General features: G+C 70.7%; 49 protein-coding genes (2 of these 49 cut by a window edge). 21 read left to right on the top strand and 28 right to left on the bottom strand.

The window, feature by feature from the left end; all coding sequences use genetic code 11:
* Nucleotides 1-731, top strand: the 3' portion of a protein-coding gene (locus HNR07_RS04810; protein WP_184362432.1) for a nucleotidyltransferase domain-containing protein. 43 nt of this gene lie to the left of the window's left edge; only the last 731 of its 774 coding nucleotides appear in the window; the start codon falls outside the window, past its left edge; the stop codon is at nt 729-731.
* A 369-nt stretch (nt 732-1,100) separates the two neighbouring features.
* On the opposite strand, the gene HNR07_RS04805 is transcribed toward HNR07_RS04810, so the two are convergent.
* A complete protein-coding gene (locus HNR07_RS04805; RefSeq protein ID WP_184362430.1) occupies nt 1,101-2,081 on the bottom strand; it encodes a hypothetical protein in 981 nt (326 codons plus the stop codon).
* Nucleotides 2,082-2,326: 245 nt separating this feature from the next.
* Between HNR07_RS04805 and HNR07_RS04800 the strand changes: the two genes are divergently transcribed.
* Together HNR07_RS04800 and HNR07_RS04795 are read left to right on the top strand one after the other, a co-directional pair.
* Nucleotides 2,327-2,965: a hypothetical protein gene (locus tag HNR07_RS04800; protein ID WP_184362427.1), complete on the top strand. Its 639-nt coding sequence runs from the start codon at nt 2,327-2,329 to the stop codon at nt 2,963-2,965.
* A gap of 105 nt (nt 2,966-3,070) precedes the next feature.
* Nucleotides 3,071-4,048: a phosphatidylinositol-specific phospholipase C gene (locus tag HNR07_RS04795; RefSeq protein WP_184362425.1), complete on the top strand. Its 978-nt coding sequence runs from the start codon at nt 3,071-3,073 to the stop codon at nt 4,046-4,048.
* Nucleotides 4,049-4,424: 376 nt separating this feature from the next.
* Here the strand turns inward: HNR07_RS04795 and HNR07_RS04790 are convergent, their stop codons facing one another.
* The 6 genes from HNR07_RS04790 to HNR07_RS04765 all read right to left on the bottom strand — a co-directional run bounded on the left by HNR07_RS04790 (nt 4,425) and on the right by HNR07_RS04765 (nt 10,548).
* Nucleotides 4,425-4,877 (bottom strand): hypothetical protein, encoded by a 453-nt coding sequence (locus HNR07_RS04790; protein ID WP_184362424.1) that lies wholly within the window; start codon nt 4,875-4,877, stop codon nt 4,425-4,427.
* Nucleotides 4,878-5,116: 239 nt separating this feature from the next.
* Nucleotides 5,117-5,545, bottom strand: a complete 429-nt coding sequence (locus tag HNR07_RS04785; RefSeq protein WP_246420090.1) for an ABC transporter substrate-binding protein — start codon at nt 5,543-5,545, stop codon at nt 5,117-5,119.
* 75 nt (nt 5,546-5,620) lie between these two features.
* Nucleotides 5,621-7,489: an ABC transporter ATP-binding protein gene (locus HNR07_RS04780; RefSeq protein ID WP_312893594.1), complete on the bottom strand. Its 1,869-nt coding sequence runs from the start codon at nt 7,487-7,489 to the stop codon at nt 5,621-5,623.
* The gene (locus HNR07_RS04775) at nt 7,486-9,306 is read right to left on the bottom strand and encodes an ABC transporter ATP-binding protein (protein ID WP_184362422.1); all 1,821 of its coding nucleotides are present in this window, start codon (nt 9,304-9,306) and stop codon (nt 7,486-7,488) included. The genes HNR07_RS04780 and HNR07_RS04775 overlap by 4 nt, the downstream gene beginning before the upstream one ends.
* Nucleotides 9,303-9,593, bottom strand: coding sequence for a hypothetical protein (locus tag HNR07_RS04770; protein ID WP_184362420.1), 291 nt, complete (start codon nt 9,591-9,593; stop codon nt 9,303-9,305). The genes HNR07_RS04775 and HNR07_RS04770 overlap by 4 nt, the downstream gene beginning before the upstream one ends.
* A gap of 544 nt (nt 9,594-10,137) precedes the next feature.
* Nucleotides 10,138-10,548 carry a Fur family transcriptional regulator gene (locus tag HNR07_RS04765; RefSeq protein WP_184362418.1) on the bottom strand — a complete coding sequence of 137 codons (411 nt, stop codon included), beginning with the start codon at nt 10,546-10,548 and terminating at the stop codon, nt 10,138-10,140.
* 250 nt (nt 10,549-10,798) lie between these two features.
* Between HNR07_RS04765 and HNR07_RS04760 the strand changes: the two genes are divergently transcribed.
* Nucleotides 10,799-11,902 (top strand): CobW family GTP-binding protein, encoded by a 1,104-nt coding sequence (locus HNR07_RS04760; RefSeq protein ID WP_184362415.1) that lies wholly within the window; start codon nt 10,799-10,801, stop codon nt 11,900-11,902.
* 43 nt (nt 11,903-11,945) lie between these two features.
* Here HNR07_RS04760 and HNR07_RS04755 read toward each other — a convergent pair whose 3' ends face one another.
* Nucleotides 11,946-12,248, bottom strand: coding sequence for a threonine dehydratase (locus HNR07_RS04755; RefSeq protein WP_184362412.1), 303 nt, complete (start codon nt 12,246-12,248; stop codon nt 11,946-11,948).
* A gap of 319 nt (nt 12,249-12,567) precedes the next feature.
* Between HNR07_RS04755 and HNR07_RS35830 the strand changes: the two genes are divergently transcribed.
* The 6 genes from HNR07_RS35830 to HNR07_RS04725 all read left to right on the top strand — a co-directional run bounded on the left by HNR07_RS35830 (nt 12,568) and on the right by HNR07_RS04725 (nt 18,515).
* Nucleotides 12,568-13,461, top strand: a complete 894-nt coding sequence (locus HNR07_RS35830) for a GTP-binding protein (RefSeq protein ID WP_184362410.1) — start codon at nt 12,568-12,570, stop codon at nt 13,459-13,461.
* A gap of 53 nt (nt 13,462-13,514) precedes the next feature.
* Nucleotides 13,515-14,258 (top strand): class I SAM-dependent methyltransferase, encoded by a 744-nt coding sequence (locus HNR07_RS04745; RefSeq protein ID WP_184362408.1) that lies wholly within the window; start codon nt 13,515-13,517, stop codon nt 14,256-14,258.
* 2 nt (nt 14,259-14,260) lie between these two features.
* A complete protein-coding gene (locus tag HNR07_RS04740) occupies nt 14,261-15,517 on the top strand; it encodes a GTP-binding protein (RefSeq protein ID WP_221318714.1) in 1,257 nt (418 codons plus the stop codon).
* A 125-nt stretch (nt 15,518-15,642) separates the two neighbouring features.
* The gene (locus tag HNR07_RS04735; protein ID WP_184362405.1) at nt 15,643-16,002 is read left to right on the top strand and encodes a hypothetical protein; all 360 of its coding nucleotides are present in this window, start codon (nt 15,643-15,645) and stop codon (nt 16,000-16,002) included.
* Between the two features lie 221 nt (nt 16,003-16,223).
* Nucleotides 16,224-17,975, top strand: coding sequence for a hypothetical protein (locus HNR07_RS04730; protein WP_184362402.1), 1,752 nt, complete (start codon nt 16,224-16,226; stop codon nt 17,973-17,975).
* A gap of 312 nt (nt 17,976-18,287) precedes the next feature.
* A complete protein-coding gene (locus tag HNR07_RS04725; RefSeq protein WP_184373085.1) occupies nt 18,288-18,515 on the top strand; it encodes a hypothetical protein in 228 nt (75 codons plus the stop codon).
* 48 nt (nt 18,516-18,563) lie between these two features.
* Here the strand turns inward: HNR07_RS04725 and HNR07_RS04720 are convergent, their stop codons facing one another.
* From HNR07_RS04720 to HNR07_RS04710, 3 genes are all read right to left on the bottom strand, one after another.
* Nucleotides 18,564-19,130: a TetR/AcrR family transcriptional regulator gene (locus HNR07_RS04720; RefSeq protein WP_184371472.1), complete on the bottom strand. Its 567-nt coding sequence runs from the start codon at nt 19,128-19,130 to the stop codon at nt 18,564-18,566.
* 176 nt (nt 19,131-19,306) lie between these two features.
* A complete protein-coding gene (locus HNR07_RS04715; protein WP_184362399.1) occupies nt 19,307-20,749 on the bottom strand; it encodes an amidase in 1,443 nt (480 codons plus the stop codon).
* Nucleotides 20,746-21,258, bottom strand: a complete 513-nt coding sequence (locus tag HNR07_RS04710; RefSeq protein ID WP_184362395.1) for a GNAT family N-acetyltransferase — start codon at nt 21,256-21,258, stop codon at nt 20,746-20,748. Before HNR07_RS04710 ends, HNR07_RS04715 begins: the two co-directional genes overlap by 4 nt.
* Nucleotides 21,259-21,477: 219 nt before the next feature.
* On the opposite strand from HNR07_RS04710, the gene HNR07_RS04705 reads away from it, so the two are divergent.
* Nucleotides 21,478-23,025 (top strand): hypothetical protein, encoded by a 1,548-nt coding sequence (locus HNR07_RS04705; RefSeq protein ID WP_184362392.1) that lies wholly within the window; start codon nt 21,478-21,480, stop codon nt 23,023-23,025.
* Between the two features lie 344 nt (nt 23,026-23,369).
* Nucleotides 23,370-23,831 carry an Rv3235 family protein gene (locus HNR07_RS04700; RefSeq protein WP_184362389.1) on the top strand — a complete coding sequence of 154 codons (462 nt, stop codon included), beginning with the start codon at nt 23,370-23,372 and terminating at the stop codon, nt 23,829-23,831.
* Here the strand turns inward: HNR07_RS04700 and HNR07_RS04695 are convergent.
* On the bottom strand, nt 23,828-25,027 hold the full coding sequence (locus tag HNR07_RS04695) for a hypothetical protein (protein ID WP_184362386.1): 1,200 nt from the start codon (nt 25,025-25,027) through the stop codon (nt 23,828-23,830). The genes HNR07_RS04700 and HNR07_RS04695 overlap by 4 nt on opposite strands.
* 197 nt (nt 25,028-25,224) lie before the next feature.
* Here HNR07_RS04695 and HNR07_RS04690 point away from each other — a divergent pair, with 197 nt between their 5' ends.
* Both HNR07_RS04690 and HNR07_RS04685 read left to right on the top strand, forming a co-directional pair.
* Entirely contained in the window at nt 25,225-25,962 is a 738-nt protein-coding gene (locus HNR07_RS04690) for an SDR family NAD(P)-dependent oxidoreductase (RefSeq protein WP_184362383.1), read from the top strand.
* A 239-nt stretch (nt 25,963-26,201) separates the two neighbouring features.
* Nucleotides 26,202-27,599, top strand: a complete 1,398-nt coding sequence (locus HNR07_RS04685; RefSeq protein WP_184362381.1) for a hypothetical protein — start codon at nt 26,202-26,204, stop codon at nt 27,597-27,599.
* A 17-nt stretch (nt 27,600-27,616) separates the two neighbouring features.
* On the opposite strand, the gene HNR07_RS04680 is transcribed toward HNR07_RS04685, so the two are convergent.
* Nucleotides 27,617-29,095 carry a sodium/glutamate symporter gene (locus HNR07_RS04680; protein WP_184362378.1) on the bottom strand — a complete coding sequence of 493 codons (1,479 nt, stop codon included), beginning with the start codon at nt 29,093-29,095 and terminating at the stop codon, nt 27,617-27,619.
* Between the two features lie 419 nt (nt 29,096-29,514).
* A complete protein-coding gene (locus HNR07_RS04675; RefSeq protein ID WP_246420086.1) occupies nt 29,515-31,461 on the bottom strand; it encodes a hypothetical protein in 1,947 nt (648 codons plus the stop codon).
* A gap of 281 nt (nt 31,462-31,742) precedes the next feature.
* On the opposite strand from HNR07_RS04675, the gene HNR07_RS04670 reads away from it, so the two are divergent.
* Nucleotides 31,743-33,077, top strand: coding sequence for a hypothetical protein (locus HNR07_RS04670; RefSeq protein WP_184362375.1), 1,335 nt, complete (start codon nt 31,743-31,745; stop codon nt 33,075-33,077).
* 98 nt (nt 33,078-33,175) lie between these two features.
* Here HNR07_RS04670 and HNR07_RS04665 read toward each other — a convergent pair whose 3' ends face one another.
* Nucleotides 33,176-34,819 (bottom strand): hypothetical protein, encoded by a 1,644-nt coding sequence (locus tag HNR07_RS04665; RefSeq protein ID WP_184362373.1) that lies wholly within the window; start codon nt 34,817-34,819, stop codon nt 33,176-33,178.
* Nucleotides 34,820-35,139: 320 nt separating this feature from the next.
* Here HNR07_RS04665 and HNR07_RS04660 point away from each other — a divergent pair, with 320 nt between their 5' ends.
* Both HNR07_RS04660 and HNR07_RS04655 read left to right on the top strand, forming a co-directional pair.
* Complete coding sequence (locus tag HNR07_RS04660; RefSeq protein WP_184362370.1) at nt 35,140-35,814, top strand: hypothetical protein; 675 nt, start codon at nt 35,140-35,142, stop codon at nt 35,812-35,814.
* 42 nt (nt 35,815-35,856) lie between these two features.
* Entirely contained in the window at nt 35,857-36,951 is a 1,095-nt protein-coding gene (locus HNR07_RS04655) for an XRE family transcriptional regulator (RefSeq protein ID WP_184362368.1), read from the top strand.
* Here HNR07_RS04655 and HNR07_RS04650 read toward each other — a convergent pair whose 3' ends face one another.
* The gene (locus HNR07_RS04650; RefSeq protein WP_184362365.1) at nt 36,952-37,371 is read right to left on the bottom strand and encodes a YchJ family protein; all 420 of its coding nucleotides are present in this window, start codon (nt 37,369-37,371) and stop codon (nt 36,952-36,954) included.
* A 316-nt stretch (nt 37,372-37,687) separates the two neighbouring features.
* Between HNR07_RS04650 and HNR07_RS04645 the strand changes: the two genes are divergently transcribed.
* Complete coding sequence (locus HNR07_RS04645) at nt 37,688-38,251, top strand: NUDIX hydrolase (RefSeq protein ID WP_184362363.1); 564 nt, start codon at nt 37,688-37,690, stop codon at nt 38,249-38,251.
* 206 nt (nt 38,252-38,457) lie between these two features.
* On the opposite strand, the gene HNR07_RS04640 is transcribed toward HNR07_RS04645, so the two are convergent.
* Entirely contained in the window at nt 38,458-39,114 is a 657-nt protein-coding gene (locus HNR07_RS04640) for a histidine phosphatase family protein (RefSeq protein WP_184362361.1), read from the bottom strand.
* Between the two features lie 156 nt (nt 39,115-39,270).
* Here HNR07_RS04640 and HNR07_RS04635 point away from each other — a divergent pair, with 156 nt between their 5' ends.
* On the top strand, nt 39,271-40,002 hold the full coding sequence (locus tag HNR07_RS04635) for a class I SAM-dependent methyltransferase (protein WP_184362359.1): 732 nt from the start codon (nt 39,271-39,273) through the stop codon (nt 40,000-40,002).
* A gap of 97 nt (nt 40,003-40,099) precedes the next feature.
* On the opposite strand, the gene HNR07_RS04630 is transcribed toward HNR07_RS04635, so the two are convergent.
* From HNR07_RS04630 to metH, 8 genes are all read right to left on the bottom strand, one after another.
* A complete protein-coding gene (locus HNR07_RS04630; RefSeq protein ID WP_184362357.1) occupies nt 40,100-41,884 on the bottom strand; it encodes an ABC transporter ATP-binding protein in 1,785 nt (594 codons plus the stop codon).
* Between the two features lie 77 nt (nt 41,885-41,961).
* On the bottom strand, nt 41,962-42,975 hold the full coding sequence (locus tag HNR07_RS04625; RefSeq protein ID WP_184362355.1) for an ABC transporter permease: 1,014 nt from the start codon (nt 42,973-42,975) through the stop codon (nt 41,962-41,964).
* A 94-nt stretch (nt 42,976-43,069) separates the two neighbouring features.
* Entirely contained in the window at nt 43,070-44,815 is a 1,746-nt protein-coding gene (locus tag HNR07_RS04620) for an ABC transporter substrate-binding protein (protein ID WP_184362352.1), read from the bottom strand.
* 96 nt (nt 44,816-44,911) lie between these two features.
* A complete protein-coding gene (locus HNR07_RS04615; RefSeq protein ID WP_184362349.1) occupies nt 44,912-45,943 on the bottom strand; it encodes an ABC transporter permease in 1,032 nt (343 codons plus the stop codon).
* 672 nt (nt 45,944-46,615) lie between these two features.
* Nucleotides 46,616-47,116, bottom strand: a complete 501-nt coding sequence (locus tag HNR07_RS04610; RefSeq protein WP_221318713.1) for a cellulose synthase — start codon at nt 47,114-47,116, stop codon at nt 46,616-46,618.
* 78 nt (nt 47,117-47,194) lie between these two features.
* A complete protein-coding gene (locus HNR07_RS04605) occupies nt 47,195-48,094 on the bottom strand; it encodes a transposase (protein WP_184362346.1) in 900 nt (299 codons plus the stop codon).
* A gap of 202 nt (nt 48,095-48,296) precedes the next feature.
* Entirely contained in the window at nt 48,297-49,010 is a 714-nt protein-coding gene (locus HNR07_RS04600; RefSeq protein WP_184362343.1) for an HAD family hydrolase, read from the bottom strand.
* Between the two features lie 131 nt (nt 49,011-49,141).
* Complete coding sequence (gene metH, locus HNR07_RS04595) at nt 49,142-52,615, bottom strand: methionine synthase (RefSeq protein ID WP_184362340.1); 3,474 nt, start codon at nt 52,613-52,615, stop codon at nt 49,142-49,144.
* Between the two features lie 341 nt (nt 52,616-52,956).
* On the opposite strand from metH, the gene HNR07_RS04590 reads away from it, so the two are divergent.
* Both HNR07_RS04590 and HNR07_RS04585 read left to right on the top strand, forming a co-directional pair.
* Nucleotides 52,957-53,796, top strand: a complete 840-nt coding sequence (locus tag HNR07_RS04590; protein WP_184362337.1) for a PAC2 family protein — start codon at nt 52,957-52,959, stop codon at nt 53,794-53,796.
* A 264-nt stretch (nt 53,797-54,060) separates the two neighbouring features.
* A complete protein-coding gene (locus tag HNR07_RS04585; RefSeq protein ID WP_184362334.1) occupies nt 54,061-55,260 on the top strand; it encodes a glycosyltransferase family 4 protein in 1,200 nt (399 codons plus the stop codon).
* Between the two features lie 47 nt (nt 55,261-55,307).
* Here HNR07_RS04585 and HNR07_RS35450 read toward each other — a convergent pair whose 3' ends face one another.
* The 3 genes from HNR07_RS35450 to HNR07_RS04575 all read right to left on the bottom strand — a co-directional run.
* Complete coding sequence (locus tag HNR07_RS35450) at nt 55,308-55,436, bottom strand: hypothetical protein (protein WP_281386367.1); 129 nt, start codon at nt 55,434-55,436, stop codon at nt 55,308-55,310.
* Nucleotides 55,433-55,858 carry an ABATE domain-containing protein gene (locus tag HNR07_RS04580; protein WP_184362332.1) on the bottom strand — a complete coding sequence of 142 codons (426 nt, stop codon included), beginning with the start codon at nt 55,856-55,858 and terminating at the stop codon, nt 55,433-55,435. Before HNR07_RS04580 ends, HNR07_RS35450 begins: the two co-directional genes overlap by 4 nt.
* A 203-nt stretch (nt 55,859-56,061) precedes the next feature.
* Nucleotides 56,062-57,091, bottom strand: the 3' portion of a protein-coding gene (locus tag HNR07_RS04575; protein ID WP_221318711.1) for an ISAs1 family transposase. The gene runs 104 nt beyond the window's last position; the window shows 1,030 of its 1,134 coding nt (coding positions 105-1,134); its start codon lies beyond the right edge, outside the window; the stop codon is at nt 56,062-56,064.

Here is a 57,091-nt window from a genome sequence, read left to right as displayed (position 1 = left end):
GCACCGTGCTGCGCTGCCAGGTCGGCTCCGGCGCGCACGGCCTCAGCCTCGACGGCCAGAACGACCGCGACGAGATGGGTGTGTGCGTCGAACCGCCCGAGTACGTCATCGGTTTGCGCGCCTTCGAGCAGTACATCTACCGCAGCCAGCCCGAACACACCCGGTCGGGCTTCGGAGACCTGGACCTGACCGTCTACTCACTGCGCAAGTGGACCCGTCTGGCGCTGGAGGGCAACCCCGCCGTCCTGCTGCCGCTCTTCGTCCCCGACCACGAGATCGTCACCATCACCCCCCTCGGCCGCGACCTGCGCGCCAACGCCGAGCGCTTCCTCTCCCGCAGGGCGGGCGAGCGCTACCTCGGTTACCTGCGCGCCCAGCGCGACCGGATGGCGGGAACCCGCGGCGGCAAGCACACCAACCGCCCCGAACTGGTGGAACAGCACGGCTTCGACACCAAGTACGCCTACCACATGGTCCGGCTGGGCCTTCAGGGCGTAGAGCTGCTGGAGACCGGCGGCCTCACCCTGCCCATGCCCGAACCCGACCGCGGGTGGCTGCTGGCCCTGCGCCGCGGCGAGCACAGCCGCGACGACGCCCTGTCCCGGGCCAAGGAGCTGGAGGCCCGGCTGGAGGAGCTGTGCCGGACCTCCCACCTGCCCGAGCACCCCGACACCGGCTGGGCCGACCGTTGGCTGGTGCGGGCCTACCAACAGTTCTGGAACGAGAGCTGAACCACGCTGGTCAGAGCGGGCACCCGACGCGGCGTCGCGGTGACGGCGAGATAGGGTGATCCACCGAAGAGGTACATGCCGCGCCCGAAACTCCGGGTGTCCCGGTGTGCCGGGTGCCGGGGGTAAACGGCCCGCGGTGCCCGGGGGACGAAACAGTGAAGGAAACACCATGGTCGGAACCGTCGCGTTCGTGCTCATGATCATCAGCCTGTCGATGATGATCATCTCCGGTCTCATCGCGGCCGTCGTGAAGACCCGCTAGGGACGGACGTTCCAGCACTGGGTTGACGGGAGCACTGGGCTGACGGGTGCTCGCCGAGCACGGCCACGCACCCGTCACCCACCTCTCTCTTGGTGCCCCACAGCCGGTCACTCCGGATCGGGCACCGATTTCAGGGGCAGCCGGGCGATCTCCGCCCCGTCCCCTCCGGTGATGACGACCACCCCGCCGCCGATCTCATAGCGGGTCTGTCCCGCGTCCGCGACGTATCCCTCGTCCGTGCGCACGGCGGGCACCACCATCACCTCGCCGTTACCGTCGAGGAACTCCCCGAAGTAGTACAGCTCGCCCGCGCCGTTCGCACACAGCACGATCCGGTGCCGTTCGGTCTCGAAGGCGTCCACCAGCGCCCCCCGCCCCGTTCCCGGGACGTGCGCGGCGACCCGCTCCGGGCATTCCCGCTCCCGTCCCTCCCCTTCCGCCGGCCCGGTCGCATCCTCCTCGCTCCCAGGTAGCAGCCACGCCAGAACAAGCGTCACGCCGCCGACCGCGGCCAGTGCCAGCGCCCGCACGCTCCCCTGCGGCCAGCGCGGCGGACTCCACCGACCGCTGACCCTGTGGGCGGTACCGGTGGTCCCGGACACCGTCCGCAGGGGTTCGGTGACACCGGCTCCGGGCTCGGGACCGGTCGCCACCGGTACCGGCACCGGTTCGGTGTCGGCCACGGCCTGCCGATCCCACCACCCCGGGTCCTGTTCGGGCTCGGCCAGCGGCACCGGTTCGGCCGCTACTGGTTCGGTCAACCCTTCCGATACCTGCTCGGAGACCCGATCGGGCTCCGCCGCTGGCACGGTCTCCGGTTGCGGTAACCGTGCCCCGCCGAGGCGGGCCGGTGGCGGCTCCATCACCCGCACCGGCGGGAGATCGTCCTCCGCTTCGGAAGGCCGCGCTGCGACGGGTTCCTCCAGCAGGCCCCCGAACATGTCCTGCGTCGGTGCCAGCAGGTCGCCGCTGGTGGGCTCGGCCCCGCGCGTGCCCAGCTCCCGGAAGGTGTCGCACACCATGCACACGTGCTTGGACGGCTCGTTGTAGGCCGCGCACATCCCGCACTGCCAGTTGCCCTGCGCCATGCGCCCGCGTTCCTCCCCACGGCGGCCCGACCGCTCTGCGCACTCACGGTACGACGGGCGCCCACCAACGGCAGCAAAATCAGAAAACATGCAACACCGTCCGCTACGAACACACAAGGGGAAAACACTCCCAACCCCGACACCACACCGGTAGCAACCCGGTCCGACGGGCTTACCGAAGGGCCCGAGGAACCTCACCGCCGCGGTCATGGCACCTCGTCCCGGACTGACGGACCCTCGAACACATGGAGTCCCCCGACCCGCCCTGGCCGCCCTACTCGGACCTGTTCCTGCCCCCGCGCCGGAAGGGGGCCCTGCTGGCCGCGCTCCTGGGATCCGACCCGCCGCCCGCTCAGATCCGCCGCCCCGAGAACGCCGGACTGGCCCGCGACTGGTACTCCGCCGAGACCCGGGCGGCAATGGGGACTCTCGGCCAGCTGATGTCGGCACGCCTGTGGCAGCGCGTGTCCGGTCCTCGGGCCCGCGCACACTGCCCCCTGCTGGAGACCCTCGCCCGGGCCTGCGATCCGGTCCGCTCCGCTGAGCGCGACGCCCTCTTCACCATCGCCGAGAACGGCTTCGCCGACCTGGGCCGCACCCCCGAGCACGGCATCGTCAGGGCTCTGGCGCGTGCCCGCCAGAACCAGGTCGCCGACCTGGCCCTGTCCAGGGGGCTGGAACCGGCCGATCCGGGCCCGCCCCTGCGCGACCTGGCATTCTGCCTTCGCCTGCTCGGGGTCCAGGCCTGCCTCGCCCAGAACCGCATCGAATGGTGCCCCTGCCTGCGGACGCTCCTCTCCACCGGACCCCTGCCCGGGGCCCACCGGATCCTGGAGCTGTCCACCCGCTTCAGCCCCCGCTACGGCCTCAGCGCCACCGCCTGAGCCCGAATCCAACAGGGAAAGGGGGGTGGCAGCGCCGACACCGCGTGGCAGGGTGAGGGGCGGCCCGCTCCCCCGGGCCCGCCCCGCCCGCGAAGGGATGCTCCCATGCTCACCTCCCCCGTCGCCCAGCGCGCCCTGGCTCACCACACGGGCCCTGCCCTGGCCGCCGTTCTCATGGTCGGTTCGCTCCTGGCCGCCGCTGCGCCGGCGGCCGCGGAACCGGTCCCGGCCCCGGAAGAGTCGGTGGCCCGTGCCGAGTGGATGTCCGCCGTCCCCGACAGCGCCAACCTGGCGGCGCTGTCCATCCCCGGCACACACGACACCGGGGCCTGGCGCGGCACCGTGTGGTCGCGTACACAGGACCTGGACCTGGCCGAGCAGCTCGACTCCGGTGTGCGCTTCCTCGACGTCCGTACCCGCCACTACCGCGACGCCTTCCCGATCCACCACGGTGTCGAGTACCTGCACCTGAACTTCACCGACGTGGTCACCGACATCGGTGCCTTCCTCGACGCGCGCCCGACCGAGACGGTGCTCATGCGGATGAAGAAGGAGCACACCGAGGCCGAGAACACCCGGACCTACGAGGAGACCCTGGACCACTACATCCACGAGAACCCGGACACCCGCGACGTGCTCTCGACGCGCCTGTGGGTGCCCGAGCAGGGCACGGAGCGCGTGCCGGACCTGGGCGAGGTGCGCGGTCGGATCATCATCGTCCAGGACTTCTCCGCCTCCCGTGACTACGGAGTCCACTGGAACGGGCCCGCCCTGGACATCCAGGACGACTACCGGGTGCCCACGCTCTTCGACATCCCCGCCAAGTGGGAGAAGGCCCGCGACCACTTCGACGCGACCGAGGCGGGACCGGGCGACGTGCTCCACGTCAACCACCTCAGCGGCAGCGGGGCTCCCTGGGCCAACCCCCGCGAGGTCGCCTGGGGCGCGCTGGGTATCCGCGGGGTCAACCACCGCGCCACCGACCACCTGCGTCCCGTGGTGGCGTCCCGAACGGGTGTGGTGGTCATGGACTTCCCCAGTCAGGAGCTGACCGACCTGGTCCTGGCTCACAACCCGGGCTGATCCGGATCCCGGCTCCGCCGGGGTGCCCGCGCCCTTCCTCAGCCGTGCCCTGAACCACGACGGCCCCGGGGGTCCGTCGCCTGGCCGAGCCCCGTGTCAGCGCCTGGAACAGCGTCACCACCGGTATGGCCGACGGTTCCCTGGAGATCGGTTCGCGCACCCCGGTGCGCGGCCGACCCGCTCAAGCCGGTGCGGGCCACCCGTCCACCGCGTCCCGCACCGGCGCTCGCGCGGATTCGCGCGGGTCCAGAGTACGGACTCCGCCCGAACGCGGGTGGACGGTTCGGCGAAATTCACGCGGAGCACATGTGACCCCGAAGTCGCTTCAGCCCGAAAACTCGTGGTTCAACAGAGCAGGCACCTTTATGGCGTAGATTCAGCTGTTTCGCGCGCTTTCGTCCATGGCGGCGAACCATTCCCGGGAGCGCTTGGTCTGGATCAGCATCAGGACGATCAACGGGAGAACGAAGCCCATGAAGGCAGTGCCCTCACCGCTCAGGACCGTGTTCAGCACCGCGACCAACCCGCCGCCGCCCACGAGCAGCCGCACCACCAGGTGGTTCCTCGTTCCGCCCCGGCCGATCCGCAGCGCCGCCACCAGCAGGAGCACGATCACGACCAGCCCCAGGACGAAGCTCCGCAGGATGCCGGCGGTGGTCGCCCCCACCGTGGCGAAGACGGCGTCGGGCCCGTCGGAGTGCAGGAAGGCACCGACGATCCCGAGGAGGCTCATCACCAACAGGACACCGGACAGGCCGCAGACCACGAAGAGGATGATGCGCGCGGCGGTCACCACACCGGGCATCGCGGGTGCGCTCTGGTTCTGCATCGGGGGATTTCCTGCTCTGTGAAGTGGGATGTTACTTCCGGGAGGTTATCGCCCCGCGGCAGCGAAGCCTCTGGCCAGGGGCTCGCCCCGACCGATTGTTAACACAGCCGTAGCACGGCGCGCCCGCTGGTACCGGCCGGGCCCGCCCGGCCCCGAGTCAGTCCCAGCCCTCGCGGCCGTCGTCGGGCGGACCGGGGAGTCGACGCCCCGTGACCGCGGTGAGAACGGTGCGGCCTGGATCAGCCGCGGTGGCTGCGCGCGGACGCCCCGACCGCGTGCGGGCGGCCTGTCTCCGCAGCGGTGGACTCCCCGGCCTGCGGTCCCGGGTCCAGGGTGCGTTCCAGGGAGAACAGGACGTCGTCGGCGGTGACCGGATCGCCGTCGGAGAAGACGGCGTCCTCGCCCAGGGTCACGGTCCAGCGGGTCAGGTCGTCTCCGTCCGGCTCCCAGGAGGCGGCCAGGCGGGGCTGGACGGCCCCGTTCTCGTCGGTCACGGTCAGTACGTCGTAGAGCATGGCGAACCGCAGGTAGTCGGATTCGTTGCCGACACGGCCGTGCGGGTCGTGGGTGGTGCCGTCGGCGGAGGCCTGCTCGCCTTCAGCGCCACCGCAGGCGGTGGCCGCCAGGAACACCGCGAAGGCGCCCGCCGCCAGGGATCGTCCTCTCATCGTTCGGCCTTTCTCGGGGCGGGGCCGTGGTCGGCACGGTCCCGGAAGAGGTCTCCCGACTCGGGGGAAGGCGGGTCAGGAGGGTTCGTGGGCGGTGACGGCGCCCGGGGCACCGGAGGTGCCTGGGCGGGTTCGCCGGAGGGGTCGGGCACGGGCCGGGTCGTTCTCATGGTCTTCCGTGGCGGTGGAGGCGGGAGGGGGCGTAACGTCCGAAGCGGTCAGGCGCCAACCGCGGGCGCGTTCGCGGGTCCGGACGAAATCGGCGTACCGCCCTCCCCGTTCGAGGAGTTCGTCCGGGGCACCGGACTCCACGACACGGCCCGCTTCCAGGAAGACGACACGGTCGGCGGCGGCCACGGTGGCGAGGCGGTGGGCGATGACCAGCACGGTGCGGTCACGGGCGAGTTCGACGGCCGTACGCGTCACCAGCGCCTCGTTCTCGCTGTCCAGGGCCGAGGAGGCCTCGTCCAGGACGACGACCGGCGCGTCCTTGAGCAGGGCCCGGGCGATGGAGACCCGCTGTTTCTGGCCGCCGGACAGCGCGGTTCCGCCTTCCCCGACCCTGGTGTTCCAGCCCTCGGGCAGGTCGGCCAGGACCGTGTCGAGCCCGGACAGCGCGGCCGCCCGGTCGAGTTGTTCGCCGGTGGCGTCGGGGGCGGCCAGGCGCAGGTTCTCAGCGATGGTGGCGTCGAAGAGGTACACGTCCTGGAAGACCAGGGCCACGTGCCGGGAGAGTTCCTCGCTGCCGATGTCACGGACGTCGGCCCCGCCGAGGCGGACCTGCCCGCGGTCGGCGTCGTGGAAGCGGGCCAGCAGGCGGGCCACCGTGGTCTTGCCGGAACCGGAGGGGCCGATCAGGGCGGTGAGCGTACCGGGTTCGGCGCGCAGGGTGACCCCGTCCAGTGCCGGGGCGTCCTTCTTGCGATCGTAGGAGAAGGTCACGTCGTCGAACTCCACGACCGCGCCCTGCGGCAGGACCGGCGACTCCGGCTCGGGGAGGGGTCGGGCGTCCAGGACGGCGTTGATCCGGTCGAGCCGGTTGGTGGCCATGCGCAGGGCGGCGCCCTGGTCGGCCGCCGTGGCCAGGGGGTGGGTGAACCGGGCGACCAGTACCAGCAGGGCCACGGCCAGGGCGGGGTCGAGTCCGCCGTCCAGGACGAACACGACCGCGCACACCATGATCAGCGCGAACGTGAGCCGGACCGTGAAGGAGTAGGCCAGCATCACCGGGGCGATGCGCAGCAGCAGACGGCGCGCGGCCCCGTGCTCGGAGGTCAGGGCCCGGTCCAGGCTCTGACCGCCCTGTTCGGTACGGCCGAAGGCCCGCAACACCGGCTGGGACCTGGCGTACTCCAGCACCCGGGAGGCGGCCTCGTCCGAAACCGCGTCCCGAGCGGCGTCGTTGCGGCCCACCGCGTCGTTGGACAGGGTGAAGACCATCCACACCACGGGCAGGCAGGCCGCGGCCGCCAGGGCGATCCGCCAGTCCCAGACGAACAGCACCGACACCGCCACGACGGGGGTGACCACCGCGTCGGCCAGCGGCGGGTAGATGTGCACGGGCACGTTGGTACTGCGTGAGACCCCGTCGGTGACGACCCGGTTGAGCTCGCCGACCCGGTTCCCGGTGAACCAGCCCAGGGGCAGTCGGACCAGGTGTTCGCCGATGCGGTGGTGCAGGCCGTGGGAGATCGCCCCGCCGACCCGGAAGTTGACGAAGAGGCCGAGGGTGCGCAGCAGGGCGTAGACCAGGGTGACCAGGGCCAGGGCCGCCGCCCAGCCCAGCGCGGCCCGGGGCCCTTCCCGGAGGAGTTCGGTCAGCACGGGCACCAGAAGGGCGAAGACCACCCCCTGCAGCACCGAGACGGCGGTGGTCAGGGCCAGGCTCCTCTTCACGGGACCGGCCTGTTCCGGCCCCAGGGCCCTGAGGAAAGCACGGATCACTGGTCTGCTCCCGGTTCGTCTCGGTGGTGTGCCTGGGATCGGTGGTGTGCCTGGGCCCGCCAGAGTTCGGCGTAACGGCCGCCCCGTGCCAGCAACTCGTCGTGGGTTCCGGTCTCCACCACCCGGCCCTCATCCATGACCGCGATCCGGTCCGCGCCGGTGACGGTGGTCAGGCGGTGGGCCACCACGAGGACCGTGCGGCCGCGGGCGAGTTCGCTGAGCCCGTCCTGGATGGCGGCCTCGGAGACCGGGTCCACGGCCGCGGTGGCCTCGTCCAGGACCAGGACCGGGGTGTCGGCCAGCAGGGCGCGGGCGATGGAGACGCGCTGGGCCTCACCGCCGGACAGGTCGGCGTCCTCACCGATCACGGAGTCGTAGCCCCGCGGCAGGGCCTCGATCCGGTCGGCGATCTGTGCCGCGCGTGCGGCGGTCTCGATCTCCTCGCGGGTGGCTTCGGGGCGCCCCAGGGCGATGTTGTCGGCGACCGTCTCCCCGAGCAGGCGGACGTCCTGGAGGACGAAGCCGACGCTGCGGTAGGGGTCGGCGATCTCGCGTAGGTCGGCCCCGCCGACGGTGATCGATCCGGCGTCGGCGTCGTGGAAGCGGGCGAGCAGGGCGGCCAGGGTGCTCTTCCCTGCTCCCGAGGGTCCGACGAGGGCGGTCACGGTGCCCGGTTCCAGGACCAGGTCCACCTCGGCCAGGGCCCGGGGGCCCTCCCCCGCCGTCCGGTCATCGTTGTAGGAGAAGGACACGCCGTCGAAGACCACGCGGGGTTCCAGCGGCGGTGGTTCCTCACCCTGGCGCAGGGTCGGGGTGTCGAGCAGTGCGGTCACCCGTCCGGCCGCGGCCCCGGCGGCCTGGGTCTGCCGGATCTGGGAGCCGATGACGTTCATCGGCGCGCACAGGGCCGGTGCCAGCAGGGCGAAGGCCACGATCGCAACCGGCTCGGTCCACCCGGCGAGGGCGAAGCCCACCCCCGCGAGCACGGTGACCACGGTGACCATGGGCGCCGACAGCAGCAGGAAGGATCCGACCGTCACCGGGGTGGTGCTGCGCGACCAGTTCAGGAAGAAGTCGGCGAAGTCGTCCGCGGCGCGGGTGAAGCGCTGGTGGGCGCGCCGGTGGCCGCCGAAGTGCTTGACCACCTGGATGCCGTCCACGAACTCCACGGCGGAGGAGTTGATCCGGTTCATCGCCTCGGCGTACTGGGCCATCTTCGCCATGCCCCCGGCCATGGCCCGGGAGAACAGGAAGATCCCCGCCGCCACCAGCAGGACCGAGACCAGGGCCAGCCGCCAGTCCACGGTGAACAGGTAGACCAGGGCGACCAGCGGCACGGTGACGACCGAGGCCAGGTCGGGCAGGGTGTGCGCGACCAGGGAATGGACGTCCTCAATGTCGTCGTGCACGGCTTTCTTGACCCGGCCCGATCCGCGGCCGGTGAACCAGCCCAGGGGTACCCGGGACATGCGGTGGGCCAGGGCGCGGCGGACCGACAGCTGCATGTCGTTGTCGGCCAGGTGGCCGACCAGGGTGGAGACCGTGCCCGCGGCGAGCGCGGCGACCGACGCGCCCACGGCGACGCCGACGAGGAGCCACACGCGGGAGGTGTCGACCACGCCGTCGGCGAGCAGCGCACGGGCCAACTCGACCAGGCAGATGAGCGGGACGAGTCCCAGCGCCGAGGCGAGTCCCTGGAGCACCACCGCGGTCCGGATCCGGCCCTTGACGGGTCGGAGCAGGGTCTGCAACGGCGAGAGCGACTGCTCGGCCTTCGGCCGGGCCTCAGCGGTGGGTGCGGTCGGTGTCCGGCTCATGTGACCGGCCCCCAGGTCTCCGGGGCGGCCTCGTGGCCGCCGCCGGGCAGGCGGTCGACCGGAGGCCGCGAGGGCTCCCCGCGCTCCGCACGGGGGAGGTGCCCGGCGACGCCGAAGGGCGCCGCCGCCGCGATGGGGTCGGGCAGCGGGATCTCCCGCGCGGGCTCGGGCAGGACGGTGACCCGACAGCGCGGGTCGGGGTCGGAGGACACCTGGCGGTGGCCGACGAGGTCGAAGAGCTCGGCGTCCGGTGAGTAGCAGTCGATGGCTGGGATCGTGTCCTCCACGAGAGGGAAGGTGTGGGTTCGCGTGCACGCGGCTCGAACGTGATCGGTCAGGGGGTACTGGGCCAGGCCCCTGAGTCGTGGGCCGGGGAGGGGGGTCGACCCGGTTGGCCAGGGCTGGGGCCGCCTGTTGCCGTTGGGGAAGGGGCAGGGGTGGTCTGCGGGGGCCTCGACGAGGTCCAGGTCGCCCGGGACCAGCCGCTCCCCGTAGGAGCTGAGCGCTTCCGCGACGTCCAGGCGTCGGCGGGCACTCCCTGATCCTCGCCAGGGCCTGTTCGACCCCGTCAGCGCTCAGGTCGCGCGGGTCCCGCACGGTGACCGTCGGCTTGGCTCCGGCGGGTTCGATTCGTTCGTCACTGAGCCGCGCACCCCCTGGGGTCGCCTTGCGCCCGGCGAGCAATAACGAAAACCGTTTTCATTGCTGACATGTCCATGTATAGCACCGGCGGAAGCGCCGGGGCGACCCGCTCTGCACAAAGGGAGGACGCCGGAGGGGGGAGGCCGGATCCACCATCCGGGCGGACACCCACCCGCAAGCCCATGGGCTTCAGCCGCGGGCGGTCGACAGACAACGCGGACAGACACCGGTCAGCTCGAAGGTGTGGTCGACCTGATCGAAATCGCTCATGCCCTGGATCTTCTCCACGACTTCCGTGATTTCGGCGACCTGATCGACCTCCTCCACCTCACCGCAGACCCGGCAGAACAGGTGGTAGTGGCGAACGGGCGTCCTGCACCGCCGATAGAGACGCTCCCCCTCCGGAGACTGGATCGTGTCCAGCACTCCCTCCTGGGACATTCGGTGGACCGTGCGGTAGATGGTGGACAGGCTCGGCGGACCGGAGGCGGAGGGGTTCGACCGGTCCAGGTCCCGGAGGATCTCCCGACAGCTGCGAAAGCGGGAGCCACGGCCCAGAACCCTGAGCACGGCATCGTCGTACTTGGGTGTGTTGGCCATATCAGCCGACTGCCCGATGGGGGATCACCGGCGACACGGGGCCAACTCGGCGTTGGCATCGCCCTACGTACACGAGGAGGACTCCTGGGGGGCACGACTCGGGTAGATGAAAATGATTATCAGTACCGTAACATGCCCGCAGCTACCCCAACCGCCCCACCCGGGGCGCACCGGCCACCGACGGGGTCGTGTAAAGTACGGAAACGATTTTCATTTTCAATATTGAAGACACCATGGAGAGGAGCATCCGATGCGCATCGCACTGGTCACCGGTCTGCACGCGGCCGCGCGCCGTCAGGCCGTCAACGACCTCCTGGCCGCGGTTCCGCGTTCCATCAGCGTGCATCACAACATGGAGGACATCAGTGACGGAGCGGTCCACCGCGAGGTGCGCGACTGCTCCGGCCCCCTGGAGAGCGAGCAGGTACACCTCGACCACGCCTGCGCCTCCTGCACTCTGCGCGAGGACCTCATCCCCTTCCTCCTGAGCACCGCGGACGCCGGCCGACACGACCTGTGCGTGGTGGAGTCCTGGGACGGGGTGGAACCCCGACTGATCGCCGAGAACATCGCCGCGCAGGACGGGCTGCGCCTGGCGACCGTCGCCGCGGCCGTCGATCTCGCCCATCTGACCGCGGACCTGGGCAGTAACGACGATCTGAGCGACCGCGGACTGGACATCGCCCAGGACGACTCCCGCACGGTCGCCGAAGTCCTCAACCGGCAGCTGGAGTACCCGAACGTGATCGTCCTGCACGGTTCGGGAGCCGACCGCCACGCACGGGCCCTGCTCGGGCAACTCAACCCCGCGGCCGTGATCGTCCGTTCCAGCTCGGACCTCCAGGGCTTCCTCGACGGGCGTTTCGAGCCCGAGTCAGCTCACGCCCGCACCAACCCGGCATGGGCGCACTACACGGACCACGCCGAGGACCAGGGCGTACGAACGGTGACCTGGACCAGGACCCGGCCGATGCACCCCGAGCGGCTCGCCGAGGCGCTGGAGGAGATCGTCGCCATGAGCCTGCGCGGCAGGGGCAGGTTCTGGCTGGCCAGCCAGCCCGACACCCTCCTGGTGTGGGACTCCCACCAGGACCTGCTCATGGTGGAGAACGGCGGCCCCTGGATGGCCGCGCTCCCCGACGCGGCCATGGACCTGGTCTCCCGGACCCGGCGGTCCTCCGCCCTCCTGGACTGGGACCCGGTGGTGGGCGACCGCCGCCAGCACCTGGCCTTCACCGGGGTCGGCATGGACACCGGAGCCCTGCTGACTCTGCTGGAGTCGTGCCTGGTCACCGAGGCAGAGGCAGGCCAGGAATTCCACAACGACCCCTTCGCCGAGTTCTCGGAAAAATGAACCCGACCGCCCGCGAGGAACAGCCCGGGACCGTCGTCGGCCGCTACGCCGAGTGCTCGTCCCAGTGGTCGTCGTGCTTGCGGTGAAGGTGCCCGTCGTGCACGTAGTCCACGTGGTCCTCGTGCGGCACGGCCACGTGCCCGCAGCCCTCACCGTGCGCGTGCGTGTGGTCCTCGTGTACGGCGTGCCCTTCGGTGGGGCACTCGTCCCAGTGGTCGTCGTGGACGCGGTGAAGGTGCCCGTCGTGCACGTAGTCCACGTGGCCCTGGTGGGGCACCGAAACGTGTCCGCAGCCCTCGCCGTGCTGATGCGTGTGGCCCTCGTGGGTCAGATGTGCGGTCGCCATGTTCTCCCCCAGATGCGTGTCCGGCTCACTGCTCGCGCGAACAGTAACAACGTAACCACTGGTCACACCCGTCTTCAAGGAGCACCGGTGACCGAATCTCCCACCGAGAACCGGAGGTAGGCCCGTGAACGGTGACCGTCGGCCCCGCGCCGTGCTCGTCCTGGGCACCCATGAGGCTGCCCGACGACGCCTCGCGCGATCCCTGACCGAAGCGGTACCGGGTACGGAACCGCACCGCCTCGAAGCCGGAGCTCCTCAGGCTGCGCGAGGACTTCCGGCACAGAGCCCGAACCCTCCCGGCTCCCGCCCCCTCCACCAGGTGTTCGACGCCCCCGCGGACGTCGAGCCGCACACGGCGGTGGAAACGCTCCTGGAGCGCCACCCCGAACTCCACCTCTGCGCCGTGGTCACGGCGGTCGACGCCCAGCTGCTCGTCCCCGACCTGCTGGGCGGCGAGACGGCCTTCTCCGCCGGGCTGGCCGACTCCGCGAGCGATCCGCGCACCCTGGGCGACGTACTGCTGCGCCAGATCGACTTCTCCGACCACGTGGCCGTGGTCAGGGGTGCGGCACCCGCCGCCCAGGTCCGTGTGTGCCGGTCCCTGGTCACCCACCTGAACCCGGCGGCCAGCGTTGTCTCCCACACCAACGGAGAACACCCGCCGACACTGTTCCGCGGCAGCTTCGACTTCGCGGCGGCGCTCCACCGCGTCCTGCCCGCCTTCCCTCCCCCGCCGCCGTCGGACCCGGCTGAGGACGAAGCCGCACAGACCGCCGTCTGGCGCCGGTTCCGCCCGCTGCACCCCGGCCGGTTCTTCGAGGTCCTGGACGAGATGACCGCCACCAGCCTGCGCAGCCGGGGACGCCTGTGGCTGGCCGGACGGCCCGACACCATGGTCGTGTGGGAGGCCAACGGCACCTCGCTGTCCCTGGAACCCGGCGGGCCGTGGACGGCAGCGCTCCCGACGCGAACCCGCCACCTCGTGACCGGTTTCCGGCCTCCCACCACCGCGTTCGACTCACGCCCCGGCACCGGTGACCGGTGCCAGCACCTGGCCTTCACCGGCCTGGGTCTGGACACCGGCCGCCTCTTCACCCTCCTGGACTCCTGTCTTCTCGACCCAGCCGAGGAACGGGAGTGGGAGGCGGCCGGCCCGCCACCCGATGACCCCTTCCAGCCGTTCTTCGCCCACGAACACCGACCGGACGGGTGAGCGACCGCCCCCGGCCGCTCACCGAGTGCCGAGTTCCACCGAGGAGACACGCATTGACCGGATACGACGACCCCTACGACCGCTCCGGCCAGTTCATCGACCTGATGATCGCCGGGTGGTGGGAGCACCACGCGGCGACGGTCGCCGACGCCCTGCGGGAACTGCCGACCGACGCCGGACCGGTGGTCGACGCCGGTGCCGGCGGCGGCCTGGGAACACGACTCATCGCCCGCACACTCGCGTCAGCACGGGTGCTGGCGATCGAACCGTCGCTTCCCCTGCGGTCGGTACTGCTGTCAAGGGTCTTCGAGGATCCGGACCTGCGGCCCCGGGTGACCGTGGACGGCGACGACCTGCTCTCGGCCCGCCTGCCGGACCGGATCGGCGGCCTGGTGGCGGCCAACCTCATCGGCCACTTCAGCCCGCACGAGCGGGACCGTCTCTGGGAGGACCTGGCGACCCGCCTCGCTCCGGGGGCGTTCGCCCTGCTCAACCTGCCCGTACCGGTCGAACCGGAGCACGTCGAGCGCACCAGGATGTCCGAACTCCGCGTCGGGGAGCGCTCCTACGTCGGCTGGGCCGGGGCGGAACCGGCCGGCACCGAACAGCTCTCCTGGCACATGACCTACGAGGTCCACGAAGGCGACCGGCTCATCAGCCGTGACGAGGTCCACTACGACTGGTGGACGGTCAACGAACAGGCCCTGCGCGCCGAAGCCGCGCCGCACGGCCTGAGCGTCGTCCCGCACGGCCCGCCCGAAGCAGGACTGTTCAAGGTCCTCCGAGAAGAGAAGTAGAGATGTCCACCTCCACGAGCACGCCTACCGGCGCAACCGCCACAGCACCCGCTGACGCGCCCGCACTCCCGGTGACCGTACTCTCCGGTTTCCTGGGCGCGGGCAAGACCACCCTGCTCAACCACCTGCTGCACCGCCTGGACGGCCTGCGGGTGGCGGTCATCGTCAACGACATGAGCGAGATCAACATCGACGCCGACCTGGTCAGGGGCGAGGGCCACCTGACCCGGACCGACGAGCGCCTGGTGGAGATGACCAACGGGTGCATCTGCTGCACCCTGCGCGACGACCTGCTGGAGGAGGTCGCCGAGCTCGCCCGCCAGGGCCGCTTCGACCACCTGATCATCGAGTCCAGCGGTATCTCCGAACCCATGCCCGTGGCGGCCACCTTCGCCGTCCCGGACGCGGACGGGAACCCCCTGCTCCAGGGGGCGCGTCTGGACACCATGGTCTCGGTGGTCGACGCCGCCGGGTTCCTGAGCGAGCTCGGTGCCGGGGACGACCTGGTCGAACGCGGCCTGGACGCCTACGAGGACGACGAACGCACCGTCAGCGACCTGCTGGTCGACCAGGTGGAGTTCGCCGACCTGATCCTGGTCAACAAGATCGACCTGGTCACGCCGGAGCAGGCCGACCACGTGGAGGCCGCCGTGCGCCGCCTCAACCCCCTGGCACGCGTCCTGCGGATCGAACACGGTCAGGTGGACCCGGTCGAACTCGTCGGCGCCAACCGCTTCGACCTGGAGCGGGCCTCGCGCGCGCCCGGGTGGGTGAACGAGCTCAACGGCGACCACGTGCCCGAGACCGAGGAGTACGGGATCTCCAGCCTGGTGTTCCGGGCGGAACGCCCCTTCCACCCGCAGCGGCTCTGGGACTTGCTCTCCTCGGGTTTCGAAGGGAGCGGCTTCGGCACGATCCTGCGCACCAAGGGGTTCTTCTGGCTGGCCACCCGGCCGAGGATGACCGGCCTGTGGTCCCAGGCCGGACCGGTGGCCCGGTTCGAACCCGCCGGAGTCTGGGACCCCGCCGACGGCCTCGCCCTCGGCTACTCCCCCGAGGACCTCGAAGGCAGCGAGACCGTGGAACCCCGACAGGAACTGGTGTTCATCGGCACGGAACTGCGCCATGAGGCGCTGAAGTCGGCACTGGACTCCTGTCTGCTGACCGACGAGGAGTTCCACACCCCCTGGGAGCGCCTGGCCGACCCCTTCCCCGTGTGGGACGTGCGGGGCGTGCACGCCCACCACCAGCACGCCTGACCTGCCACCCGGGCCACCGTACCCGGGCCTCCACCGGAGGCACCGGTACGGCGGGCCCGGTGACACGGCTGCCCGCGGGGCCGACCGTCAGCCGGTAGCACCGCTTCGGCGCCGGGCCCGTGGGCGTGACCCGGCGACACGCCTTCGAGCCCGGGTTCGACCTGTGCCTGCCCGAGGAACGAACCGTGCTCGTTCCGACCGACCCCGTCTGGTACACGGGTCGGCGGATCCCCGCCACGGTGCCCGAAACCGTCGCGGCATGGCAGCGGGCCACCGGCTCTCTGGTGTTCGTCGACGGCACCTTCCAGTACATGCGGCGGGACGGCGAGCTGCGCGAGGATTCCGCGCACCTGCCGATCGGCCAGACACCGCGCATCGTGTGCCCCGCCCAGTACCCGCCCATCCCCCGGTGGGAGATCTTGGGGGCAGGAACCTCCCACAACCGCTCTGAACCGCTTCGAACCACTCCGCAGCGCTCTCGGTGAAACCTCCAGTCGCGAAAACGAGCGGGTGCCGGGAAGCGGCGAGGGCACCTTCTTCGGCGGGGAGCCACCGGCTCTCCGGGAGCCTGCCGCGAGCACGATCGGATGACCGGGAGCGCCGACTGGGTGCGACTTTCGGGGCATAGGGGGCGGGTATCGGCGTTCGCCGGGTGAGTCCGGCCCGGTTTCCCTAGTCTCGCTCGGAAAGATCCCAAGGAGACTCGATGCCCGGCCCCCTGGAGCAACGCCTTTCGCCCAACCCGTACCGGAACCTGGTCCTGCTCGCCCTGGTCACGCTCTCCGGCCACCGGAACTCCCCCGGTCTGCTGGAGGACGCGCACCGGCTGGTGACCGGGGCGCTTCCGCGCGGACGCCGCCACCCCCGCCCCCACGAGTACGCGAGGGTCCGCCGCCGGGTGCTGCGCCGCTCGCTCTTCCCCCGGAGCTGGCACCCGCGCGGTCAGGCGGGGATGCGGGTCTCCCCGGTGGACGGAACCGGCGGCGAGGTCCGCGCGCTGGAGGCTCTGGAGGGTCTGGACTCCCCCGCCCGCGCGGCCTACGCCCTGATGCGGATGGAATCCCTGGACGCCCAGGCCGCGACCGCACTGCTCGCCTCGGTGGGGGTCCGTGAGGCTGCGACCGCCGTGGAGCGGGCCCGGGAGGTTCCGGCCACCCTGCGCCTGCCCGACCCGACGGTGGTTCGGGTCAGCGGCCGGGGTTCGCTGATGCACCGCCGCGGCCTGGTCGCCGCGGCGGGTGTCCTGGTGCTGGCGGTGGCCGCCCTGGGGTTGACCGGGGCCGGTACCAGTGGCGGGACGGGCGTCACCACCTTCACCGCTCCACCGCCCCGGCTGGCCGGGGCGGTGGCCCCGGACTCCTGGCGGGAGAGCTTCCGCCTGGACCTGACCGCCTGGCACCCGCGGGGCGAGGCGGTCGGGGACGACGCCCTGGTCCGGCGTTCCCTGGCCGCCTGGACCGAGCAGGAGGGCCACGTCCCGGGCCGCGCACCCAGCGGGCCCGCGCTGCTGTTCGCCGGTGAGGTCGCCGACCGGGACGTGGTGCTGCTGCACGACGGCCCCCGGGTGGCCCGCTACACCCGTGAGGGCGGCGAGGAGCTGGTCGAGGTGTTCGCCGAACCCGGCAACGGGGTGGCCAACTGGCCCGCCCTGCGGCTGGCCGACACCGACGCGGGCACCCACTACCTGCTGCCGCCGTGGGTGAGCGAGGCCGACACCGCACCGCTCGGGCAGGCCGGGGCCGATTGGTCCGAGGTCGGCCACGAGGACGGGGTGACCGAGGCGCTGCCCACCGGCGAGCACTGCGGTGTGGGCCCGGTCCTGCGGCTGCGCGCCCCCGAGGTGGCGCACGGAGAGCCGTACACGGCGATCGACCTGGGCGGGTTGGACACCGCCCACTTGGGGTACATGCCGCCCCCGCCCGCCGAGATCCGCCGGTTGGGGCCGCACGAGGTGCTCGCCCCGGAGCAGGGTTTCGATCTGTGGGGTGAGCTGGCCTGCGCCGGGGCACCACCCGAGGGTCCGGTGCGCACCGCCACGGCCTGGGAGTTCGCCGTCCAGGAGCTGCCCGGTGGCGGAGAGGGGCGATGGGCGTGCGTCAGGTTCGGTGCGCACGACGGCGGCGGCCTGGCTCGCGCGGTGCTGGTCGCGCAGACCGATGACGGCACCGAGACCATCGTGGCCGGGGAGCGCGAGGGCGGCTGGGACTGCAGCAACCTCAACCGCCAGGTGGCCGCGGGCACCTGGTGGCAGGACGCCGACGGCCGGTGGCACTACCTGGCCGCCGCCTCACGCGAGGTCGACACGATCACGGCGGTCGGCGGTGTCGAGGGCAGCGGCGAGGACGGCAGCGGCTTCCTGGCGGTGAGCGGTCCGCGCTCGGACTCCCCTCCCGTCGAGGAGGTCGTGCTCACCGCCCTGGACGCCCACGGCGACGAGATGACCGTTCTCAGCCCCTGAGCGGCTCGGGCAGTCCCGGAACGGCCTAAGACCCGTACCCGGAACCGTGCTCCACCGCACCGGCTACCGCCCAGAATCCCGGGCTGGTGGCCGCTTTCGGCCATCTACACGTGAACATGCACGTGCAACTGCACCGCCGGTGGTATCACTGGAACGCAGTCCCCTATCCCAACAGGGGAAGCCAGGGTGCTGCGGACCAGGAATTCCAGGTCGGTTTCGCTTTGCCGCGGAACCTCCCGGAACCCCGTTTCGCGTCCCCCTGTTTCAGGCCGACTCCGCTTTCGGCCCCGGGCCGAACGTTAGGGTGAACGCATGTCGATATGGGCGCGGGGAGACCGCACCGGGAGGGTCGGAGAGGCCCTGCTGATGCTGGAGGGGCAGGGGATCATCGACGGTCTGGAGATCCTGGCCAGCGAGGACAGGCCCTATCGTGTGCGCATCCCGGCCGGGATCGTCCACATGGACGAGGACGAGGCCTCCATGTTCGCGCTGGGGGCGGTCGTCGGCTCCTTCGGCAACGTGGCGCGCCAGCGGGCCTGAGGCGCGTTCCGCACCAACGGGCCTACGCGAGGGGGCCGCGGCCTCGGGTCACTTGCGGCCCATGGTGCGCAGGATCGCGTCGAGCAACAGGTCCCGAACCATCGTGCGGTGCTCCTCGGTGTGCTGGACGGTCAGCTCGGTGTTGAAGGTCGACAGGCAAAGGCCCACCGTCATCTCGGCCAGGGGCAGCGCCGGGCGGCCGTCCTTGGGCAGTTCCTCCACGAAGCGGGCCACCTCGATCGCCTCGCGGACCGCCTCGATCCACGGTTCGATCCGTTCCCGCCACCACTGGCGCTGCGGCCCCGGCTCCGCGCCCAGGCCCGAGGCGGCCGCGAGCAGCCCGCCCGACTCCAGCCACAGGCCGATCCAGGCGTCCACCAGGCGGCCCATGTAGCCGTCGATGGACTCCATCCGGCCGAACGTGAGATCCACCTGGGAGGAGAACGCGGTCAGCCGCACGTCCACGGCGGCCTGGAGCACCTGGTTCTTGTGGTTGTAGTAGCGGTAGACGGTGGACCGGTCGATGTCGACGCCCTCGGTGATCTCCTTGTAGGTGATCTGGCTGAAGGGCTTGGTCCGCAGCAGCTCCACCAGGCTGTTCTGCAGCTGGAGCATCCGCTGTGCGGCCCGAAGGCTTCCGCTGGTCCCCGAGCTCGATTCCAGCGGCGCCGTCATACCCGATCCATCCGTCATGAGCCCCCACAGCCCTCGTGTGCCTACGACCCCAGCTTGCCCCAGATCGGAACGTATGCCAACACGGCGTTGGTCGGCTAGGGACCCCTGTGGGCCGCTCAGCCGACCGACATCGGAGGCCGACGGTCCCGCCAGGGCACGGCCTCCTCCAGCTGCGCGGCGACCGCCAGCAGCAGGTCCTCGCGCCCGTGGGCGGCCACGAGCGGCACCCCGATCGGCAGCCCTTCCCGGCTCTGGGCCAACGGCAGGCTGACCGCCGGGTTCCCGGAGACGTTGAACGGCGCGGTGAAGGGACCGTGGGCGTAGATGCGACGCAGCCAGGAGCGCACCGTGTGGTCGGCGCCGTGGTCGAGGGTCCCGTGCGGGACGGGCAGCCCCGCCGCCGTGGGGGTGAGCAGCAGGTCGCAGCCCTGGAAACAGTGCCGCTGAGAGCTGTGCTCCTGGAAAAACCGCCCCACCGACCGGGTGACCCGGTGCTGGGCCTGGAGGCAGGCCATCACGTCCAGGGCGCCGTACCCCCGGGCCTCGGTGAGCAGGCGCGCCGGGACGGCCTCCATCCGGGCGGGGTCGGCCGGGTACGGCCCCTCGGAGAGCGCGGCGACGGTGGAGACGACGGCGAGCACCGAAGCCTCCACCACGTCCTCGGCGGTCAGGGCCGGAGCGTCCTCGGTGACCGTGTGCCCGATCCACTCCAGGACCCGGCCCGCGTCCCGCGCGGCCTCGGCGACCTGGGGATCCACCTCGGCCGGCGCCCAGGGGCGGGTGCTCACCGCGATCCGCAGCCGCCCGGGGTCCGTGCGCAGGGCCGCGGTGTGGGAACCGCCGGGCGGTGGCGGTGCCACGTGTTTCTCGCCGACCGGCGGGGCGCCCACGAGGTCGAGCAGGAGCGCGGCGTCACGGACGGTGCGGGTCAGGCCGAACTCGCACACCAGCCCGAAGGCCGCCTCCCCCACCAGCGGCCCGCAGGGCACCCGGCCCCGGCTGGGTTTGAGCCCCACCACCCCGCAGGCCGAGGCGGGGACCCGGATGGAGCCCCCGCCGTCGTTGCCGTGCGCGAAGGGCACCGCACCCGCGGCGACCAGGGCCGCGGCTCCCCCGCTGGAGCCGCCGACCCCGCGAGCGGGGTCCCAGGGGTTGCGGGTGGTGCCGTGTGCCAGGGACTCCGTGGCGAAGCTCAGCCCCAGCTCCGGGGCGGTGCTCTGCCCCAGCGCCACCAGTCCGGCCGCCCGAAACCTGGCCATCACGTCCTGGTCAGCGGCGGCCACCGCCCCGCGCAGGGCACGGCTGCCGAGGCTGAAGGGCACCCCCTTGGCCACGGGACCGCTGTCCTTGACCACGAAGGGAACCCCGGCGAGCGGGCCTTCGGGATCGTGGGACAGACCGGGTTCGAAGGGCGGCCGGGTGAGCGCGTTGAGGTCGGCGTCGGCCTTGGCCAGGCACTCCCGGGCCACCGTCTCGACCTCGTCCAGGCTCACCTCGCCCGAGCACAGGGCCGCCGCCAGTGCGGTCGCGTCCAGGTCCGCGTACTCGTGTTGTTTCAACTCGCAGGTTCCAAGAGGGCCGGTCGGTCCTTGAGGACCAGCCCGTAGGCGAGCAGGTCGACGCCGGGTACCGGCTCCCAGTCGCGTTCGGGCAGGCGCACGAACCCGTGGGCCTCGTACAGGCGCTGCGCTCCGGTCATCACCGTCCGCGTGCACAGCACCAGACGGCTGACGCCCTCCCCCTCGGCCTGTTCCACCACGGCGCGCACGAGCGCCGCGCCGACCCCGCGCCGCTGGGCCGAGGGGTCGACGGCGAAGGCCCGGACCTCCGCCTCGTCCGGGCCTCGGGCGACCTCGCAGTGCGGCCCCCAGGGCACGAACACGACCGTGCCGACCACCCGTTCGTCCGCCACGGCCACCAGGACCTCGTCACGGCCCTGCCAGCCGAGGTCGCGCAGGGTGTCGGCGTACGAAGGGCTGGCGTCCAGCAGCCCCTGGGCGTTGTAGGCCAGGACCCGGAGCTCGCCGACGGTCTCCCGCTCGGCGGGGAGGGCGGTTCGAATCATCATGGCCGTATTCAACCAACCCGGCGCCCGGGCTTTCCAGCGGGTTTCCCTCATACCCCTCCCGAATTCACCTTTTCCTCTCCGAACTGCGAAAACGTGAGTTGTCCACAGGCCCCCGGCAGAAAATCGCGAATTCTCCGATGATGGTTTCGCGGCCGCGTCCCCGTCGATGGTGCGAGGGGGCGCGGCCGCCCCGCCCCCCGGGAGACAAGCGAGGACGCCATGACCGTTTCCGTTTCCGAAGCCGTCCGTTCCTGCCTCGAATGGGCCCGTAACGCCCGTCCGCCGCGTACCGCCGATCCGCGTTTCCTCACCCGCGTGCTCACCGCGCACGGGGCCGTGCGCGCCGACCCCGGGGACTGGGACCGGGACGACGTAACCCGGGTCACGCTCACCCTGTCCGCCGAGGGAGCGGTACCGGAGGATTTCCGAGAGACCTGGCTGACCTGGTGCGACTACCTCGTGGCCCGGGGCCTGCTGGGCCCGGCCGAGAGCCCGCGCGTCCTGCGCGCCGCCGTGGCCGCGGCCGAGGTGCTCCCCCGTGACCAGGCGCCCTGGCCGCCGGAGCACCGGGAGTCCCCGTGGTGGGGGCATCTCTGGGAGCCGGAGGACCTGCCCCGGGTCCACCTCGCCCCGGCCGAGCGGTCGGCCCCCGCCGCCCGCGCCTGCCCGGTCCTGGGACGGGCGCTGCGCCTGGCCTCGTGGGTCGGCGAGGGCCTGCCGCTGGACGGGGAGGCGGAGCACGAAACGCTCACCGAGCACGCCCTGGACGAGGCCGCCGCGCACCTGGGGCTGGCCCCGGAGGAGGTCCCGTACCTGTTCGAGACCGCGCTGCGCGCCGGGTTCCTGCGCACCACCTACACCGGGGTCCGCCCGGGACCAGCCGTGGGCGGCTGGGACGACGACGTCCGCGTCGTGCGTTCCTGGGCCGAAGCGCTGCCCACCATGGTCTCTGGGCACGGCACGCTGGGGCTACGGGTGCTCGGCGAGCTCTTCACCTCCGGCGGGGTGTGGATCGTCGCCGACCTGGTGGAGGTGCTCGCCCCCTGGCCCGGCCGGAGAGAACGGGGGCAGGAGGGGATGTGCCCGGAGGAGGAGGTCTCGGCGGCGGTGCGGACCCTGGTAGGCCTGGGCGCGATCGAGTCCCTCCCCGGTGCGGGTCTGCGGATCACCCCCCTGGGCGACCAGGGCATGGCACACCGGTGGCGGCGCTGGGGGATCGCCCTGCCCGGTTACCCCCCGACCACGGAGATGAGCGCGCGGGAACTGCTCTTCCAGCTCTGGGAGGGGCGGCCGGTGGACGCGCAGGTGATCGGACGGCAGTGGATGACCGAGCGCGGGGTGCGGCCCGCAGCCCGTGAGCTGCTGGAGGTCTGTGCCGAACTCGGTTCCTGGCGCCAGCGGGTGGACGTCTTCCGCCTGTTCCACGGCCTGGAGGAGGAGCTCGGCCCGGTGTTCGCGGCCTACCGCGACCACCCCGTACTGGGCGGGTGGATCGCGCACGCCCGCCACGACCCCGGCCGAGTCCGGCTGGAGCAACTGGTGGTGGTCCTGCTGGACACCTACGCCCTGCGGGTGGAGCTAGGCACTCCCCTACCCGCCGACACCCGGGTCTGGCGGGACCCGGAGGCGGTCACGGGGCTGATGTGGCGCTCGGGACACCCGGCGGCCGATGGAGTACTGACCGCGATCGCCCTCGGCGCTGTGGGCCCGGACGCCGCCCGAGCCGCCCGCCGCGCCAGGTTCAGCACGGTGGGGGCGGGGTCCTGAGCGCACCCCGCTGTCGTCTGCCCCGGCCGCACTCGCCACTACCGGGTGACCAGGCGTTACCAGGCTGGGAGTGGGGCGAGCCGCTGCGCCATCGGGGGCGGGGCCCGCTCACACCGCGGTGTTGCCCAACCGGGGCAGGTACCGGGTCCCGGCCCGCACCGCCGCCGCGAAGCTCACGACCTGCGTACAGGCGGAGACGGGTGACTTGTGTGGTCTGTCAGGGTTTGGCGGGGCCAGTGCGAAAAGAAACCACCGAAACCTGGAATGCCAGGTGGCACCAGACGGCGATTGCTCGCTCTATGTAGGGCATCAGGGTTTCGTTCCTCCCCGGAAGGGATCTGTCCATGAACCACCCCTGCCACGGCCGCCCCTGCCCCCGCCCGGTCTGCGCCCGCACCACCGCCAACCCCTGGAAGCCGGTACGCACCCCCGCCCGCACCCCGCTGCGAGGCATGACCTCCGGCCCCTGCGCGACCTCACCCCTGGCGGGCCACCGCACCCCCGCCCACGTGCGCCTCCTGGCCCAGCAGATCGCCGAGGTCCTGGTCGGCAGGCGCGCTCCCGAAGTCCTCAACCGGCACGTGACCGTCCCGGTCCGCGAGGAACTGCGCCGCCTGCGCGGCTCCGTCAGCTGCGCCATCGCACCCCGACTGAGCCGGGTCTTCCACCAACCGCTCGGCGCGGCCGGGGTCGAGGCCAGCGCCGTCATCGGCTGCGACCACCGCGCACGCGCCTTCGCCTTCCGCCTGCGCCGCGAAGGACAGCGCTGGATCTGCACCCGCCTGGAAACGGACCACCGCCGCTAGGAGGAGCCCTGCGCGTCGTCGCTGAGAGCGGCCACGCGCAGGGCCAGCTCCTGAGCCCGGACCAAGTGGGAGAGGGCATCCTCCTGGTGCGGGTGGGCGGCCCCGGCTTCGGTGGTGCTGTCGGCGATGGCGTCCAGCTCGGCGGCGCTGCGGCGGTCCTGGTCCTCCAGTTCGGCCTCGCGCACCCGGCGGGCGTAGTCCTCCAGGGTGCGGATCCGCCGCTCCACCTCGGCGACGTCCTCGTGCAGGGCGGTGCGGGCCCGTTCGGCCGCCTGGCGGCTGCGTTCGCCGGTCAGCGGCGTGGTCTCGATCCTGGCGCGGGCCCGGGACTGGCGGAGCAGGCTCTGGGCCACCGCCCACTCGACGTCGGCGAGCACGACCCGGTTGCGTACTTCGTCGAGCAGTAGTCCGCGCTGGTGGATCGCGGAGTCGAGGACGGCGTCCGCGGCCCGTTGGGCCCGGCCGAGCATCCAGCGGGCGGGGGTGTCCAGCATGTCGCCGGTGACGAAGTGCCCCTGGAGTTCCTCGATGACGTCGGGTTCGTCGTTCTCGGCGATCGCCTGGATCTGGGCGGCGCGTTGGCGTTGGAAGCTGTACAGAGCACCCGCTCCCAGGAGCAGGCCGGGCAGTAGGAGGAGGGCGAAGGCCTCGAAAGAGCTGATCAGCGCCACACACAGCACACCGGTCACCGTGCCCAGGAGGATCACCAGGGCGCTGACGGACTCCGTGGGCGATCTCGGGGCCGGATCCGTGGGGGCGAGTTCGCTGGGCTGTACCGGCTCCGGTTCCCGGCCCTCCCAGTTCAGGGCCTCGACCAGGAGTTCACGGTCGTCCTCGCTGAGCTCGGGGTGCACGCTGACGCCCCGGGGTTCGGCGTGGTGCCGGTGCGCGTCCAGGACCAGCGCGGAACGCAACTGTGCCCCGACCACGGTGAGGCACCAGCCGCCGGAGTCCTCGTCGTACCCGGCCAGTCCGCCGGCGACCAGATCGGAGACGGTCTTCTCCGGCACCCCGGGGTCCAGTGAGAACGGGTCCGGGCGGTTCTCCTGAGGGCGGGCCCGTGCCACGGCGGCCATCATCGGGGGCGACACCTCGGCCTCCTGACCGTCGTCGAGCCGGACGCGCACGATCTCGCCGTCACCGGGCCCCGTTACCAGGTCCCACCGATCTTCCACCTCGTCAGCGCCCTTTCTCACCGAACATGCCCTCCCGGCGCCCGTCGGTGTTGAGAAGCCGCCCGCGCCCGGTTGGTTCTGCCGAGATTACGGAACATCCGGCGCCCTGGCGTTTGCCGGTCAGGGGCCTGCCGCGGAGTCAGCCGGACCTGGGCGGCTGCGGCCCTGTCGGAGACCGATAGCCTCGGGGCGCCGTCACACCGTCGAAAGGTCACACCATGAGTCGCAACGTGCTGGTCACCGGTGCCGCCCGGGGGATCGGCCGGGCGGTCGCGACCACCTTCGCCGAGGCGGGCGATCGGATCGCCGTGCACTACGGCAACCGCCGGGAGGAGGCGGAGGCCACCCTGGCGGCGCTCCCCGGACAGGGGCACGTGCTGGTCGGGGCCGACCTACGTGACCCCGATGCCGCCGCCGCGCTGGTCGAGCGGGCGGTGGAGGAGCTGGGCGGTGTGGACGTGCTGGTCAACAACGCCGCGGTCAATCTGCCCCATCCGATCGCCGACACCTCCTACGCGGACTGGCAGACGGCCTGGCGCGAGACCGTGGACGTCAACGTGTTCGGTGCGGCCAACGTCTCCTACCTCGTCGCCCGGCACATGATCGACCGGGGCGCCGAAGGGCACATCGTCAACGTCGGTTCGCGCGGCGCCTTCAAGGGCGAACCGGACCACCCCGCCTACGGGGCCAGCAAGGCCGCCCTGCACTCACTCGGCCAGTCGTTGGCGGTCGCCCTGGCCCCGCACGGCATCACGGTCGCCTCCGTGGCCCCCGGGTTCGTGGCGACCGAGCGCGTGGCCGAGCGGGTCAATGACGAAGTCCGCGCGCAGAGCCCGTTCGGTCGGGTGGCGGAGCCCGAGGAGATCGCCGCGGCCGTGCGCTACCTGGCCTCTCCCGAGGCGACTTGGTCCTCGGGGGCGATCCTGGACCTGAACGGCGCTTCCCACCTGCGCTGATACAGCGAACTCCGGCGAATCCACCCCGGAAGGCCAGGACGTGCGGGAAGCAGGTCACGGACAGATCGTTAACGGAACCAGAATCCGGGTTTTTCCGCCGACCACCCCTCATGTCCCGGTATCCGAAAACCTCTTTCGACGACGCTTTCGCCACGATGTCCTCGAAACCACACCACGGCCCCTCGGACTCGCTGTACAAGGGAAGGAAACTCGACGCGAGGAGAAACGCGGGGGCACAGATGTCATCCCACCACCCGGAGGCGCCGTCCCACCGTCGGTTCGCGGCCCGACCGGTGTCCCTACTGCCCACCGAGGAACTCGCCCACAGAGCCCTGTCCAGCCGTCTGATGCGCACCGCGGTCGGTCTCGCCCGCTGGTGCGGGCCGGTCACCCCGGTGGACGTGGACGGCGTACCGGACCTGGCCGACGTCCGCGTGGCGATCGAAGAGTTCGGGCTGTGGCCGCGGGCCCTGTGCCGGGACCGGGAACAGCGTGAGATCTGGACCGAGCAGCTCGACTCCGTCTCCCAGGCCGAGGAGTTCCTCGCCACCTGGCGCACCGCTCAGCACCTGGGCATGATCGAGTGCGAGACCGGACAGGCCCGGCCCGCCCCGGAGCTGGAGCACTGGCTCGGCTCCACCGGCCGGATCCTGCGGTGGTGGACGCTCGCCTTCCACCTGTGCGTGGATCGCGCGCTGCGCGGCACCGCCGGGCTGGAACCGCACACCGCGCTGGGCCGCCTCTACGAGTCCCCCAACGGAGCCCGGATCCCGTTGCGGCTGGTCACGCAGGAGGTCCTGCCCGCCCGGGAGACCCACTACCTACCCTCTCGCTGCCCGGCCTGGAGCACCGTGCTGCTGACCAGGGCCCTGGTGCAGCTCGCGGACGCCGGAGCGGTCTCCATGGGCTGGCACGACCCCTGGCACGACCCGTGGTCCGATACCTCCGGCGCGCACGGCCACCGCCCGGGGCCTGCCTGGGTGCAACTCACCGACCTCGGCCGGTTCGGGATCCGCCAGATCCTCCTCGCCGAGGAACAGTCCGCCCCGCTGACCGAGGAGTTCATCCGGCTCGACGCCGACGAGTTCCTCGACGCCCTGGCCGACTTCTCCCCGGACGGCCAGCTCGTCGCACTCACCGCGTGGCTGGACGCGCGCGCCCCCCAGCAGGCGCTACGGGAGATCGTCGCCGCCTCCTCCGGGGCCGGGCTGGCCCTGCGCCGGTGGAACGCCACCATGGCGCTGGGCACTATCAGCTCCCGGATCGAACCGGACCTGTACGCACTGCTCCACAGCGCGGACCCGACCGTCTCCAGCCTGGCCTCGGCGGTCCTGCTGGCCTCCCGGATGCTCTCGGACGCGGAACGGGCGCGGCTCACCGCCGAGTTCGGCCGCTGGACCGCCATCGACATGTTCGCCGCCGCCACCTGCCTGGGCGAGACCGGGTTGAAGTCGTTCCTGGTCTCCGAGGCGGCCGAGGGCATCGACCGCTTCCTGCTGGGTGACGTCACCCGGCTCTGGCAGCCCGAGCACCCCGACACCCGCGAGGTCCTGCGGGTCCTGGGGCGGCACCACCCGGACCCGTCGATCGCGGCCAGGGCCAGGGCGGCCGAGGCGCACGCCCCGCCCCGGCCCTGAGGCCAGCTCTGAGACCGTCAGCCCGCCGAGACGCGTTCGCGCTCCGCGCGCTCCTCCTCCTTGCGGCGCCTGCGCCTGAGCACGACCAGGCCGAAGAACAGCGAGGCGATCATCGTCGCGGTCATGATGGCCAGGAAGCCCCACGGTCCGACCAGCGGGCTGACGATCAGCGGGATCGCGGCAGCGGTGACCAGACCACCGCCGAAGAAGGGCTCGAAGACGAGCTGCTTGTACCCGAACGCCGGGTAGGCGGGCGTCTTGGCCTCGGGGTCGACCACGCGCATGAGCACCATGCCGGTGGAGGTGACGCCCATGGACTGGCCGAACTCGCCGATACCGCGCTCGAACCAGAAGTTCGGCATGATCCGCGGCGCCAGGAAGAGGAAGGCGAACAGGCACCACAGGACGCCGGCGGCGGAGAGGATCGCGAACGTGGCGATGTTGTCGGCGATGGCCTGGAGGGACAGGGTCGCCATCGCGGCGATGATGAGCACGTCCAGGGACAGGCCCTGGATGCGCTCCACCGACTTCTCGTCGACGAGGTGGTTCTTGTCGAAGCGGTCGACGAACATCTGCACGACGATGCCGCCGATCATCGCCAGCGGGAACAGCGGCACGTAGGCCACGATCTCGATGGAGTCGGCCCACACGGCCTGCTCGACCCACTGGAGGGCGGACAGGATGAGCTGGCCGATGATCACCGCGAGGGCCACCAGGCCGAAGTGCAGGGTCAGCGGGTCCATCGACGACGGGTGGACCGTCATGGTCGAACCGGCGGTGCGGTTCTCGCGCTCGATCAGACCGGCCTGCTCGCGGTCGGTGCCCTTGTTGTCGGCACTGATCACGCTGGTCTTACCGCGGCGCGCACCCCAGTTGATCAGGATGATGCCGATGATCACCCCGGAGAGCAGACCGACGGTGGCCATGCCCAGAGCCAGGTCCTGGCCCTCTGCCCAGCCGACCTGTTCGAAGGTGTTGCCCAGTCCGGCGGCGGTGCCGTGACCGCCGAGGAAACCGATCTCGATCAGCGCGCCGGAGATCACCGGGACGTTGAAGAAGGGCGCCAGGACCAGCAGGGCAAGCAGCAGGCCGATGACGTACTGACCGCTGGCCACGGTGATGCCGAAGGAGAGGTTGGGCCCGGCGAGGTCGACCGCCTCGCGCATCCTGGGCATGCGCTTGCCCAGGAAGAGGCTGGCGAAGACCACCGAGATGAGCAGGCCGGGCAGCGCGGCCCAGACCGACATGATGTCCACCCCGAACAGGCCGCCCTCGGCCGCCCGCTCCGCGAAGCCCACCGCGATGCCCCGGTCGGCGAGCAGCCCCATGGCCCAGCCGAAGATGTCGGGGCCGAGCAGCAGCGCGATACCGCCGCCGATGATCGAGCTCGGCAGGTAGAGCTTCTGTGTCAGCTTCCACTTGACCCGGACGAGCTTGGAGATCAGCAGCAACGCCCCTAGGAGGAGGAGCGCGAGGCCAACGGTGTCAGGGGACATATCTACCTCTCAAAACGGTCCCGCGGGCGCGCAGGGGCGGCAAGGGGCATAGGTGCGCCCCTGGACGCGCGGGCCCGGAAAGGGCGCACGAACGCACAAGGGCTGTGTGGCTGGGAGGTAGATCGCGTACGGAAGTGGCTCAACTTACGCGAACGCTTGGGGAATCCTACACACGGTCACGAAGTCACCAAGACAGGGTGGCGGGGCGGCAAAGCACCGCTGTCGTCCCGGAGCCGGAACACTACCGAAAGTCTTGTTACCGGCAGGAAACCCTGGGAAACAGAGAACCGCTGCTGTTGGCGCTTTCACGCTCCAGCCCCTGCACGGAGGTGTGGTCGACTACCCGCGCGCCCGGAACCCACACACCACCACAGCCAGAAATCACGGTGAGGATGATCATGCCCGCACTACGCGGCCCCTCAGGTCCATTCCTCCCCGAAGAGCCTGCGGGCCACCTCTCTGAGCTCCCGGTGCTCTTCCTCCCCGGGAGCGGCGAAACCGAGCCCTCGCTCCCGCCCCGCCCCGGTCCCGTCCGCTTCCCCGTGCTCCGCGCCGGGCTCCCGGCCTTGCCCGGTCACGGTCCGGCCGGCTCGTTCGCCCCGGTCGTACCGGCCTTCCGGGCCCGCCGATCCGGATCCCCACACTCCCTGCGGCCCTTCCTCCGACCAGTCCAGCCCCAGGGTGCGACGCACCGACGCCACCAGCTCCCCGTCCGCCCTCGGCCAGGGCTCCCAGCTCCGCCGACAGTGCTCGGACAGCGCGCGGCCGACCTCGGTGGTCGCACCGCCGTAGACCACCCCCAGCGCCTCCGCCTCGCACAGCGCCCGAATCACCCTGCCCTCCGTACCCGCCTCGGTCTCCACGGTCGGCTGGTACCAGGTGACCGCAGCGAGCAACCACTGCGCGCCCGTCCGCAGTTCCTGCCCCTGGGCCCGCTCCGCCAACAGCCGGTGGCCGACCACCCCGGTGCTGGTCCCCCAGGGCAGGTGGTTGAGCGAGCCGGCCAGCGCCCAGCGCACCCGGGCCCGTCCGTTGCGGTCCCGGCCCTTGCTCCTGGGCGGGCTCTCCGGACTCGGCCAGCACCACGCCGCGTCCTCCGTCCCCGTCCAGGCCTCCAGCAGCGCGGCCAGCCTGGTCTCGGTGTCGTGCTCCCGCCAGATCTCGGCCCGCTCGGTCAGCACGATCCGGCCGTGCCCGTGGTCCAGGAGCCCCAGCACCGCTGCTGCCTCCACCCAGACCCTGGCCAGGTCCTCGTCCCGGCCCGCCGCCTTGGTGAGCCTCTTGCGCTCCCGCTTCATGAGCAGGCCGTCCTTGCGAAGTTGCGGAGGCCGTTCGGCGCACGCGGCCAACAGCCGGGTGTCGGCCCCGGCCAGGGCGGTCAACGCCCGCCGGGAGCCCTCGGCCACGTCCGAGCCGCCACCGGGCATCATCCGCTCCACCGGTACCCCCACCACCGCCTGCGGTGCCGGGTTGAACGGCCAGGGATGGGCGCGCCGGATCGCCAGAGCCACCTCGCGCGGCATGACGAGCCTGTCGCTGAGCGCGTCCGAGGGCATCAGCAGACCCCGCTCGATCGCCCAGTCCAGGTCCGGATCGCCGGTACCGTCCGCCGGGAAGTGGAACGGGCCCCCCGCCGCCCTGATCAGGAAGGTGCGCGCCTCCGTGCCCAGGAACGCGTAGCCGAGCAACTGGTGAACGACGTCGTGCTGGGCATCCCGGAACAGGCTCCGCACCCGTTCGGGTGTGCGCAGGACCGCGCCGACCTCATCGGTCATGGCGTCCCATTCACCCGTGGGATCCAGCCCCAGGGTCAGGGCGATCCTGCGCACCCCGGCGAAGTCGAACTCCCCCAGCCCCTTCGCCACCGAAGGGGGTTCCCGGGGCAGGCCGAACTGGTCGAAGGCGTCGTCGAGCAGGTGGTAGCCGCCCTCCCCGTCCGGCCACAGGAAAACCAGGGCGACCAGGTCGGCGATGGTCTCCTCCGCCCGGACCCGGGCGAGCCCGGGGCGGTCGGCGTCCAGCTTCGCCAACAGCGCTTCGTGGTCCACCCGTCCCGGCTCCTGGTAGTAGGGCGGCGCCTCCCGGCGGAGCATTGCCTGGCGGAACTGTTCCTGGTCGTCGACGGTGCGCAGGTCGTTCTGGTCCTCGGCCAGCCCCACCGCCGCGTAGATCACCTGGTGGTGGGCGAGGGTGAGGCGTTCGAAGGCTCTGGGCCGGTAGGCCAGGAGCGGCAGCAGGTGCAGGAGCGTCTGCGGTGTGGCCCGGGCATACCTGACCACCCCTTCGGTGAGGGTGGCGAGCAGATCCGCGATCCGTTCCGGCGGCATCGAGCGAACATGGGACTCCAGCGCTGCACGACGGTCCATCCACTCAGCCTAGACACCGCGGGCGCAGGGCACACCGCCCGCCCGGCGATCTGTGGACAAACCGCGCCCGAGTGGAGGATCGGCACCTCGGCGGGCGAAACGGGCCACAGGGTGCACCACCGGCTCCCGGGTTCGTACCGATCTGTGCGAAACCACCACACCGCCCCGGGCCAGGGCGGTACAAGAGGTGTTCACGCAGAACCCTTGAGAAGAAACCGGGAGCGGACGTGCCCTCTCATGACCCGTCAAACCCGGAGCACCCACCCCTCGCCGCAAGGCCCGTGTCACTGCTCCCCTCCGAAGCCCTGGCCCGCCTGGCCCTGGACTCCCCACTGCTGTGCGACGCCCTCAGCCTGGCCCGCTGGAGCGCCCCGGCCACACCCGTGACCCGCCACGGGGTGCCCGGCATCGACGACGCCCGCACCGCGATCACCAGATTCGCGCTCTGGCCGCCCGACCTGCCCGGACGCGCGGCCGAACGCACCACCTGGCTCGGCGGGCTCCACTCGGCGGCCGAGGTCGCCCACTTCGTCGTCCCCTGGTCCGCGGCCCTGCGGTTGGGCCTGGTGGAGATCGTCGACGCCCACGCCCGCCCGGCCCCGGGGTTGGAGGATCGGATACACGATCCGGAGCAGGTCCTGGGCTGGTGGTTCCGGGAGTTCGAGTACACCATCGAGAACGCGCGGGGCGACCTCGACCACCCCGACCCGCCCGCCCCCGGCACCACCGGTCCCGACCTGCTGCCCGGGGTGCTGCGCCACCTGTACGAGGCCCCCGACGGTTCCCGCCCGGACCTGGACACCCTGGCCCGTGAGGCGTTGCTCTGCCCCCTACCGCCCCTGTCCAGGGCCAGCGACCTGCTGCTGCACGTGCTGTGGCAGCTCTCCGACACCGGGGCGGTGGCACTGGACCACCGCCCCGCCACCGCCACGGGCCGCGAGAGCCACGGTCACTGCACGGTGGAACTCACCGCACTGGGCCGCTACGGGGTCCGTCGGCTCCTGCTGGAGGTGGGCATCCACGCCCCGCTCGTGAACACCCTCGCCGGGGCCAGCGCCTCCCGATTCCTGGACGCGCTGTCCGTGCTGCCCTTCGAGGAACGCCTCGCCGAGGCCGGGCCATGGCTGGACCGGCGCGGACCCGCCGAGGCGCTGCGGCAGATCGCCGAGGTCGTCTCCGGCCCCGGTGTGGCACTGCGCCGCTGGGTGGCGACTCAGGTGCTCAACACCACCAGCTCCGAGCTCGAACCCGAGCTGCGCTCCCTGCTCCACTCACCGCTGCCCGCCGTCGCCAGCATGGCGGCGGTCGTCCTGCTCTCCTCCGGGATGCTCAGCCAGCGCGGTATCGACCGGCTCCTGGGCGAGTACGGGCCGTGGGTGGTGATCGACATGGTCGCGGCGGCGATGCCCCCCGACAACACGAACCTGGCCGGCTTCCTGGCCGCCGAGGGAACCCCCGACGTCGAGCGGAGCCTCCTCGACTCCCCCGACCCGGTCCGTCTGCGCGCCCACCCCGACGCCCTCCCGGTCCTGGACGCGCTGGCCCGCCACCACCCCGTTTCGACCACCGCGGCGCGCGCCCGCGACCTGGCCGAACACCTGCGTGACACGCACTGAGACTCCAGGACCCGACCCGGCCGGCCCGCCCCTGCTGCCGGGCGGCCACACGAGGGCCCGGGGCGAGGCGTCCCGGACCGGGGCCGCTGCCATCGGGATCAGCCCTGCTGGGTCAGGGAGTTGAGCAGGGCGGCGAACTCCTCGTCACCGGTGTGCAGCGACACCGACCTGTTCTCGTGGTCCATGGTGATCCCGACCGGACGCAGGTCCAGCGGCTCGCCCTGGGCGCGGCCGCGCGAGTTCGGGTGCCACCAGTACAGCTGGGGGCTGATCGGCTTCTCCGCGTCCCCGGTGAAGCGGGCGGCGAGCTCCTGCAGGTGGTCCATCGCAGCGATCGGGTGGCCCTTGCCAAGCGGGTGCGCGAGGATCACCTCGGGCACGGGGAAGGCGACCAGGGAGCCGTAGGGCGACTCACCCACGTAACGGTCCAGCGCGTGGGCGTGGGCCGCGACGTAGGGGTGCTGGGCACCGATGTGCACGACCTCGGTCCCGTCAAGGCCGTGTTCGCTCACCTCGACGGCCTCGCCCAGCGCGCCCGCCACCGCTTCGGCGAAGACCTCGCCGTCGGGGCGGCCCGACCGCTCGTGGTGTACGCGTGAGAGCGGTTGAAGGGTCTCTGGGCTGTCCACGACCACGGTCTGCCACAGCCCCGGGGCGATCTGGCGGGAGAGCAGCTTGTCCAGCACGCCCTCGGGGAAGGCGTTCACCGGGTAGAGGCGGACCCGCAGCCTCCCGGAGTCCGCGGTGGCGCCCTCCTCGTTGTTGCGTTGCCCCTGGGCGACCTGACGGGAGATCTGTTCGAGGGCGGCCCGGGCGAACCCGGACGTGTGCTGGGCGATCTGCTCGGGTGAGGCACCCTCCAGCTGGGAGCGGAAGCCGCTGATGTCCGTGCTGGCGTTGTTACCGTCCTGGAGCCGGAGGACCAGGGTGTTCGGATCCTGGAAGGAGGCCTGGGCACCGCCCTCGCGAAAGGCCGACACGAGTGCGACCGACAGCGGGTCGCCGGGCGCCCCCTGGTTCGACGGCGCGGGCTGCGCGTGCGGGGCCTCACCGAGAAGGCCCTGCCGCCGTGCGTGGCGGGCCACGTAACCAGCGAAGTGGGCGGCCAGCGCGGGCCGGTGGTCCGCCGGGGAGATGAGCGCGCTGTCGATGGTCGTGGCCAGGTCGCTCTCCAGCAGGACACCGGCCCCGGGGGCGGAGATCCGGAAATGGCTCGGCCGCAGGTACTCGGCGTGCAGCCCTTCACGTGCGCAGGCCTGCGCCACGGCGGCGCAGAACTCCTCGGTCATCCCGGCCACGTCCATCTGCCGGGCCAGGTGGAGCTGCTCCCGCATCCAGTCCGGGATCTGGTCCTGCGGCCGGGGGAAGCGGCGCAGCTCCTGGAGGTAGATCAGCGGGCTGGGTACGGGAGAGATGTCCGGCTGGGCGTCGTGGTTGTACTCGACGTTCATCTGGCCGGAGTGGTGGACGGACATGACCATCGAGAGCCATGATCCCTTGCCTTCCTGGAATCCCGCCTTCTTGAGCGCGGTGGCCTTGACGTGGGCGTCGTCGGGCAGTTCGACCTCGCTGACCTGGCCGTCCGCTCCCTGGACCGCCAACACGTGCTCGTTGAGCCCACCGATCGGCCGGGCCAGGTAGGTGAGCTGCTGCCAGCCCCGCGGCATGACGGAGACGAGGCTCCGGGCGAGGTCCTGGAGGAACTCGCCCTGTTCCAGGGGGCTGAGGTCGCGGGAATCCATAAGGGCGGCTCCGTGTCTGTCTGTCGCTTTTCCGAGTCCTTCCTACCCTGTTCCGCGGACGGTCCGTGTCCGGTTGGTCACCGACCCCGGCCGAGTGCGCGGACGGTACCGCCCTGAGGTGCGACGGGAGTTGTCCACAGGCCCTCAGCACGATTCCGTGATCCGTGCCAGTGTTTGGTTCTCCGTCCCTTCTCACGCCCCCTCTGCCGACGCGAGGGGGCACGGATTGTCACCACCTCCGCGCATGATGTGCGCCAGGACCACCAAGGCCCCGAAAGGCCCCGAACCGCCTCCCGCGTCGACACCCCTGGAGGACGAGGTTGCTGTCCCACGAACCGACCACACGTGATCGCCGACTCACCCGTCTGGGAACCTCCTGGCCGCTCCTGCGAAGAGTCCTGCTCCGGGGAGAGGCGGGCTGGCGCGCCGCCACCGACAACCACGGCGACGGCGCCCGTTCCCAGTACGCCTACCGGGAACGGCTGGCCGCCCTGCGCGAGGAGCAGAAGCTCCACCACGGCTGGGACAGGGCACGCGTGCTCAAGATCGAACTCACCGTCGATCCCGAGCGCACCATCGCCTTTCAGACCCTGATCGGGGACCGCCACACCGGGATGGTCACCCCCGAGCGGCCCCCGCGCAACCTGCACCCGCGCGGCCCCAACGGCCAGCGGTTACTGGGCGGCGACGGGGGCACCGAACAGCTCACGCTCTTCCCCGACCACGTCCTGCCCCTGCCGCCCCGGGAGGAGATCGAACTCACCGAGTACGAGAACCTGCAGGTCTGGGTGTTCCTGGTCCACCGGGAACACGAACCCGACACCGGGCGCGTACGCTGGCACAGCGAACTCTCCCGACCGCACCCGCCCGACGAGGCGGGTTACCTCACCAGGTGGCAGGAGCGCGTCCCGCTCCCCGTCCTGGAGATCGGCGCGGTGACCCACCCGGTCGATGAGGGACAGCACGAACTCGACATCCAGATCGGCCCGCGTTGACCACCGCGCCGGGCCGAGGAGCACGACAGGGCAGTACACACCATGGTCACGCCGTCACGCCTGCGGCTCGCACGGGAGCGCAGGGGCCTCACCCTCACGGGTCTGGCCGGGATGAGCGGCATCGGCGCGCAACGGCTGTCCCAGTACGAGAACGCCCGCGCCGCCCCGGACGAGGACGCCCTGCGCGCGCTCGCCGCGGCCCTGTCCTTCCCGGTCTCCTTCCTCACCGGGGACGAGGTCGAGGAGATCCCGGCCCAGGCGGTGGCCTTCCGCGCCCTGAGCAGCACCTCACTGCGCAAGCAGCGGGCGGTGCGCTCCCAGGCGGCGCTCGCGGTGGAGCTGAACACCTGGCTGGCCGAACGGCTGACCCTCCCCGAACCGGACGTGCCCACCCACGGCTACCCGGAGCCGGAGACCGCGGCCGAGCTGGTGCGCGGCCGCTGGGGCCTGGGCCAGGCCCCAGCCCCGAACACAGTGCACCTGCTGGAGTCGCGCGGGGTGCGGGTGTTCTCCCTGGACAGCGAGCACCAGGAGGTGGACGCCTTCAGCCTGTGGCGGGACGGGGTGCCCTACGTCTTCCTCAACACCGCCAAGAGCGGCGAGCGCGGGCGCTTCGACGCGGCGCACGAGCTCGGTCACCTGGTGATGCACGGGCGCGACCGCGCCCTGAACACCCCGGAGGCCGAACGCGAGGCCAACCGCTTCGCCAGCGCCCTCCTGATGCCCCGGGCCGACGTCCTGGCCCGCATGCCCTCCGGTGCGCAGGTGGACCAGATCCTGTCCGCCCGGCCGATCTGGCGGGTCTCGGCGATGGCGCTCGCCCACCGTCTGCACGACCTGGACCTGCTCACCGACGACCAGTACCGCGCCGTCTGCCGAAACCTGGCCGAACTCGGCTACCGTTCCGCCGAACCGGGCGGCATCCCCCGGGAGACCTCCCAGGTCCTGCCCAAGGTGCTCTCCGCGCTGCGGGCCCAGGGCCTGCCGCCCGCACGCGTGGCCTCGGCCCTGCACATCCCGCTGACCGAACTCAACACCCTGGTGTTCGGCCTGGCCCTGACCTCCCGCTCCGGCGGCGGACGAAGCCGGGCCACCGGACGCCCCGCCCTGCGCGTACTGCCCAGCCCAGCGGAGTGATCAGCTGTCGAGGGCGTCCAAGTAGACCCAGGCGCCCTCATGGCGGAGGAAGCGGCTGTGCTCGTGGAGTTCGCCGGTGCGGCCGCCCTCCCTGAATCGAGCGCGGAATTCCACCGTGCCCTCGTTGTGGAAGGGGGTGCCCTCTCCGGTGCCGAGGATCTCCAGACCGAGCCACTCGGTGCGCGGGTCCGGGTCCACTCCGGCCGGGCGGGTGTCCGGGTGCCAGGAGCGCAGCAGGTAGGCCTCGTCCGCGACCACGAAGGCGCTGTAGCGCGAACGCATCAGGTCCTCGGCGGTGGCCGCCTTCGCCGAGCCCTCGTGCAGGCGGCCGCAGCACTCCCCGTACCTCTTCGGCCTGCCACAGGGGCAGGGCTGATCGGCGGACCGGGACGGCTGGAGGCGCGGGTTGTGTTTGGACATCCCGTCATTGTCGCAGTCGACCGCCCCGGTGTCCGTCCGTACTCAGCCGAGGGCGCCCACGCACGCCGCCATGAAGACGAAGATGACCAGCACTACGGCCACGATCGCGCACCCGGCTCCGAGACATCCGGAAAGACCCGCGCCGAACGCGTTCCCCGTGGACTCAGGGGGTCGGGGAGGCTGGTTGGGCGTGCCGTGGTATCCCATGGGGGATCCCTTTCCAGGCTTCACTTCGAGAGGGACACGTATCCCGGGCGCCGACAACCCACAACCTTTCGGGGCTGGCCTGTCGTCCGGTCCCGGTAGCGTCGCGCGCATGAGGGGTGGCTTCCTGGAGCAGGCCTCCCTGGAGGCGGTGCTGGCCGCCACCTGCCAGGCGCGGAGTGAGTTCGATGAGGCGCACGCGTGGCTGGTGCGGGCGTTGGAGGAACCCATGGCCCCGGTGTCCGCGGAGGTGTGGGCCTTTGACCCCGGCTTCGAACACGTGCTGCTGGTCCGGCACCGCTGGCGCGGCTGGGTGTGCCCGGGCGGCTGTGTGGATCCCGGCGAGGGCCCGCGCGCGGCGGCCGTGCGGGAGCTGCGGGAGGAGACCGGTCTGAGTGCGCAGGCCTCGGCAGTGCCCGCGGCGGCGTGGGTGCGGTCCTACCGTGCGGGCTGGTCGCCCACCCTCGGGTTGGCCTACACGGCCGTCCTGCACGGCGGTCTCCCTCTGGGCGGGGAGGCCGGGCGGCCCGCGGCGTGGTTCCCGCTGTCCGGTACCTGGGAGGGCGCTTTCCCCGAGGACCGGCAGCGCCTGCTGACGGAAGCTGATCACCTGCGGGAACGCATCAGGGGATGGCAGGGGCCCGGCCCCGGTCTCGGGGGCGGCCGCACGGGATGAGGGGATCCGGCGCGGCCGCCTGGTCAGGCGCGGTTGTGCGCGAAACGGCTGGGGTGTCGTGGTCGGGGCGGCGGGAGCCATCGGGGCGGTGGCCCGTCATCGGGAGCGGGGCGTGGACGCGGGATCGGGAGGGAGTTTCCGTGTCGTGCTTCGGTGTCCATCCATAGGATCTGTACCCAGTCCCCCCGCGGGAACGAAACACGAAATCACCGGCTTTTTGCCTCCAAGCCCCTTCCGTCGTCCCGGGACAACGGATGCCCCTTTCCTTCCGGTCTCGGTTCGGAACGGTTCCAGGAGGTCATCACCGGGCGGTCGTGTTCGGTTCCCAGGGTGCTGACCGAACCGGTGTCGAGGCGGAACAGCGCCCCGCCCGAGGCGGGCAGTCCCAGCCACCGGGCGGTGAGTACACGCAGGAAGTGGCTGTGCGCCACCAGTGCCACGTCGCCGCGTTCGAGTGCGGGCGCCAGTTCGGCCAGGGCCCGCTCGGCCCGCACCCCCACCTGTTCGGGGCTCTCCCCCGGGTGCTCCGGTGGCCCGGCGGGGACGCCGTCGGTCCACAGGTTCCAACCCGGGCGCTCCCGGTGGATCTCGGCGGTGGTGATCCCCTCGTAGGCGCCGTAGTCCCACTCCACCAGGTCGGGTCGGGGCACGGCCCCGACCAGCCCGGCGAGTTCAGCGGTTGCGGCCGCCCGGCGCAACGGGCTGGTGAGCACGAGCTCGAACCGCCGTCCGGCCAGGAGCGGGCGCACCGCCCGGGCCTGCCGCCGCCCCTCCTCGGTCAGTGGCAGGTCGGTGCGGCCGGTGTGTCGGCGCTGCCTGCTCCACTCGGTCTGTCCGTGTCTGATCAGAACCAGTTCACCCATTCGATCGTCATTCCCGAAGTTCGGCACACGCATACCAGAAACCGAGAGAATCCGGATGGATAGGGCACCCCAACAGCGCGGATATAGGATCCGAGGCGAACCGAGAACACGTCTTGCGCAAAACTACGGGTAACCGTTCCGGGAGGAAAGAGACAAATGCCCACCGTTGAATGGAATCGCAAAACCTGGGGCAAAACGCACTCCTGGGAACTCAGCGGCGACGAGTGGGCCTACATGGCCGCGTACTGCGGCCAGCCCTACGAGGAGTGGAAGGGAAGCCTCGTGGACACGCTGCTCGTGCCGGGTGCCACCCGGGGGCCGTCCTTGGAGATCGGCCCCGGGCACGGCCGCTGGACCGAGCACCTGCTGGCGCACTCCCCCAAGGTCTGGATCGTGGACGTCAACGAGAGCTGCCTGGAGCGCTGCCGCGAGAGGTTCGCCGACCGTCCCGAGCTCAACGTCCACCACACCTCCGGCTGTTCGATGGACCCTGTGCCGGATGCCTCGGTCGAGTTCGTCTGGTCCTTCGACGTCTTCGTCCACCTGGACACGGACGTGGTCGCCGGCTACCTGGTCGAGGCCGCCCGTGTCATGGCCCCCGGCGCGAGGGCGGTCATCCACCACGCGGGCAAGCCCGACTGGTCACTGCGCCTGGCCCCGCTGAACCGCCGCGCGGGCCGCCCCGGCAAGATCGCTCAGCGCTGGATCAGCCAGCGCCGCTGGCGCGACGACGGCAACCGCTCGGACGTCTCCCCCGAAGCCTTCGCCCGCTGGTCCGAGGAGGCGGGCCTGGAGGTGACCGGCCAGCGCACCTCGTGGGGCCCGCGGGGCCAGTACACGGTGGACAAGTACCGCGACTGCGTCACCGAACTCCGCAAGCCCGAGTAGATTCCACGAAGCCGAAAAGTCCGAGGCTCCGCCCACTGGATCGGGTTCAGCGAGCGGAGCCTCGGACTTACTCCTTCGGGGCCACTACCAGCGGCTGTCAGGCGGCCGCCTCGGCGGCACGCTTGGCGACGCGCTCGGCGCGCAGCTCACGGGCCTCGTCCGGGTCCAGGACCGGGGCCGCGGTGAGCAGCTGCTTGGTGTAGTCGCTCCGCGGGTTCTCGTAGACCGAGTCGCTGTCACCCATCTCCACGATCTCGCCCTTGCGCATGACGATCACGCGGTCGCTGACCTGGCGCACGACCGCGAGGTCGTGGGCGACGAAGACGTAGGTGAGGCCGAAGTCGTCCTGCAGCTCCGAGAGCAGGCGCAGCACCTGGTCCTGGGTGGACACGTCCAGCGCGGAGACCGGCTCGTCACAGATGATGAGCTTGGGCTTGAGGATCAGCGCGCGGGCGATGGCGATGCGCTGGCGCTGGCCGCCGGAGAAGGCGTGCGGGAACCGGTTGTAGTGGTTGGGCTCCAGACCCACGCGCTCCAGGAGCTCCTGGACCTCGCCCCGGATCTTACGGCCGTCGCGCTCACCCTGCACCTTGAGCGCGGTGCCGATGCTCTCGCCGATGATCAGACGCGGGTTCAGCGAGGAGTAGGGGTTCTGGAAGACCATCTGCACGTCGCGGCGGAGCGGACGCAGCGCCCGCTCCGACATGTGCGTGATGTCCCGGCCCTCGAACTCCACCGTGCCCTCGGTGGGCTCCAGCAGCCGCATGACCATGCGGGACAGGGTGCTCTTGCCCGAACCGGACTCGCCCACAACACCGAGGGTCTCGCCCTTGTGGAGGTCGAAGCTGACGCCCTTGACCGCCCAGAAGTCGGTCGACTTGCCCCACATGCCGCCACGGACCTTGAACCGCTGGGCCACGTCCCGCACGCGCAGCAGCGGCTCACCGCCGGTGTCCGCGGGGGTGAAGGCCTCGAAGTCGCCGGGCTTGGTGACGGCGCCCTCGCGCTTGTCCTTGGCGACGCGGTCGGCGCGGTCCTGGGCGCGGCGCTCGGCCCGGGAGACCTCCACCCGCGGCACCGCGGCCAGCAGAGCCTGGGTGTAGGGGTGCTCGGGCGCGGACAGCACCCTGCGCACGTCGCCGCGCTCCACGGCCTGGCCCTTGCGCATGACCACGACCTCGTCCACCGATCCGGCCACCACGGCCAGGTCGTGCGAGACCAGGATCAGCGCCATGCCCAGGTCGCGGCGCAGCTCGTCCAGCAGATCCAGGATGCGCGCCTGCACGGTGACGTCCAGGGCGGTGGTGGGCTCGTCGGCGAGCAGCACCTTGGGGTCGCACATCAGGCCCATGGCGATGACCACGCGCTGGCGCATACCGCCGGAGAACTCGTGCGGGTAGGAGTTGATCCGCTTGGCGGGCTCGGGGATGCCGACCCGGTCCAGGGCGTCCACGGCGCGCTTGCGGGCGACCGCCTTACTCGCCTTGGGGTGGTGCACCTGGTAGGCCTCGACCAGCTGGTTGCCGATCGTGTACTGCGGGTGCAGCGACTGCATCGGGTCCTGGAAGACCATCGCGATGTCGTTGCCGCGCATGGAGCGCAGCTTCTTGTCACTGGCGGTCACCACGTCCTGCCCGGCCACCTCGATGGAGCCGGTGATCCGGGCGCGGCTGCCCCGGTGCAGACCCATCAGGGCCAGCGAGGTCACGCTCTTACCCGAACCCGACTCCCCCACGATGCCCAGGGCACCGCCCGCGGGCACCTCGAAGGAGAGACCCTTCACCGCCTGGACGTCGCCGTCCATCGTCGGGAAGGTCACCCGCAGGTCATCCACGCGCACGACTGCGTCAGAGGCAGCCGGTGCCGGTCCGGTCGAGGCCATGTCACTTTTCCTTCGGTAGAGCTGGTCTGGAGTCAGCGCGCAGGCGCTGGGGCGTGTTCGGTCCGCTTGCGTGTCGCCTAGGCGGCGATGCGCACCCTCGGGTCGACGAGCGGGTAGAGGAGGTCGACGACCAGGTTGCAGACGACGATGAACACCGCGCCCAGGAGCGTGACGCCCAGGACGACGGGCAGGTCCTTGGCGACGATCGAGTTGATCGCGTAGGCGCCCACACCGTTAAGGGAGAACACCGTCTCGGTGAGGATCGCGCCGCCCAGGACCATGCCGATGTCCAGACCCAGGATGGTGACGATCGGGGTCAGGGTGGGGCGAAGCGCGTGCTTGAAGATCACCTTGCGCTCGCTCAGGCCCTTGGCGCGCGCGGTACGGATGTAGTCCTCGTTGAGGGTCTCCAGCATGCCCGCGCGGGTCTGCCGCGCGTACTGCGCGGCGTGCAGGAAGGCCAGTGTCACCCAGGGCAGGAACATGACCTGGAACCAGCCCACCGGATTCTCGGTGAAGGGCACGTAGCGCGAGACCGGGAACAGGCCCCATTCGTGGACCAGGAAGGCCAGTGCCAGCAGACCGGTGAAGTAGATGGGCAGGGACACGCCGACGAGGGCGGTGCCCATGGCCAGACGGTCGAAGAGGCTGCCCTTCTTGACCGCGGAGAGCACACCGACGGCCACACCGCCGATGACCCAGATGACCGCTGCGCCCAGGCCGAGGGAGAGGGTGACCGGGAGGCGGTCCAGGAGCTGCGGGAGCACCTCGGAGTTGGTGTTGAAGGAGTACCCCAGGCACGGGGCGGCGCACTCGACGGTCTCGCGACCGAAGGTGAACTCCTGGCCGAAGAGGAGCGTGCGCAGGAAGTCGAAGAACTGGACCGCGATCGGCTGGTCGAGGCCAAGGCGTTCCACGGTGGCGTCGAGCGCCTCCGGGGTGGGCGCCTTACCCACGTACATCGCCGCCATACCGTGCGGGGTGACGCCCGCCCACCGGGGCAGGACGTAGAAGATCCAGAAGGTCACCGCCGTGACGACGGCGAGAAGCAAGAGACCCGCACCAAGGCGGCGAAGAATATAGTTCAGCATCGCGGTCGGCGGCGGGGGCACCCGAGGGATCGCCTCGGGCGCCCCGCCGCTTTCACCTGCCTTCTCGTACTAGTTCAGGCTGGTAGTTCGGGACCTAGTCCCGGTCCACGCCCAGGGCCATGAAGTCGTACATCATGTACGAGGGCTGGTAGTAGACGTTGGTGAGCTCGTCGGAGCGGTAGATCAGGGCCTTGTCGAAGACCACCGGCAGGATCGCGGCGTTCTCCATGACGAGGGTGTCGATCTGCTCGTAGAGGTCGGCGCGCTCCTCGGGGTCCTCGGTCTTGAGGGCCTGGTCCCAGAGACCGTTGATCTCGGGGTCGTCGATCTCGGCGGTGTTGAAGTTACCGGTCTCCATGATCGCGTCGCCGTGCGTGATCTTGGAGGCGAAGCCGTAGCCGGTGGGCCAGTCCGGGCCCCAGCCGGAGACGCTCAGACCGATGTTGTTCTCGCGGACGAAGTCCTGGGAACCGGCGTACTGGCCGAAGAAGTCAGCGGCCGGGTAGGACTTGACATCGACCTCGATGCCGACGCGGGCCAGGGACTGCTGGAGCGCCTCGGCGGTCTGGACGTCCTTCTCGCGCTCGGCGCGGACCGCGATGTTGGTCTTGAAACCGTCGGCCTCGCCGCACTCCTCGAGCTTCTCCTCGGCCTTGGCGAGGTCACCCTTGTTGTCCTCGGACGGGTACAGGTCCGAGTCGGGGTTCGAGCCGGGGATGGCCGGGGGGAGCAGGTTGGTGGCGATTTCGCCGCCTTCGCTGCCGCCCCAGGCGCGCCACATGCTGTCGCGGTCGGCCGCGTACATGATCGCCTGACGGCAGGCGACGTCCTCGATGATCGGGGTGTGGATGTTCACGTAGCGCAGGGCGCCGGAGAACGGGTTGTCCAGGTTGCCCTGGACGGACTCGTCGTCGAGGAGGCGGGCGTTCATCGCCGGACCCACACCGGTACCGGAGAGGTCGACGTCGATCTCACCGCTGAGCAGGCGCTCGTCGATCTCGTCCTGGTTGACGCCGATCTCGACCTCGATGCGGTCGGGCAGGGCCCGGCGCACGGGGTCGGTGTCGGGGTCCCAGTGCTCGTTGCGCTCCAGGTGCAGCTTCACACCGGGCTCGTACTCGCCGTCGAACTTGTACGGGCCGGAGGAGACGACCTTCTCCTGGTACAGCTCGCCGCGGTCGGCGTCGATCGGCACCGGGGCGGTCTGCGGCTGGGTCAGCACGTTCGGGAACTCGGAGAAGGAGTCCTTGAGGTGGAAGACCAGGGTGTAGTCGTCCGGGGTCTCGATGGAGTCGAAGCCCGCGAGCGGGTCTTCGCCCTCGAAGACGTTGTGGTCGTCCTGGTCCAGGTGGGTGCTGAAGTACTGCGGGCCCAGGTTGAAGGTGCCGCCGTTGAAGTTGGCGCGGGCGATCCCGTACTTGATGTCCTCGGACGTGATCTCAGTGCCGTCCTCGTACTTGAGGCCTTCCTGGATCTTGACGGTCCACTTGGTGAAGTCGTCGTTGGGCTCCGGGAGCTCCGCCGCCATGTCGGGGATCAGTTCGGTGGCCCGTTCACCCGGTTCCGGGTTGAAGGCCAGGAGCGTACGGGCGTAGTAACGGGAGAAGTTCCAGTTGAACGCGTAGTACGTGTTACCGGGGTCGGTGGAGTCGAAGTCGCCGGCGATGGCGTACTTCAGCGTGCCGCCGGACTTGTCCGAGGCGTTGACGACCTCGGTGGAGCCGAGGTCGAAGGTGCCGGCCGAGTCGGAGCCGCCGCCGGTGGCGGCGCCGCCGCAAGCGGACAGAAGGAGGGACGCCGACGCGCCGAGCGCGACGAAGCCGAGGGTGCGTTTCCTCAAGGAAATACCTCTCTGAACCTGATGTGGGGATGGCTGGACCATGGGGTTGTCGCGTGCCCGTGCGCGGTACGAGGCGGGTCCGCGCACGGGTGCGGGTCAGTCCGAGGTCCGGGGATCGAAGGCGTCGCGAAGGCCGTCACCGAACAGGTTGAACGCCAGGACGGTGATGAAGATGGCCAGGCCGGGGAAGATGATGAAGTAGGGCGCCGTCTGGTAGAAGGGCACCGCTTCGGAGAGCATCTTGCCCCAGCTCGGGGTGGGCGGGTTGATACCGACGCCCAGGAAGCTCAGGGCCGCCTCGAACAGGATGTTCGTGGGGATCAGGAGCGTGGAGTAGACGATGATCGGCGTGATCAGGTTCGGCAGGATCTCCTTGAAGAGGATGTGCCGGTTGCTGGCGCCGAGGCTCTTGGCCGCCTCCACGAACTCCCGCTCGCGCAGGGCGAGGGTCTGTCCGCGGACGATACGGGCGATGTAGGGCCAGTTGAAGAACCCGATGATGAAGACGATGACGCCGATTCTGAGGCCGTTGCCGGTGAGCCCGAGGACGCCCTCGGGGATGACGCCGACCAGGGCGATCGCGAACAGCACCAGCGGGAAGGCCAGGAAGATGTCCATGGCGCGGCTGATGACGGTGTCGACCCAGCCGCCCATGTAACCGGCGATGATGCCGAGGACGGTGCCGAGGGCGACGCAGACCAGGGTGGCCAGGAAGGCGACCAGGAGGGAGATCTGGGCGCCGTAGAGGATGCGGCTGAACAGGTCGCGGCCGGTGGTGGGCTCCACGCCCAGCAGGTGGTCGGAGCTGATCCCGCCCCAGCGGTCCACGCCGAGTTCCGGGTTCTGCGGGTCGACGTAGGGCACGCGGCGGCTCGGGTCGATCAGGTCCTGGTGGAACTGGGTGGGCGGGTGCCCGAACCACTTGGTCAGCAGGGGCGCGAAGATCGCCGCCAGGATGAGCAGGACCACGACCACGCCGGAGACCATGGCGACCTTGTCGCGCCGCAGTCGTTGCCAGGCGATCTGTCGCAGGGAACGGTTGTCGGCGTCGCTGCGACCCGAGGCCGACGCGCCGGGGTCCGAGGCGACCGGTTCGGTCGTCTCAGGGGCATGCGAGGGCGCGCTCATCAGGCCACCACTCTCCACTCATACGCTTCTGGCCGAGGGGACAGATCCCATGCGTGAGCCGCTCAGGGGTTAGCCCTGCTGGGTCTCACGGTGGGGCCGGCCGGTTCTCGACTCTGGCTGGCGTGGGCGTGACCGACGGGGCGAGAGGGTTGCCCGTCTCGTCGGTACTGGCACGCGGCGCACCCACCCGGTTGAGAGGTTGGACACATCGCGGACCTTTACGCCCGGGATGTTACACAACGACCAATTTACTCGCCTGTTGCCAGCATGTCGTCCAAAGTCTGCCCATGTGGCCAAACCGTAATGAAACCTAACAATCAACCCATATGGGGACTAAAGCCGCAAAGCAGGCATTCATCGGACGACCATGGCTGAGCTGGAACGAGGGGGAGGATCACACCCGAGCCAACCCTAAGGGCACCCCCCGCGCGCTTCGCCCGAATTCAGTTGCGCTATGGCAAGTGCTATGAATCAGAACGTGTTCACATGAATCCCCCGGGTGAACGGGGCCACACGGGCGTGTGAACGAAATCGCCCGCAACGGGCGGCCAGCGACGCACGAAACTGCACGTCCAAGCGGCTTCCGCGCACAGTTCTCGCGCGAAGAAGACACCGTTGCGCACAAGAAAGGCCCCGCCGAAGCGGGGCCGTCCTCGTCGTCGTCAGAGTCGGCTAGTCGATACCGCGCTTGCGCAGCAGCGCCTCGATGTCACCGAAGTCGTCGTCCGCGGCGGGCGCGTTGGCCTGCTTGGGAGCCTTGACCTGACCCGCGGCGGCCGAGGCGCCGCCAGCGGCGGGCGTTCCCTCGCCCTGGGCCCTGGCCTGGGCCTTGTCCTGCGGCCGCGCACCGGGCTTGACCCCGATGCCCTTGGACTTCATGAAGCCCGAGACCACGTACAGGACCACCATCACCACGGCGAGGGCCAGGCCGACCCACGACTGGAGCTTGAAGGCCATCGTCAGCAGGATCCCGAGCACGCCCAGGACGAACTGCATCACCACGTCCATCAGCAGGAGCAGCCCGGCGATCAGGGGCAGCAGCGACCAGGCCACACCGCGCAGGCCGTAGGCGGCACCCTTCTTCCGCCACACGAAGTAGGAGATGACGATCCCGACCGCCGTCAGGGCCGCCCCCAGCCCCACACCAACATTGTCATTCAAAGTCTCAGGCATGCGACCAGTCTCCCATCCCGCGCCCGAACACACATCCGGCCGATCCCCTAGATCGTTGATGGGGGTTTGGTGTCCTGGTCAGTGGTCGTAGGCGATCAGGGACCGCTTGACCGGGGCACCGATCAACCAGTTGTGCCAGATCGCGGCGTTGAGCGCGCAAATCCTCTGACAGGTGCGCGCCCACAACCCTTCCGTGGTGCGGGCCGCGTGGCGCTCCAACCCCAGCTGGTTCTTCAACGTCCAGATCACCGCCTCAACGCGTTGACGCAGCCAGGACGGGAACACCTCCACCTCGGGTTCGGGCTCATCCTCGCGGATCGGGCGGATGAGTAGATAACCCAGCTCAGCCGCATCAGCCTCGATCTTGGCTCCGGCGAAGCCCTTGTCACACACGATCGGGCCCGGCCCGGGAGCGCAGGCCTGAACGTGCAGCAGGTGCAGGGCCTGAGCACGCTCGTCCAGCTCTTTGGGATGAGCCAGGCTGAACGCGCACACCGCTCCCTCGGTAGTGGTGATGAGCATGAGCTTGGCGCCCCAGTAGAAAGCGTGGTGGGAGACGTCGCGTCCATATCCGGCGATCTCGCCCAGCATCGAGCGGTTGACCGTGGTGCGCGAAGCACCGCAGCGCAGCGGGGTTCCGTCCATCAACCGCAGCCGCTCCCACCAGGTAGGCACGGCCCTGGCCAACCACATCGCTGCGGTGAACAGGGCCGGTGCCAGATCACGCAGGTGGCGGTTGTACTCGGACTGGCCGGGCAGGCGGGGGAAGAGGTGGCCGATCCGGGCCGGTGCGGCGCGCATCCAGTGGCGCTCTGAGTCATGGCGCAGCAGGACTTGCGCGATGGCCACGCACACGAGTTCTGCGTCGGTGAGCAGCCTTTTGGGGCCGCGTTTGCGGGGTTGTTCACGCGAAGGCAGGACGTGGTCGTCCAGATGGACGTAGAGTGCGGTCAGAAGGGCGTCAAGGTTGGTCGTCACACACCGATCCTTGACGCCCTTCGTCATGGGCGCAGGAGTTCCAGAAAACTCCCATCAACGATCTAGGGCGGTTCACCCGGCAGTGATCGGCAGTCCGGCCGGGCACTGCGCCCCTCCCACCCACGCTACTCATCGGGGTGCACGCCGCCAACAGCCAGGCGTAGACGGAGAGACGGAGTGATCGGCGGGCGGCGGCCGGTGCTCAGCGGTCGGCGACCAGCGACTCCAGCCAGTCCAGGTCCACCCCGACCAGGCTGTCCCGGAAGACCACGCCCTCACGGGGCGCGATCTCCACGTGGTTGGGTACCGCGATGGTCAGGCACCCGGCGTCGGCGGCCGAGGCCACGCCCACCACCGAGTCCTCCACGGCCACGCAGCGGCGCGGGTCCGCACCCAGGCGGCGGGCGGCCCGGAGGTAGGGGTCGGGGTGCGGCTTGTTGGCGTCCACCTCGTCACCGGCGATCGAGTCGACGAAGCTGTCCAGCCCGATACCGTCGATCGCCGTCTCCACCAGGGCGCGCTCGGTGGAGGTCACCAGCACGGCCGGAATCCCGGCCTCGGCCAGCATCGTCACCAGTTCCTTGGCGCCGGGCCGCAGCTCGGCCCCGCCCTCCAGCTTGGCCAGGAAGCGGGCGTAGAGCATGTCGGCCACCTGGCGAGGGGACATGTGGTGGGCCCCGGTGCGCTCGATGATGTAGCGGCCCACCGGCTCGGCGGCGTTGCCGACGTTGGCCTCGTGGTCCTCGGCGGTCCACACCCCGCCCAGCTCCGCGGTGAGTTCGGCCTCGGCCTCACCCCACAGGTGCTCGCTCTCGATGAGGGTGCCGTCCATGTCCAACAGCACCGCCTGGAGGCGGCGCTCCGCTGCGACGGAGGTCTCGGGCAGTTCGGAACTCACAGTGCTCAACTCACTCATCTCGACTCGTGGCGTGGCGGCTGGCCGGCAGCCGGGTGGTGGCCGGCCTCCGGCGATGGCTGGCTGACCCCTGACAGGGATCGGCCCCACCGGTGACGTTCACCGGCGGGGCCGCCCTCTCGACCGGTAGGTCAGACGTTGAAGTATGTCGCCTCAGGGTGATGGATGACGATCGCGTCGGTGGCCTGTTCGGGAACAAGCTGGAACTCCTCGGACAACGCCACTCCCACACGCTCCGGCTCCAGCAGCTTCATGATCTTGGCGCGGTCCTCCAGGTCGGGGCAGGCCCCGTAGCCCAGGGAGAAGCGGGCGCCCCGGTATCCGAGCTTGAAGAAGGCGTCCAGCTCGGCGGGGTCCTCCCCCGCGAAGCCCAGCTCGGCGCGGACCCGGGTGTGCCAGTACTCGGCCAGGGCCTCGGTGAGCTGTACCGACAGCCCGTGCAGCTCCAGGTAGTCGCGGTAGGCGTCTCTTTCGAACAGCTTCGCGGTGGCCCGGCTGATCGCCGCGCCCACCGTCACCACCTGGAAGGAGACCACGTCCAGCTCCCCCGACTCCTTGGGCCGGAAGAAGTCGGACAGGCACAGGTGCCGGTCCCGGCGCTGGCGCGGGAAGGTGAAGCGGGTGCGCTCGGTGGCCCCGTCCTCGTCCAGCACGACCAGGTCGTCGCCCTCGCTGTAGCAGGGGTAGTGGCCGTGCACGACCGCGGCCTCCAGCAGGCCGTCGGTCTGGATGCGGTCCAGCCACATCCGCAGGCGCGGACGGCCCTCGGTCTCCACCAGCTCCTCGTAGGTGGGTCCGTTGCCGCCGCGGGAGGCCTTGAGGCCCCACTGCCCCATGAAGGTGGCGCGCTCGTCGAGGAAGGCGGCGTAGTCGGCCAGCGGGATGCCCTTGCTGATCCGGTCGCCCCAGAACGGCGGCACGGGCACCCTGTTGGTGGTGGAGACGTCGCTGCGGGCGGGCATCTCCTCGGGCTCGGTCACCTTGAGGGTGGCCCCGCGCTTGACCCGGCGCTGGCGCAGTTCGGGGAGCTTGGCGCCCTCCTCGCCGCGCTTGACCGCCATGAAGGTGTCCATCAGGCGCAGGCCCTCGAAGGCGTCCTTGGCGTAGCGGACCTCGCCGCCGAACATCTCGGCCAGGTCCTGCTCCACGTAGGAGCGGGTGAGCGCGGCGCCGCCGAGCAGCACCGGGAAGCGCTCGGAGATACCCCGGGAGTTCATCTCCTCGAGGTTCTCCTTCATGATCACCGTGGACTTGACCAGCAGCCCGGACATGCCGATGACGTCGGCCTTCTTCTCCTCGGCCGCCTCCAGGATCGCCGACACCGGCTGCTTGATACCGAGGTTGACGACCTCGTAGCCGTTGTTGGACAGGATGATGTCGACGAGGTTCTTGCCGATGTCGTGGACGTCGCCCTTGACGGTGGCGAGCACGATCCGGCCCTTGCCCTCGTCGTCGGTCTTCTCCATGTGCGGTTCGAGGTAGGCGACCGCCTTCTTCATGACCTCGGCGGACTTGAGGACGAACGGCAGCTGCATCTGGCCTGAGCCGAACAGCTCGCCGACGGTCTTCATGCCCGACAGCAGGGTGTCGTTGACGATGGCCAGGGCGGAGCGCTCGGCCAGCGCCTCGTCCAGGTCGGCCTCGATGCCGGTGAGCTCGCCGTCGATGATCCGCCGCTCCAGGCGCTCCCATAGCGGCAGGGCGGCCAGCTCCTCGGCGCGGGACGCCTTCATCGCCTTGGCGTCCACTCCCTGGAACATGTCGATGAACTCCGAGAGCGGGTCGTAGTCGCCCTCGCGGCGGTCGTAGATGAGGTCGAGCGCGATCTTGCGCTGTTCCTCGGGGATCTGGTTGATCGGCACGATCTTGGAAGCGTGCACGATCGCCGAGTCCAGTCCGACCTGGACGGCCTCGTGCAGGAACACCGAGTTCAGCACGATCCGGGCGGCCGGGTTCACGCCGAAGGAGAGGTTGGACAGGCCCAGGGTGGTCTGCACCTCGGGGTAGCGGGACTTGAGCTCGCGGATGGCGTTAAGCGTCTCGATGCCGTCCTTGCGGGTCTCCTCCTGCCCGGTGGTGATGGGGAAGGTGAGGCAGTCGATGATGATGTCGCCGGTGTTCAGACCCCAGTCGCCGGTGATCTCGTCGATCAGGCGGCTGGCCACGCGCACCTTCCATTCGGCGGTGCGGGCCTGGCCCTCCTCGTCGATGCACAGGCCGACCACGGCGGCGCCGTGCTCCTGCACCAGCCGCATGATGCGGGTGAAGCGGGAGTCGGGGCCGTCGCCGTCCTCGTAGTTGACCGAGTTGATCACCGCGCGACCGCCCAGCGCCTCCAGGCCGGCCTCCAGGACGGGGGGCTCGGTGGAGTCGAGCATGACCGGCAGGGTGGAGGCGGTGGCGAAGCGCGAGGCGAGCTCGCGCATGTCGCGCACGCCGTCACGGCCGACGTAGTCGATGTTGAGGTCGAGCACGTGGGCGCCGTCGCGGATCTGGTCGCGGGCCATCTCCACGCATGTGTCCCAGTCCTCGGCCAGCATGGCCTCGCGGAACTTCTTGGAGCCGTTGGCGTTGGTGCGCTCGCCCACGGCCAGGTAGCTGGCGTCCTGGCGGAAGGGGACGCTCTGGTAGAGCGAGGAGGCGGCCGCCTCGACCAGCGGCTTGCGGTTCTTGATACCGCGGCCCTGCACCCGCTCCACGACCTGGCGCAGGTGCTCGGGGGTGGTGCCGCAGCAGCCGCCGACCAGGCTCAGGCCGAACTCGGCGGTGAAGGTGTCGTGGGCGTCGGTCAGCTCCTCCGGGGAGAGGTTGTAGACCGCGCCGTTGGGGCCCAGCTCGGGCAGGCCCGCGTTGGGCATGCAGGAGATGGGGATGGGCGAGTGGTGCGACAGATAGCGCAGGTGTTCGCTCATCTCGGCGGGGCCGGTGGAGCAGTTGAGCCCGATCACGTCGATGCCCAGCGGGGCCAGGGAGGTGAGGGCGGCGCCGATCTCCGAACCCATGAGCATGGTGCCGTTGGTCTCGATGCTGACCTGGGCGATGATCGGCACGTCCCTGCCCAGGGCCGCGCGGGCGCGCTTGGCGCCGACCACGGCGGCCTTGACCTGGAGCAGGTCCTGGCAGGTCTCGATCAGGATGGCGTCGGAGCCGCCGTCGATGAGCCCGTGCGCCGACTTCTCGTAGTAGTCGCGCAGGAAGGTGTAGGGGGCGTGGCCCAGGGTGGGCAGCCGGGTTCCGGGTCCGACCGACCCCAGGACGTACCGGGGCTGGTCCGCGGTGCTGTAGGCGTCGGCGGTCTCGCGGGCGATACGCGCCCCGGCCTCGGCGATCTCGTAGGTGCGGTCCTCGATGCCGTACTCGTAGAGGCCTCCGTAGTTGGCGGAGAAGGTGTTGGTCTCCACGCAGTCGGAGCCGACCTCGAAGAAGGCGGCGTGGGTGTCCCGGACGATGTCGGGCCGGGTCAGGTTGAGGATGTCGTTGAGGCCCTCGTGACCTTCGAACTGGTCGAGGTCGAGATCGTGCGCCTGCAACATGGTGCCCATCGCCCCGTCCGCAACGACAACTCGCTGGGACAGTGCTTCACGGAATGTCCGTCGATCTCTCATATTGAGCAACTCTAGTCTCGGGGCACCGCGGCGGCCCAGTGTCCGCCCCGGTGACAAGCGGCACGGATGGGAACGGTGGCTGGGTCGGCCCACGGCGCGGGGCGGGGTCGGGCGGCCGGGGACGGCAGTGTCCTCGGGCGAGTTCCGCGGAACAGGCCCTGGGGCGATCACGCCCGGTCAGTCGCTGGTCGCGAGGCTACCCCATCGGGAGTTTCGCCACGTGAGACAGGTGTCCCAAAGTGGCGGGAGTAACCTCTGCGGACGGAGTCCGAATTACGGTTTCCGGGCTGTGGCGCCACCCCATAGGGTGGTGATCGTCCGCGTCCAGGAAGGGGCCGTCCATGATCCAGCTCGACCGCGAGCTCGTCGAGCCTGTGATGGTGGCGGCGTTCGAAGGATGGAACGACGCCGGTGAGGCGGCGAGTCTCGCCGTGGAACACCTGTCCGAGAAGTGGGGCGCCAAGGAGCTGTGCGCCCTGGCTCCGGACGACTACTACGACTTCCAGGTCACCCGGCCGCGGATGACCGTGGCCGAGGGCCAGCTGAACTCGATGGAGTGGCCCACCACCCGGGTGCGGGTGGTCAGGCCGCCCGGTTCGCGGCGCGACGTGGTCCTGGTGACCGGCCCCGAGCCGAACATGCGCTGGCGCTCCTACTCCGCCGACCTGCTCGCGATCGCCCGTGAACTGGGGGTCCGGCGCGCCGTGATCCTCGGCTCGCTGCTGGCCGACGCCCCGCACACCCGCCCCATCCCGGTGACGGGGATGTCCTCGCCGCTGGAGCTGGGCACCCGGTACGGGCTGGAGGCGGCCACGTACTCGGGGCCGACCGGCATCGTCGGGGTCGTGCACGACGTGTTCAGCTCGGTGGGTGTGGAGACGGTGTCGCTGTGGGCGGCGATCCCCCACTACGTGGCCCAACCGCCGTGCCCGAAGGCGACCCTGGCCCTGCTGAGCTGGGTCCAGGACTTCCTGGAGACCGAGGTTCCGCTGGGCGACCTGCCCGAGGACTCGGTTTCCTGGGAGGCGAGCGTCAACGACCTCACCGCCGAGGACGAGGACATAGCGGCCTACGTGCGCGGCCTGGAGGAGGCCAAGGACACGGTGGAGCTGCCCGAGGCCAGCGGCGACGCCATCGCCCAGGAGTTCGAGCGCTACCTGCGCCGCCGCGACGACGGTTAGGGCGGGCCACCCGGCCTGGTCGGCCCGAGTCGGCACTTAACCGATCTCCGGATGAATGTCCACAGGGTCCTGGTTTTCCGTTACCTCATCTTTAGGTGCTCCCCGCTAGTTTGCGGGTGATGGCTCGCGGACCGGGGGAAGAGCCAGGGCCCCGGAGTGCGTGGTACGGGGGTACACGCACTCCGGGGTCCGACGGCCTGTCGCCCCGGGGCCTGGGACGAGTGCCCTCCCCGACCGCGCGAGGTGGGATTACAGGGGAAACTTGTGAGGATCGCCTTCGTCATCGCCAACGGCTACGCCATGGGTGGCACGGTCCGGACCGTGCACAACCTGGCGCGGGGGCTGTCGGCTCGCCACGAAGTGGAGATCGTGAGTCTGGTCCGCAAACGCAGACACCCCTTCTTCACCCCCGCTGACGGGGTCCGACTGGTCCCGTTGAGCGACGACACCGACCAGCCGGTGGTCCAACGCCCCCGCGAACGCGTGCGTGAGCGCTGGGCCAAGCAGGCCGACAAGATCGTGCCCAAGGCGGAGCGGCGCCGGAACAAGAACTTCACCCCGGAGGCGGTCACCGGGCTGCGCCACTACCTGCGCACCACCAAGGCGGACGTGGTGATCGGCACCCGCCCGGGGATCAACCTGCTCATCGCCGCATGGGCGCCCTCGCGCCTGCTGACCATCGGACAGGAGCACCTCAACCTGGCCGAGCACAAACCGGAGGTCCGCAAGGCCATCACCCGCTCCTACCCGAAGCTGGACGGGCTGAGCGTACTCACCCAGACCGACCGGGCCGCCTACGAGAAGCTGCTCGGCGCTTCCGAGGACTGGTTGACCGCGCTGCCCAACGCCCTGGAGCCGGGTGAGCCGCCCCGGGCCACCCTGGACGAGCCGGTGATCGCGGCGGCCGGGCGGTTCTCCCCGGTCAAGCAGTACCCGCTGCTGGTGGAGGCGTTCTCCCACGTGGTCGCCGAGCACCCGCAGTGGCGCCTGCACATCCACGGCGGCGGGGACCGGGACGAGGAGCTGCGCGCGACCATCGACCGGCTGGGTCTGGGCGACCACGTGAGCCTGCGCGGCCGCACCACCGACATGCTGGGCGAGCTGTCCAAGGCCTCCCTGCTGGCGGTCAGCTCCCGGGTGGAGGGCTTCGGGATGACCATCATCGAGGCCTTCTCCGTGGGGGTCCCGGTGGTGAGCTTCGACTGCCCGCACGGCCCGAGGGAGATCATCGAGCACGGCCGCAACGGACTGCTCGTCCCGCCGCAGGACACCAAGGCTCTCGGCGAGGCGCTGTCCCGCCTGGTCAGCGACCGCGAGGAACGCCACCGCATGGGCGAGGCCGCGCTGGCCTCGGCCTCGGCCTACCAGCTGGAGGACATCACCCAGCGGTGGGAGGAGTTCCTGGAACAGCGCTGGGCCGCCGCCCCGAAAAAGAAGGGCCCGCTGGCAGCGCTGCTCGGCTGAGTCCCTCGGCTGCGGTCCGAGCCCGCCGAGTCGCGCCACAGAGTGCTTCACGCCGCGAGGATCCACTCCCCGTCCAAGCGCAGCGGGGGCTCGTGCACGAACCGGCGGCCACCCTCGGAGGCCGCGATCAGGTAGAGCTCGTGCCGGCAGGGGAGCGGCTCCCGGCGAGCGGTCACAGACGCAGGCGGCGCCACTCCCCCGTGGCCAGGACCGCCGCCCAGGCCCCGGCGATACGGGCCAGGCCGCGGCGGACCTCGTCGACGACGGCGGGAGCCAAGGGGGACTCGGCCTGCTCGGCGGGTTCCAGCCGAACGGTGACGCGCAGCCCGTCCAGGACCTTCTGCGCGCGGCCGAGGACTTCGGGATCGGGGGCGGTCCCGCGGTCGAGCAGGGAGCGCATGCCGTCGCGCAGCGTGATCGCCTCGTCGAGGTCGGCGAGGGTGATCGGGATGGCGCCTTCGGTGACCAGGCGGTGCTGTCGCAGGAACTGGGCGAGGTCGGCGCGGTCGGAGAGGCGGCCTCCGGTGGAGACGAAGTCCGCGATGAGCTCCGCCGCGGCGCTGGGCCGGGTGGGTGTACCGGTCGAGGTCGTGGTCATGGGCGTTATCCCACCACGCCGAGCACCCCGATGGTGGTGTTTCCGCGAGGTCGTGACCACAGGTGGCCACACACAACAGGGCGAAATAGGACAGAACCCAACACCCGTATCAGACAACCCGCCCCGGTCCGGCGTCAGTCGGAGACGACCCACTCCGCACCGTCATCCGCACACAGCGGTGGTTCCCCAGGGCTCCGGCAAAGTCAGGTCTGTAGGAGTCTGAGTGGGCGAGCCTCGTCGCGGATCATGTGACGGTTGGCCTGGGCGATGTTGTCGAACCCGGCTGCTCGCAGCAGTCCGATCGCGGTGTTGCGCAGGGTCGCCATGACCTGGGGAGCGCTGCCCGTGCGCACTTGGGAGCGGTCCTCGTCGTAGGTCACATCCCGCACGTGATGGAGCTTGTTCTCGATCCCCCAGTGCTGGCGCACCCACCCGGACAGCACCAACGCAGGAGCAACGCGGTGGTCGGCCGAGGTGATCAGGTAGACGACCTCCACGCTCTTGCGTTTGGGTGAGCCCTTGGACTTCTTGCGCCAGGTGGTGCGGCGTAGCTGGGCGATCTGAGCGGCGCCTTCGAAGGTGACCCATGCCGGGACCTGGGCGGTCTTGATGGTGCGGGTCTCTTTGCGCCCGTGCCCGGTATCGCGTGTGGTGTGTACGGGCACGTGCTTCCACGGCACCTTCTTGAGCTGGGCGTACAGGTTTTTGTTGTTGGCCTTGACTGTGAAGACGTAGTGGGCGCCCCCGGTCCGGATGGTGGTAGCGGTGTCGGTCTGGGTGTGCATCGCGTCAAGGGTGACGACCGCTCCGTCGATGTCCAGGAGGCCGAGCAGGTCCCGCACGGCGGGAATCTCGTTGCTTTTGGCGTCCACCGCGACCTGGCCCAGGGTGGTGGTGCCGCACAAGGCGGCGACCAGGTGCGGTGCCCGTTCGGTTCCGGTACGGGCACCGCGCAGGGTCTTGCCGTCCAAGGAGATGACCCGCAGCCCGTTGACCACCATCAGGCGGGTGGCGGCCCAAGCGCCCAGCACCTGATCGAGCAGGTCGGCGTCCAAGCGGGCGAAGGTGCGGCGAAAGGTCGCCTCGTCGGCGGCTCCCCGGAGCATGCCCAGGGCGGTGAGGGTGTGGGTGGTGGTCTCGGCGGCCCACTGGCCGATCGCGGTGAACCCTTTGGCTCCGGCCAGGGTCGCGCAGACGGCCACGGCGATCAGCGCGGCCAGGGTGTGGCGTCGT

Source organism: Nocardiopsis metallicus (genome assembly GCF_014201115.1).
Classification (GTDB): Bacteria; Actinomycetota; Actinomycetes; order Streptosporangiales; family Streptosporangiaceae; genus Nocardiopsis; species Nocardiopsis metallicus.
This window is presented reverse-complemented; position numbering and strand designations above follow the sequence as displayed.

Excerpts from the sequence above, each read along its gene's own strand:
- HNR07_RS04755 (WP_184362412.1), bottom strand. The coding sequence starts at position 12,248 with ATGGCGACCGCACATCTGACCCACGAGGGCCACACGCATCAGCACGGC.
- HNR07_RS04705 (WP_184362392.1), top strand. The coding sequence starts at position 21,478 with ATGACCGTTTCCGTTTCCGAAGCCGTCCGTTCCTGCCTCGAATGGGCC.
- HNR07_RS04580 (WP_184362332.1), bottom strand. The coding sequence starts at position 55,858 with ATGACCACGACCTCGACCGGTACACCCACCCGGCCCAGCGCCGCGGCG.
- metH (WP_184362340.1), bottom strand. The coding sequence starts at position 52,615 with ATGAGAGATCGACGGACATTCCGTGAAGCACTGTCCCAGCGAGTTGTC.
- HNR07_RS04800 (WP_184362427.1), top strand. The coding sequence starts at position 2,327 with ATGGAGTCCCCCGACCCGCCCTGGCCGCCCTACTCGGACCTGTTCCTG.
- HNR07_RS04720 (WP_184371472.1), bottom strand. The coding sequence starts at position 19,130 with ATGCTCCAGCTGCAGAACAGCCTGGTGGAGCTGCTGCGGACCAAGCCC.
- HNR07_RS04665 (WP_184362373.1), bottom strand. The coding sequence starts at position 34,819 with ATGGATTCCCGCGACCTCAGCCCCCTGGAACAGGGCGAGTTCCTCCAG.
- HNR07_RS04690 (WP_184362383.1), top strand. The coding sequence starts at position 25,225 with ATGAGTCGCAACGTGCTGGTCACCGGTGCCGCCCGGGGGATCGGCCGG.
- HNR07_RS04640 (WP_184362361.1), bottom strand. The coding sequence starts at position 39,114 with ATGGGTGAACTGGTTCTGATCAGACACGGACAGACCGAGTGGAGCAGG.
- HNR07_RS04775 (WP_184362422.1), bottom strand. The coding sequence starts at position 9,306 with ATGAGCCGGACACCGACCGCACCCACCGCTGAGGCCCGGCCGAAGGCC.
- HNR07_RS04600 (WP_184362343.1), bottom strand. The coding sequence starts at position 49,010 with ATGAGTGAGTTGAGCACTGTGAGTTCCGAACTGCCCGAGACCTCCGTC.
- HNR07_RS04630 (WP_184362357.1), bottom strand. The coding sequence starts at position 41,884 with ATGGCCTCGACCGGACCGGCACCGGCTGCCTCTGACGCAGTCGTGCGC.
- HNR07_RS04730 (WP_184362402.1), top strand. The coding sequence starts at position 16,224 with ATGCCCGGCCCCCTGGAGCAACGCCTTTCGCCCAACCCGTACCGGAAC.
- HNR07_RS04700 (WP_184362389.1), top strand. The coding sequence starts at position 23,370 with ATGAACCACCCCTGCCACGGCCGCCCCTGCCCCCGCCCGGTCTGCGCC.
- HNR07_RS04625 (WP_184362355.1), bottom strand. The coding sequence starts at position 42,975 with ATGCTGAACTATATTCTTCGCCGCCTTGGTGCGGGTCTCTTGCTTCTC.
- HNR07_RS04675 (WP_246420086.1), bottom strand. The coding sequence starts at position 31,461 with ATGGACCGTCGTGCAGCGCTGGAGTCCCATGTTCGCTCGATGCCGCCG.
- HNR07_RS04710 (WP_184362395.1), bottom strand. The coding sequence starts at position 21,258 with ATGATGATTCGAACCGCCCTCCCCGCCGAGCGGGAGACCGTCGGCGAG.
- HNR07_RS04740 (WP_221318714.1), top strand. The coding sequence starts at position 14,261 with ATGTCCACCTCCACGAGCACGCCTACCGGCGCAACCGCCACAGCACCC.
- HNR07_RS04590 (WP_184362337.1), top strand. The coding sequence starts at position 52,957 with ATGATCCAGCTCGACCGCGAGCTCGTCGAGCCTGTGATGGTGGCGGCG.
- HNR07_RS04610 (WP_221318713.1), bottom strand. The coding sequence starts at position 47,116 with ATGCCTGAGACTTTGAATGACAATGTTGGTGTGGGGCTGGGGGCGGCC.
- HNR07_RS04790 (WP_184362424.1), bottom strand. The coding sequence starts at position 4,877 with ATGCAGAACCAGAGCGCACCCGCGATGCCCGGTGTGGTGACCGCCGCG.
- HNR07_RS04765 (WP_184362418.1), bottom strand. The coding sequence starts at position 10,548 with ATGGCCAACACACCCAAGTACGACGATGCCGTGCTCAGGGTTCTGGGC.
- HNR07_RS04760 (WP_184362415.1), top strand. The coding sequence starts at position 10,799 with ATGCGCATCGCACTGGTCACCGGTCTGCACGCGGCCGCGCGCCGTCAG.
- HNR07_RS04795 (WP_184362425.1), top strand. The coding sequence starts at position 3,071 with ATGCTCACCTCCCCCGTCGCCCAGCGCGCCCTGGCTCACCACACGGGC.
- HNR07_RS04615 (WP_184362349.1), bottom strand. The coding sequence starts at position 45,943 with ATGAGCGCGCCCTCGCATGCCCCTGAGACGACCGAACCGGTCGCCTCG.
- HNR07_RS04650 (WP_184362365.1), bottom strand. The coding sequence starts at position 37,371 with ATGTCCAAACACAACCCGCGCCTCCAGCCGTCCCGGTCCGCCGATCAG.
- HNR07_RS04785 (WP_246420090.1), bottom strand. The coding sequence starts at position 5,545 with ATGAGAGGACGATCCCTGGCGGCGGGCGCCTTCGCGGTGTTCCTGGCG.
- HNR07_RS04645 (WP_184362363.1), top strand. The coding sequence starts at position 37,688 with ATGAGGGGTGGCTTCCTGGAGCAGGCCTCCCTGGAGGCGGTGCTGGCC.
- HNR07_RS04680 (WP_184362378.1), bottom strand. The coding sequence starts at position 29,095 with ATGTCCCCTGACACCGTTGGCCTCGCGCTCCTCCTCCTAGGGGCGTTG.
- HNR07_RS04635 (WP_184362359.1), top strand. The coding sequence starts at position 39,271 with ATGCCCACCGTTGAATGGAATCGCAAAACCTGGGGCAAAACGCACTCC.
- HNR07_RS04725 (WP_184373085.1), top strand. The coding sequence starts at position 18,288 with ATGTCGATATGGGCGCGGGGAGACCGCACCGGGAGGGTCGGAGAGGCC.
- HNR07_RS04805 (WP_184362430.1), bottom strand. The coding sequence starts at position 2,081 with ATGGCGCAGGGCAACTGGCAGTGCGGGATGTGCGCGGCCTACAACGAG.
- HNR07_RS04655 (WP_184362368.1), top strand. The coding sequence starts at position 35,857 with ATGGTCACGCCGTCACGCCTGCGGCTCGCACGGGAGCGCAGGGGCCTC.
- HNR07_RS04685 (WP_184362381.1), top strand. The coding sequence starts at position 26,202 with ATGTCATCCCACCACCCGGAGGCGCCGTCCCACCGTCGGTTCGCGGCC.